This window comes from Mesorhizobium sp. B2-3-2, assembly GCF_006442295.1.
GTDB lineage: Bacteria > Pseudomonadota > Alphaproteobacteria > Rhizobiales > Rhizobiaceae > Mesorhizobium.
Genome location: NZ_VFWA01000012.1, coordinates 57,672 through 115,342, shown reverse-complemented (window position 1 = coordinate 115,342; position 57,671 = coordinate 57,672). Strand labels below are relative to the sequence as shown.

At 62.0% G+C, this 57,671-nt stretch carries 51 protein-coding genes and 4 pseudogenes (2 of these 55 cut by a window edge); 29 read left to right on the top strand and 26 right to left on the bottom strand.

From position 1 onward, the window contains the following. Both FJ964_RS23480 and FJ964_RS23475 read left to right on the top strand, forming a co-directional pair. A protein-coding gene (locus FJ964_RS23480) for an FAD-binding oxidoreductase (protein WP_140552598.1) crosses the window boundary here: on the top strand, positions 1-1,113 show its 3' portion. 327 nt of this gene lie to the left of the window's left edge; 1,113 of the gene's 1,440 nt are visible here — the last part of the coding sequence; its start codon lies beyond the left edge, outside the window; it ends in the stop codon at positions 1,111-1,113. A 7-nt stretch (positions 1,114-1,120) separates the two neighbouring features. Beyond that, complete coding sequence (locus FJ964_RS23475; protein ID WP_140552597.1) at positions 1,121-1,903, top strand: FadR/GntR family transcriptional regulator; 783 nt, start codon at positions 1,121-1,123, stop codon at positions 1,901-1,903. A 122-nt stretch (positions 1,904-2,025) separates the two neighbouring features. Here the strand turns inward: FJ964_RS23475 and FJ964_RS23470 are convergent, their stop codons facing one another. Next, complete coding sequence (locus tag FJ964_RS23470; protein ID WP_140552596.1) at positions 2,026-2,931, bottom strand: NAD(P)-dependent oxidoreductase; 906 nt, start codon at positions 2,929-2,931, stop codon at positions 2,026-2,028. A gap of 110 nt (positions 2,932-3,041) precedes the next feature. Here FJ964_RS23470 and FJ964_RS23465 point away from each other — a divergent pair, with 110 nt between their 5' ends. Next, positions 3,042-3,788, top strand: a complete 747-nt coding sequence (locus FJ964_RS23465; protein ID WP_140552595.1) for a FadR/GntR family transcriptional regulator — start codon at positions 3,042-3,044, stop codon at positions 3,786-3,788. A gap of 8 nt (positions 3,789-3,796) precedes the next feature. On the opposite strand, the gene FJ964_RS23460 is transcribed toward FJ964_RS23465, so the two are convergent. The 5 genes from FJ964_RS23460 to FJ964_RS23440 form a co-directional block, all read right to left on the bottom strand. Continuing rightward, positions 3,797-4,528 carry an ABC transporter ATP-binding protein gene (locus FJ964_RS23460; protein ID WP_140552594.1) on the bottom strand — a complete coding sequence of 244 codons (732 nt, stop codon included), beginning with the start codon at positions 4,526-4,528 and terminating at the stop codon, positions 3,797-3,799. Next, complete coding sequence (locus FJ964_RS23455; protein WP_140552593.1) at positions 4,525-5,247, bottom strand: ABC transporter ATP-binding protein; 723 nt, start codon at positions 5,245-5,247, stop codon at positions 4,525-4,527. The genes FJ964_RS23460 and FJ964_RS23455 overlap by 4 nt, the downstream gene beginning before the upstream one ends. Beyond that, positions 5,244-6,287, bottom strand: coding sequence for a branched-chain amino acid ABC transporter permease (locus FJ964_RS23450; RefSeq protein WP_140552592.1), 1,044 nt, complete (start codon positions 6,285-6,287; stop codon positions 5,244-5,246). The genes FJ964_RS23455 and FJ964_RS23450 overlap by 4 nt, the downstream gene beginning before the upstream one ends. Beyond that, positions 6,284-7,156 carry a branched-chain amino acid ABC transporter permease gene (locus tag FJ964_RS23445; RefSeq protein WP_140552591.1) on the bottom strand — a complete coding sequence of 291 codons (873 nt, stop codon included), beginning with the start codon at positions 7,154-7,156 and terminating at the stop codon, positions 6,284-6,286. Before FJ964_RS23445 ends, FJ964_RS23450 begins: the two co-directional genes overlap by 4 nt. A gap of 114 nt (positions 7,157-7,270) precedes the next feature. Further along, the gene (locus FJ964_RS23440; RefSeq protein ID WP_140552590.1) at positions 7,271-8,485 is read right to left on the bottom strand and encodes an ABC transporter substrate-binding protein; all 1,215 of its coding nucleotides are present in this window, start codon (positions 8,483-8,485) and stop codon (positions 7,271-7,273) included. 161 nt (positions 8,486-8,646) lie between these two features. Here FJ964_RS23440 and FJ964_RS23435 point away from each other — a divergent pair, with 161 nt between their 5' ends. Further along, positions 8,647-9,633, top strand: coding sequence for an aldo/keto reductase (locus FJ964_RS23435; RefSeq protein ID WP_140552589.1), 987 nt, complete (start codon positions 8,647-8,649; stop codon positions 9,631-9,633). A 179-nt stretch (positions 9,634-9,812) separates the two neighbouring features. Here the strand turns inward: FJ964_RS23435 and FJ964_RS23430 are convergent, their stop codons facing one another. Continuing rightward, positions 9,813-10,241 carry a hypothetical protein gene (locus FJ964_RS23430; protein WP_224628953.1) on the bottom strand — a complete coding sequence of 143 codons (429 nt, stop codon included), beginning with the start codon at positions 10,239-10,241 and terminating at the stop codon, positions 9,813-9,815. A gap of 520 nt (positions 10,242-10,761) precedes the next feature. Between FJ964_RS23430 and FJ964_RS23425 the strand changes: the two genes are divergently transcribed. The 8 genes and pseudogenes from FJ964_RS23425 to FJ964_RS23390 all read left to right on the top strand — a co-directional run bounded on the left by FJ964_RS23425 (position 10,762) and on the right by FJ964_RS23390 (position 18,624). Beyond that, the gene (locus tag FJ964_RS23425; RefSeq protein WP_140552587.1) at positions 10,762-11,112 is read left to right on the top strand and encodes a DUF2200 domain-containing protein; all 351 of its coding nucleotides are present in this window, start codon (positions 10,762-10,764) and stop codon (positions 11,110-11,112) included. Positions 11,113-11,423: 311 nt separating this feature from the next. After that, positions 11,424-11,803, top strand: a pseudogene (locus FJ964_RS31085) (leucine zipper domain-containing protein); the annotation flags it as partial. Positions 11,804-12,253: 450 nt separating this feature from the next. Then, positions 12,254-13,426, top strand: a complete 1,173-nt coding sequence (locus FJ964_RS23415; RefSeq protein ID WP_140552585.1) for an enolase C-terminal domain-like protein — start codon at positions 12,254-12,256, stop codon at positions 13,424-13,426. A 5-nt stretch (positions 13,427-13,431) separates the two neighbouring features. After that, positions 13,432-14,208 (top strand): SDR family oxidoreductase, encoded by a 777-nt coding sequence (locus FJ964_RS23410; protein ID WP_140552584.1) that lies wholly within the window; start codon positions 13,432-13,434, stop codon positions 14,206-14,208. Positions 14,209-14,240: 32 nt separating this feature from the next. Then, positions 14,241-15,227, top strand: coding sequence for a substrate-binding domain-containing protein (locus FJ964_RS23405; RefSeq protein ID WP_224628957.1), 987 nt, complete (start codon positions 14,241-14,243; stop codon positions 15,225-15,227). A 66-nt stretch (positions 15,228-15,293) separates the two neighbouring features. Then, complete coding sequence (locus FJ964_RS23400) at positions 15,294-16,817, top strand: sugar ABC transporter ATP-binding protein (RefSeq protein ID WP_140552583.1); 1,524 nt, start codon at positions 15,294-15,296, stop codon at positions 16,815-16,817. Continuing rightward, positions 16,814-17,815 carry an ABC transporter permease gene (locus tag FJ964_RS23395; RefSeq protein WP_224628961.1) on the top strand — a complete coding sequence of 334 codons (1,002 nt, stop codon included), beginning with the start codon at positions 16,814-16,816 and terminating at the stop codon, positions 17,813-17,815. Before FJ964_RS23400 ends, FJ964_RS23395 begins: the two co-directional genes overlap by 4 nt. A gap of 2 nt (positions 17,816-17,817) precedes the next feature. After that, on the top strand, positions 17,818-18,624 hold the full coding sequence (locus tag FJ964_RS23390; protein WP_140552582.1) for a FadR/GntR family transcriptional regulator: 807 nt from the start codon (positions 17,818-17,820) through the stop codon (positions 18,622-18,624). Positions 18,625-18,830: 206 nt separating this feature from the next. Here FJ964_RS23390 and FJ964_RS23385 read toward each other — a convergent pair whose 3' ends face one another. After that, positions 18,831-19,730, bottom strand: coding sequence for an SMP-30/gluconolactonase/LRE family protein (locus FJ964_RS23385; protein WP_224671897.1), 900 nt, complete (start codon positions 19,728-19,730; stop codon positions 18,831-18,833). Positions 19,731-19,832: 102 nt separating this feature from the next. On the opposite strand from FJ964_RS23385, the gene FJ964_RS23380 reads away from it, so the two are divergent. The 8 genes from FJ964_RS23380 (at position 19,833) to FJ964_RS23345 (ending at position 26,625) form a co-directional block, all read left to right on the top strand. Beyond that, complete coding sequence (locus FJ964_RS23380) at positions 19,833-20,552, top strand: FadR/GntR family transcriptional regulator (protein WP_140552580.1); 720 nt, start codon at positions 19,833-19,835, stop codon at positions 20,550-20,552. Between the two features lie 17 nt (positions 20,553-20,569). Then, positions 20,570-21,772: a mandelate racemase/muconate lactonizing enzyme family protein gene (locus FJ964_RS23375; RefSeq protein ID WP_140552579.1), complete on the top strand. Its 1,203-nt coding sequence runs from the start codon at positions 20,570-20,572 to the stop codon at positions 21,770-21,772. Between the two features lie 23 nt (positions 21,773-21,795). Continuing rightward, positions 21,796-22,773, top strand: coding sequence for a sugar ABC transporter substrate-binding protein (locus FJ964_RS23370; RefSeq protein ID WP_140552578.1), 978 nt, complete (start codon positions 21,796-21,798; stop codon positions 22,771-22,773). Positions 22,774-22,853: 80 nt separating this feature from the next. Next, on the top strand, positions 22,854-23,831 hold the full coding sequence (locus tag FJ964_RS23365) for an ABC transporter permease (protein ID WP_140552577.1): 978 nt from the start codon (positions 22,854-22,856) through the stop codon (positions 23,829-23,831). Positions 23,832-23,835: 4 nt separating this feature from the next. After that, positions 23,836-24,567: an ATP-binding cassette domain-containing protein gene (locus tag FJ964_RS23360; protein ID WP_140552576.1), complete on the top strand. Its 732-nt coding sequence runs from the start codon at positions 23,836-23,838 to the stop codon at positions 24,565-24,567. Positions 24,568-24,643: 76 nt separating this feature from the next. Further along, positions 24,644-25,399: an SDR family oxidoreductase gene (locus tag FJ964_RS23355; protein WP_140552575.1), complete on the top strand. Its 756-nt coding sequence runs from the start codon at positions 24,644-24,646 to the stop codon at positions 25,397-25,399. A gap of 4 nt (positions 25,400-25,403) precedes the next feature. Beyond that, on the top strand, positions 25,404-26,312 hold the full coding sequence (locus FJ964_RS23350) for an aldose 1-epimerase (RefSeq protein WP_140552574.1): 909 nt from the start codon (positions 25,404-25,406) through the stop codon (positions 26,310-26,312). Positions 26,313-26,382: 70 nt separating this feature from the next. Continuing rightward, complete coding sequence (locus FJ964_RS23345; protein WP_210243383.1) at positions 26,383-26,625, top strand: hypothetical protein; 243 nt, start codon at positions 26,383-26,385, stop codon at positions 26,623-26,625. Positions 26,626-27,466: 841 nt separating this feature from the next. On the opposite strand, the gene FJ964_RS23340 is transcribed toward FJ964_RS23345, so the two are convergent. After that, on the bottom strand, positions 27,467-28,939 hold the full coding sequence (locus tag FJ964_RS23340; protein ID WP_140552636.1) for a protein adenylyltransferase SelO: 1,473 nt from the start codon (positions 28,937-28,939) through the stop codon (positions 27,467-27,469). Positions 28,940-29,575: 636 nt separating this feature from the next. Between FJ964_RS23340 and FJ964_RS23330 the strand changes: the two genes are divergently transcribed. The 3 genes from FJ964_RS23330 to FJ964_RS23320 are packed head-to-tail and all read left to right on the top strand — an operon-like array spanning position 29,576 to position 30,705. Then, positions 29,576-29,845, top strand: a complete 270-nt coding sequence (locus tag FJ964_RS23330; RefSeq protein ID WP_224713370.1) for a hypothetical protein — start codon at positions 29,576-29,578, stop codon at positions 29,843-29,845. Then, positions 29,842-30,285, top strand: a complete 444-nt coding sequence (locus FJ964_RS31465) for a hypothetical protein (RefSeq protein WP_224660543.1) — start codon at positions 29,842-29,844, stop codon at positions 30,283-30,285. Before FJ964_RS23330 ends, FJ964_RS31465 begins: the two co-directional genes overlap by 4 nt. A 48-nt stretch (positions 30,286-30,333) precedes the next feature. Next, the gene (locus FJ964_RS23320) at positions 30,334-30,705 is read left to right on the top strand and encodes a DUF1515 family protein (RefSeq protein WP_224629018.1); all 372 of its coding nucleotides are present in this window, start codon (positions 30,334-30,336) and stop codon (positions 30,703-30,705) included. 358 nt (positions 30,706-31,063) lie between these two features. On the opposite strand, the gene FJ964_RS23315 is transcribed toward FJ964_RS23320, so the two are convergent. After that, a complete protein-coding gene (locus FJ964_RS23315; RefSeq protein ID WP_140552571.1) occupies positions 31,064-31,366 on the bottom strand; it encodes a hypothetical protein in 303 nt (100 codons plus the stop codon). Between the two features lie 588 nt (positions 31,367-31,954). Here FJ964_RS23315 and FJ964_RS23310 point away from each other — a divergent pair. After that, the gene (locus tag FJ964_RS23310; protein ID WP_140552570.1) at positions 31,955-32,269 is read left to right on the top strand and encodes a YMGG-like glycine zipper-containing protein; all 315 of its coding nucleotides are present in this window, start codon (positions 31,955-31,957) and stop codon (positions 32,267-32,269) included. A gap of 482 nt (positions 32,270-32,751) precedes the next feature. Here the strand turns inward: FJ964_RS23310 and FJ964_RS31460 are convergent, their stop codons facing one another. The 5 genes and pseudogenes from FJ964_RS31460 to FJ964_RS23280 all read right to left on the bottom strand — a co-directional run bounded on the left by FJ964_RS31460 (position 32,752) and on the right by FJ964_RS23280 (position 36,159). After that, a complete protein-coding gene (locus tag FJ964_RS31460) occupies positions 32,752-32,943 on the bottom strand; it encodes a DUF982 domain-containing protein (protein WP_246676216.1) in 192 nt (63 codons plus the stop codon). Between the two features lie 700 nt (positions 32,944-33,643). Continuing rightward, entirely contained in the window at positions 33,644-34,408 is a 765-nt protein-coding gene (locus tag FJ964_RS23295; RefSeq protein ID WP_140552569.1) for an NADH dehydrogenase ubiquinone Fe-S protein 4, read from the bottom strand. Positions 34,409-34,480: 72 nt separating this feature from the next. Continuing rightward, the gene (locus FJ964_RS23290) at positions 34,481-34,990 is read right to left on the bottom strand and encodes an Hsp20/alpha crystallin family protein (protein WP_140552568.1); all 510 of its coding nucleotides are present in this window, start codon (positions 34,988-34,990) and stop codon (positions 34,481-34,483) included. A gap of 74 nt (positions 34,991-35,064) precedes the next feature. Next, positions 35,065-35,541, bottom strand: a pseudogene (locus FJ964_RS23285) (Hsp20 family protein). Between the two features lie 240 nt (positions 35,542-35,781). Continuing rightward, the gene (locus FJ964_RS23280) at positions 35,782-36,159 is read right to left on the bottom strand and encodes a hypothetical protein (protein WP_318012738.1); all 378 of its coding nucleotides are present in this window, start codon (positions 36,157-36,159) and stop codon (positions 35,782-35,784) included. A 263-nt stretch (positions 36,160-36,422) separates the two neighbouring features. On the opposite strand from FJ964_RS23280, the gene FJ964_RS23275 reads away from it, so the two are divergent. Both FJ964_RS23275 and FJ964_RS31080 read left to right on the top strand, forming a co-directional pair. Next, positions 36,423-37,763 carry a Do family serine endopeptidase gene (locus FJ964_RS23275; protein WP_224660033.1) on the top strand — a complete coding sequence of 447 codons (1,341 nt, stop codon included), beginning with the start codon at positions 36,423-36,425 and terminating at the stop codon, positions 37,761-37,763. A 1,022-nt stretch (positions 37,764-38,785) separates the two neighbouring features. Next, complete coding sequence (locus FJ964_RS31080; RefSeq protein WP_181172591.1) at positions 38,786-38,950, top strand: hypothetical protein; 165 nt, start codon at positions 38,786-38,788, stop codon at positions 38,948-38,950. Between the two features lie 1,383 nt (positions 38,951-40,333). Here FJ964_RS31080 and FJ964_RS23265 read toward each other — a convergent pair. From FJ964_RS23265 to FJ964_RS23235, 7 genes are all read right to left on the bottom strand, one after another. Then, entirely contained in the window at positions 40,334-40,708 is a 375-nt protein-coding gene (locus FJ964_RS23265) for a hypothetical protein (protein WP_140552566.1), read from the bottom strand. A gap of 348 nt (positions 40,709-41,056) precedes the next feature. Continuing rightward, entirely contained in the window at positions 41,057-42,022 is a 966-nt protein-coding gene (locus FJ964_RS23260) for an ABC transporter permease (RefSeq protein WP_140552565.1), read from the bottom strand. A 4-nt stretch (positions 42,023-42,026) separates the two neighbouring features. Continuing rightward, positions 42,027-42,974, bottom strand: a complete 948-nt coding sequence (locus tag FJ964_RS23255; RefSeq protein WP_224660118.1) for an ABC transporter permease — start codon at positions 42,972-42,974, stop codon at positions 42,027-42,029. Between the two features lie 53 nt (positions 42,975-43,027). After that, a complete protein-coding gene (locus tag FJ964_RS23250) occupies positions 43,028-44,572 on the bottom strand; it encodes a sugar ABC transporter ATP-binding protein (RefSeq protein ID WP_140552563.1) in 1,545 nt (514 codons plus the stop codon). 60 nt (positions 44,573-44,632) lie between these two features. After that, on the bottom strand, positions 44,633-45,613 hold the full coding sequence (locus tag FJ964_RS23245) for an ABC transporter substrate-binding protein (protein WP_140552562.1): 981 nt from the start codon (positions 45,611-45,613) through the stop codon (positions 44,633-44,635). Between the two features lie 100 nt (positions 45,614-45,713). Next, positions 45,714-47,333: a GMC family oxidoreductase gene (locus FJ964_RS23240; RefSeq protein WP_140552561.1), complete on the bottom strand. Its 1,620-nt coding sequence runs from the start codon at positions 47,331-47,333 to the stop codon at positions 45,714-45,716. Beyond that, positions 47,330-48,052 carry an FCD domain-containing protein gene (locus FJ964_RS23235; RefSeq protein ID WP_181172590.1) on the bottom strand — a complete coding sequence of 241 codons (723 nt, stop codon included), beginning with the start codon at positions 48,050-48,052 and terminating at the stop codon, positions 47,330-47,332. The genes FJ964_RS23240 and FJ964_RS23235 overlap by 4 nt, the downstream gene beginning before the upstream one ends. A 200-nt stretch (positions 48,053-48,252) precedes the next feature. Between FJ964_RS23235 and FJ964_RS23230 the strand changes: the two genes are divergently transcribed. Then, positions 48,253-49,347, top strand: coding sequence for a mandelate racemase/muconate lactonizing enzyme family protein (locus tag FJ964_RS23230; RefSeq protein WP_140552559.1), 1,095 nt, complete (start codon positions 48,253-48,255; stop codon positions 49,345-49,347). A gap of 1,185 nt (positions 49,348-50,532) precedes the next feature. Here FJ964_RS23230 and FJ964_RS23225 read toward each other — a convergent pair. From FJ964_RS23225 to FJ964_RS23215, 3 genes and pseudogenes are all read right to left on the bottom strand, one after another. Beyond that, positions 50,533-50,787, bottom strand: a pseudogene (locus FJ964_RS23225) (protein adenylyltransferase SelO family protein); the annotation flags it as partial. 241 nt (positions 50,788-51,028) lie between these two features. Beyond that, positions 51,029-51,171, bottom strand: a pseudogene (locus tag FJ964_RS31455) (IS5/IS1182 family transposase); the annotation flags it as partial. A 190-nt stretch (positions 51,172-51,361) separates the two neighbouring features. Next, a complete protein-coding gene (locus FJ964_RS23215) occupies positions 51,362-52,126 on the bottom strand; it encodes a DUF2243 domain-containing protein (RefSeq protein ID WP_140552558.1) in 765 nt (254 codons plus the stop codon). Positions 52,127-52,457: 331 nt separating this feature from the next. Between FJ964_RS23215 and ctaD the strand changes: the two genes are divergently transcribed. Further along, the gene (ctaD, locus tag FJ964_RS23205) at positions 52,458-54,116 is read left to right on the top strand and encodes a cytochrome c oxidase subunit I (RefSeq protein WP_140552556.1); all 1,659 of its coding nucleotides are present in this window, start codon (positions 52,458-52,460) and stop codon (positions 54,114-54,116) included. Positions 54,117-54,602: 486 nt separating this feature from the next. Further along, a complete protein-coding gene (locus FJ964_RS23195) occupies positions 54,603-55,460 on the top strand; it encodes an alpha/beta hydrolase (protein WP_224660030.1) in 858 nt (285 codons plus the stop codon). Between the two features lie 868 nt (positions 55,461-56,328). Here FJ964_RS23195 and FJ964_RS23190 read toward each other — a convergent pair. Continuing rightward, on the bottom strand, positions 56,329-57,671 hold the 3' portion of the coding sequence (locus tag FJ964_RS23190; protein WP_140552554.1) for a GMC family oxidoreductase. Its footprint extends 292 nt past the window's final position; 1,343 of the gene's 1,635 nt are visible here — the last part of the coding sequence; its start codon lies beyond the right edge, outside the window — the gene reads right to left on this strand; its stop codon occupies positions 56,329-56,331.

The window sequence follows — 57,671 nt, the reverse complement described above, 5'->3', positions numbered from 1 at the left end:
GACTTCGCCATGGTGGTCGAAGCCGGCTGCATTCTCGAGGTCGCCAAGCGCGCCGCCGAGCAGAGCGATTGCTTGCTGCCGATCACCTTCGGGGCACAAGGAAGCTGCCGCATCGGCGGCAATGTCGCCACCAATGCCGGCGGCTTCAACGTGCTGCGCTACGGCATGACGCGCGACCTGGTGCTTGGCCTGGAAGTGGTTCTGGCCGACGGCCGGATCTGGAACGGGCTGAAGGTGCTGCGCAAGGATAATCGCGGTTACGATCTCAAGCAGATCTTCATTGGCTCGGAAGGCACGCTCGGCATCGTCACCGCAGCCGCGCTGAAACTCTTCCCCAAGCCGACGCAGATCGAAACCGCGCTGGTCGGACTGCGATCGGTCGAGGATGCGATGGCACTCTATGCGCGGGCGCGGCGCGACTGCAGCGACCTTCTGACTGCCTTCGAACTGATCCTGCGCGGCGGTATCGAAATCACGATGCGCGAGGGCGTGGACTTTCCCGATCCGCTGAGCAAGGCGTACCCGGCCTATGTGCTGATCGAGGTTTCTTCCGGCGGGCTGATCGACCTGTCCGACATGCTTACGGGCTTTCTCGGTGGCGTTGCCGATATTGTCGAAGACGGCATCGTGGCATCGACGCGGGCGCAGGCAGAGCGGTTGTGGCTTTATCGCGAGATCATGGTCGAGCGCCAGGGCCGCGGCGGCCGCTATCTGCGCACCGACGTTTCGGTGCCGATCTCGGAACTCGCCGATTTCGTCACCGATGCACTGGCAGCCCTGGAGGAAGTGCGCCCGGACGCGCTTGCCGTGACCTACGGCCATGTCGGCGACGGCAACATCCATCTCAATGTCGTGCCGCCGGAAGGCATGGCCCCCGAAGCGGTGGAGCATTTGTTCGAAGAGGCGGAGGCGGTGATCTTTGCCGTTGTCGACCGCTATGGCGGCTCGATCAGCGCCGAGCATGGCATCGGCAGGGTCAAGCAAAAGGCGTTCCTCGAGCGGATCGATCCGGTGACCCTCGACCTGGCGGCGGGCATCAAGGAGGCGTTTGATCCGCGTCACATTCTCAGCAACGGCCGCATCCTGGCAGCCAACGCCGATCATGGTCTATAGGTGAGCGATGACGCTGAAACTCGACAAGGTCAATCGCGGTCCGCATCTCTCCACCCTGGTTGCGAGTTCGATCTCGCGCGAGATCGCGCAGGGGCGCCTCAAGCCCGGCGATCAACTGCCGACCGAGCAGGCGCTGGCGACCACGTTCGGTGTCAGCCGCAACGTCGTGCGTGAGGCGATCGCGCGGCTGCGCTCGGAAGGCCGCATCTGGTCGCAACAGGGGCGCGGCGCCTTCGTGGTGGAAAGCAACAACCCGACGGTGCTGACCATCGACTACGAAGCCCTGCAGCGGGCCGACTCGTTCCGCAACCTGTTCGAACTGCGCGGCATACTCGAGGTGCAGGCGGCCGCCCTTGCCGCGAAGCGCCGCAGCGAAGCCGATCTCACCGCCATGGGCGATGCGCTCGCCGGTATGCGCGCGGCGCCCTATGGCAGTGTCGCCTGGCTGCGCAGCGATCTCGAGTTCCACCGCACCGTCGCGGAGGCGACGCGCAACGCCTATATGGGCCAGTTCCTGGTTTTCGTTTCCGAGCGTGTCCGCGAAAGCATTCTTGCCGCCGGCAACCGGCAGAAATCCGACGACATGGCACGCATCACACTCGGCGAGCACGAGCGAATCCTGGCCGCTATCCGCGCCGGGGATGTTCAGGCGGCAGAAACGGCGATGCGCGATCATCTTGCAGGTGCGGCCCTGCGTGTTGGACTGCATGATGAAGCAGTTGCAGAGCCAGCACCTTCCTTGCGGCACAAGAGACTGAGGAAGGCTATCCGCAAGCAAGCCGCCGGATAACGCTGCGCACCGCCCGCGCCTTGAGCAATTCCAGGAAAGTGCAGTTTTCCGTCCGGAGTGCGTAGCACAAACAGTTAGAGCGGGTCGGCGATTCCGTCAAACGCTGAACCGCTCTGGCCGGTTCACGCCTCCGGCGGTTCGACCAGCGAGACGCCGTTCAGGCCGGCGATGATATCGGACAAAGCCGGCACGAATTTCTCGCCATGGCCGGTTGCAACAGCGGTGGCGAAGCCATTGCGCACTGAGGCGCCGATCGGGTTGGCAACGCCCGCCGCCTGGGCGAAAGAGGCCAGATAGGTCATGTCCTTGAGCGCATTGACGATGGCAAAACGCTGCGCGTTCTCGTTGCGGTTCAGCACGAAATCGAAGAAGGCCTGGTAGAAGCCGCAATCCATGCGGCTGCCCGAGATGACGCTGTTGAAGACCTGCGGCGTCAGTCCGGCCTTGACGCCAAGCGTCAGCGCTTCCGAATAGATGGCGGAGTAACCCATCGAGACGAAATTGTTGAGCAGCTTCATTGTGTGGCCGCTGCCGATCGGGCCGGTGTGCACGATGCGCGCGGCAAAGGCCTCGAGCACCGGCCGAGCCCGGGCAACGGCCTCGGCCGACCCTCCGACCATGACGTCGAGCTTGCCTTCGGCCGCCTCCTTGGGTGTGCGCGCCAATGGCGCGTCGATCAGCATCACACCTTGCGCGGCGAGTTCGCCGGCAAGTGCTGTCGTCGACGACGGGTTGGACGTCGAGCAGTCGATGACCAGCAGCGGCTTGCCGGCAGCGGCCAAGCCATCCGGCTTTTTCACCAGCATTTCGACCTCTCGCGAGCCGGTGACGCACAGAATGACGATGTCGCAGGCGGCGGCGAGATCGCGCGGACTTGCCGCTTCGACGGCACCCGAAGCAATCAACCGGTCGGCGGCATCGCGGCTGCGATGGACGCAGACCGTCAGGGGCCAGCCCTTTTGCAACAAATTCGCGGCCATGCCCGAGCCCATGCTCCCCAGTCCGATGAAACCAATGCGTTCTTTCATGCAATCCTCCAACCACGGCCCGCGCCTGTGGGCCGTATTTCCTCACCTTGCGGCGAACACCCGTCGATGCAATCCTTCACCGAAGAATCGAACAGGGGCTGTTTGCCGCGATGGCCGATAATGAGAGCATGCTTTTCGACGCCATACCGCAGGCGCCGAACCTGCGGACCGGACTGGTAAACACGCTGATCGCGCAGATTGAATCCGGTGATCTTGCGCCGGGCCAGCAACTGCCAACCGAACAGGAGATCGTCGCCGCCACGGGTGTGAGCCGCACCGTGGTACGCGAAGCGCTTGCCGCGTTGCGCGCCCGGGGCCTTATCACCACGCGTCAGGGCCTCGGCGCTTTCGTTGCCAAGGACCCGCCGCCGCGGACCTTTTCCATTCTGCCTGACGATCTCGAATCGATCGACGAGGTGCTGCGCGTGCTGGAATTGCGCATGGGTATCGAAGTCGAGGCGACCGGCCTCGCGGCGAAACGGCGAAGCGACAGTGCGCTCGAGCAAATGAGCTCGGGGCTTGACGCGCTGGAGGTGGCGGTGCGTGCCGGAGGGTCTGGGTCGGAAGAGGATTTCGCGTTTCACCGCGCCATTCTCGCGGCGACGCAGAACGCCAATTTCACCCGGCTGTTCGACGCCTTCGGCAGCGCCATGATTCCGCGCCAGTGGACCCGCCTCGACCAGATGACCATTTCCGAACGGGAGACGTATCTGGCCAGGATGCAGCATGAGCATCGCGCCATCCTCGCCGCCATCGAGGCCAAGGACGTCAACGCCGCCCGCCGCGCCATGCGCAGCCACCTGACCAAGAGCTACGCCCGCTTTGAAAAGCTGCGTGACGGCGCGAGCCATGACTGAGTGCTCGCTCATACCACCGCTTCCGCCATGCCACCGAGATAGAGTTCCCGCATCAGCGACATGTCACGCAATTCCGAGATAGGCCCCGAGACGACGATGCGGCCGTTCTGCATGAGATAGCCGCGCGAGGCGACGGCGAGGGCGAGGCCGGCATTCTGCTCGACCAGCAGCACCGAAGCCCCGAATCGCTCGCCGATGCTGAGAATAATCGCCTTGATCTCCTTGACCAGCAACGGTGACAGGCCAAGCGACGGCTCATCGAGCAACAGCACGCGCGGCCTCGTCATCAGCCCGCGCGCAATCGCCAGCATCTGTTGCTGGCCACCACTGAGCGAACCGCCCTTGTCGCGCCGCTTGGTAGCGAGGATCGGGAAGAAGCCCAGCATGGTTTCGAAATCGGCTTCGACGGCGGCACCGTCACGGCGCGAATAGGCGCCGAGCCGAAGGTTCTCCTCGACCGTCATGTCGACGAAGATCTTTCGCCCTTCCGGCACCAGGACGACACCGCGTCGGGCCATGACATCTGCGGCTAGCCCGGTCACCTCCGCGCCATCGAAGGAGATGGTGCCGGCGCGCGGCCGGACCAGCCCGGCGATCGCCTTGAGCAGCGTCGACTTGCCTGCACCGTTGGGCCCGAGGATGGTGACGATCTCGCCCTCGGTCAACGTCAGTGAGACGCTGCGGTTGACGACCGTCGGCCCGTAGCCGGTGACGACTTCGGAAACAGCGAGCAGGCTCACAGATCGCCCCCCAGGTAAACTTCCAGCACCTTGGGATCGGCAAGCACCGCCTCGGTCGGTCCGTCGGCGATCTTGGAGCCGAAATCGAGCACGGCAAGCCGTCGGCACAACATCTTCATCAGCTTCATGTCATGGTCGATGACGCAGACAGTGATGCCATGGCCGGGCAGCTGGCGGACAAGCCCCACCAGCGCCGTGGTTTCGCGATCGTTCAGGCCGGCAGCCGGCTCGTCGAGCAGCAGCAGCGATGGCCGCGTGGCGAGTGCGAGCGCGAGGCCAAGAAGGCGCAAGCTCCCGAACGGCAACACGCCGGCCTTTTCATCTGCTAGCGCGCTCAATCCGACGAAGTCGAGCAGTGCCTGCGGTGCCGGCCACGGACTGGTTGTGCCAGCCGCCCTCGCATGCTCGCCGGCGATCTGGACGTTCTCCAGCACGCCAAGGCCGGCAAACGCCATTGCCTGCTGGAAGGTATAGCCAATGCCGGCCCGCGACACGGCGTGCGGCGCCAGGCCGGTGATGTCCTGTCCGTGGAACAGCACCTTGCCGCCGCTCGGCCTGTGGACGCCGGTCACCACGTTGAACAGTGTCGTCTTGCCGGAGCCGTTCGGACCGACGACGCCGAGGATTTCGCTTTCTTCAATGGTCAGATCGACGCCCGCCAGCGCGGTGACGCCGCCGAACTGCTTGCTGAGGCCGCTGATCGCCAGCACAGGGCTCATCGGCGCGCCTCCGATGGCCGTGCATGGCGCTCTTGGGTTTCCTGTCCCGGCTTGGCCGCGAAGACCCCGCGAAGCGCACGCACGATGCCGCCGATCAGGCCATCGGGCAGCAGCATGATGACTGCAATCAGGCAGACGCCATAGACGATGCGCGATTGGACCGGGTCGAGATTGAGCACTTCCGGCAGGAAGGCGACCAGCACGCCGCCGGCAAGCGGTCCCTCGATCAGGCGGGCGCCGCCGATCATGACCATGAGCGCCAGATAGATGCTCGGAAAGGAAGAGAACTGCGTAGGCGAGATGTGGCCGAGAAAATAGGCGAGCAGCACGCCGGAGATGCCGGCAAAGATGCCGCTGACCACGAAGGCGCCGATCTTGTGCCGGCCGACATTGATGCCGAGCGAGGCGGCAAGTTTCTCGTTCTCTCTGATCGCGCGCAACGTACGGCCATAGGACGAGTTGATAATCGCCCAGCTCGCCACTGCCGCGGCAGCGACGAACGCCACCACCATCAGATAGTAGCGCGTCAGGTCACCCATGTCGGCCCCGAACAGGGTGACATGCCCGACCAGATCAAGCCCGGTGGCAGCGCCTGTGTAGTCGCCGCCATTGGTGAGCACGATTGTAAGCAACTGGCCGAAGGCGAAGGTCATGATGACGAAGTGGTGGCCGCCAACCCGAAGCGAGGGAATGCCGACGATCGCTGCAAACACTGCGCTGGCAAGCGCTGCCACCGGCAGCGCCAGCCAGAAGCCGATGCCGAAATCGCGCGCCAGGATCGCCGCCGCATAGGCGCCAACGCCGACCAGTGCTGCGTGCCCCATCGACAGGATGCCGGTCTGACCGAACAGCACGGACAGCCCGTAGAGCGCGATCACGTTGATCCCGGCAGAGATTGCCAGCGACAGGAAGCGGTTGCTGGGCGAGAACAAGGGCACGAGCGCGATCAGCGCGAGGACAACCACAACCGGTAGCAGCGAGCGCAAGGACTTGAAGGTGGAATTCGTGCGATCAGCGTGAAGCTCCTGCTCTGCGGTCATGATGCGATCCTGGGTCCGCTGGTGCCGCCGAACAGACCATGTGGGCGAACGATCAGGACCAGGATCATCAGGGCAAAGGAATAGGCATCGGTCCATTGCGAGAAGCCGTAGCCGGCACTGAAGCCTTCGACGACGCCGAGGATGAGACCAGCGGCTACGGCGCCATAAATGTTGCCGAGACCGCCGATCAACGCGACGGCGAAGCCCTTCATGACCATCGTGCCGCCGGTGAAAGGCGTGATCGGAAACAGCGCGATCAGCAGCGCGCCGCCAAGTCCGGCAAGCGCGCTGCCCAGCACGAACACGCCGGTAATGTAGCGACGCACCGGAATGCCCATCAAGGCCGCGGTATCGCGGTCCTCGACGCTGGCACGCAGCGCCCGGCCGTAACGGCTTGCCGTAACCATCCTGAAGCTCAGGGCCACCACGGCAATAGCGATCAGGATCACCATGACGCGAACGGAGGCAATGCGCACGCCGCCAACATCCCACACAGTGGTCAGCGGGCGCGGAATGCTCTTCTGATTGGGGTTCCACAGCAGCACGACGACATGCTGCAGCACGACGATGAGGCCAAGCGAGACGATGAAGCCGTTGGTCGGCCGCTCCAGAGTGAAGCGGAACAGGCCACGCTCGAGGATGTAGCCCATCGCTCCAACCGCCAGGATCGCCAGCACGACCGCCACCGGAAAGCCGAGGCCAGCGCTGACGGCGAGCCAGGTGACGATGCCGCCGATCATCAGGAATTCGCCATGGGCGAAGTTGATGATGCCGGTCAGGCCGAAGATCAGCGTCACGCCGATGGCGATGAGCGTGATCACGCTGGCGATCGAGAGACCGTTGAGGATCTGCTGTATGAAAATGTCCACGGCTGGCGTCCACTGTCGATGTGAGGCCGGTGATCAGGTCCTGCCTTGACTAGAAGCTGGCGTTCAACGAACTGGGCGGTCGACGGCGCTTGCGCGCCGCCAACGGTTGGGAAGTCAGCTCTTGGGCGCTTCAGCCGGCGGCTGCTGCATGGAACAGGAGATGGCGCCACCAGGTGCCGCCGCGCAGACCTCGGTGGCATGGGTGACCTGGTGAGTCGGATTGAACGTCAGGTCGTCCGAGACGACCCCCTGGTGGTGGAGCGCCAGCAGCGCCTCGACCGTCTTGTCCGGGTCGAAGCTGTCGGCCTTCTCCCAGGCTTCGGCGAGGAAATGGACATAGTCGTGGTAGAGCAGCGACACCGACGAGGTCACGCCATGAGGAGCGCCGGCCGCGAAATAGGCATCGAAATAGGCCTTGGCTTTCGGGTTGGATGACTCACCCCAGCAGACCGGAACGCAGCTCATCGCCACCGGCACGTCGGCTGTCAGTGCCTTTTCCTTCCAGATGCCGGGGTCGACGCCGAACAGGAAGTAGCTCTTGGCGGCACCCAGTTCAAGCGCTTGCGGCAGTGCCGTCAGCGTTGAATCGCCATTGTACCAGAAGTGGATGATATCCGGGTTGAGGCTCTTGGCACGGGTCAGGAACGGCGAGAAGTCAGTTGTGTCAGGCGGGTAGAAGATGATGTCGGGAACATCCTGCCCCTCGGCCTTGAGCGCCTTGTAGTAGTAGGACGACAGGAACTGACCGGTCGCGTCGTTGCCGACGATCATGACGGACTTCTTCGGACGATAGCCAAGCAAGGGCTCGAGAAGCGTGAGGACGCCTCGCGCGGTCGATCCGGACCGCTGGAATTCCTGCGGCTCGGACTGGAAGAGGTAGTGGTCCTCGCCGCCCGGCTTGACCGAGTCCGGCGTCAGTATTTTCGCCAGCGTCGAATTGCCGGCGAAATGGATGATCTTGGCCGGCTGCGTGATCTTGGCCATGGCCAGCGTGAAGTCATGGGTTTCCGACCCGAAGATTGCCTGCACCTTCACATCGCGCACCAGCTCCTGGGTGGCAGCGATGGCGGTCGCGATGTCGGTGCGGTCGTCACGCTTGACCATTTCCAGCTTGTAGGTCTTGCCGTCGACCTTGATGCCGCCGGCGTCGTTGATCTGCTTGACGGCAAGGCCGACGCCCGCCGGCAACGTATGGCCGGCGGAAACGAACGAGCCTGACTCCGCCGCGACGACTCCGATCTTGACGATATTGTCTTCGGCGAATGCTGGATGAGCAAGCGCGCCAAGGCACAAGGCGGCCGACGCGCCCATTTTCAGAACGGTTTTCAATTTGAGATCCTCCCGACTCCAAATAATTGCAGTCTTACCGGGTTGTCATACAACCCTGTTATCTGGTAAATCCTACGAGCGGGAATGTCAATCGCGCTGCCATGCGATAAGGCGGCCCGTCAATCAGGACTCACCACCGAGCCGCAGTTAGGAAACAGGGTATGCAGTCACGGAAATTCGGCCGCACCGGCATCGACGTCAGCGAGATCGGTTTCGGTTCATGGGCGATCGGGGCCGCCTGGGGCGAGGTCAATGACGACGATGCTCTTGCCGCCCTCCATGCCGCCCTCGACGCCGGCGTCACCTTCATCGACACCGCCGATGTCTATGGCGACGGCCGTTCCGAAAAGCTCATCGCCAGGGTGATGAAGGAGCGCGGCGGTGAGCGGCCATTCATTGCCACCAAGGCCGGAAAGCGACTGCCGACGCAGACGGTCGAGGGTTTCAGCCAGCAAAACCTTGCCGACTGGATTGATCGTAGCCTCAGATATCTGGAGGCCGACACGCTGGATCTCGTGCAGCTGCATTGCCCGCTGACCGATCTCTATTATCATCCGGAAGTGTTCGAGCGGCTTGACCGGCTCGTCGAGCAAGGCAAAATCCGTAACTACGGCGTCAGCGTTGAGCGCGTCGAAGAGGCGCTGAAGGCGATGCAGTACCCTGGCGTCGTCAGCGTGCAGATCATCTTCAACGCCTTCCGCCAACGGCCAGCGGAATTGTTCTTCGACCTGGCGAGAAAGAACAATGTGGCGATCATCGCCCGCGTCCCGCTGGCAAGCGGTTTGCTGTCGGGCAAGTTCAAACCCGACACCGAATTCGAGGCGACGGACCATCGCCTCTTCAACCGCAACGGTGAAGCCTTCGACGTCGGCGAGACTTTCTCGGGCGTGCCCTATGAAGTCGGACTGGCGGCGGTCGAACGCGTCCGGCCGCTTGTCTCAGACGACATGACAATGGCCAAATTCGCGCTACGCTGGATCCTGATGTTCGATGCGGTCACCGTGGTCATTCCCGGTGCGCGCAATCCGGCGCAGGCCCGTTCCAATGCCGAGGCCGCGGAGCTTCCGCCGCTGTCGGCCGACATCATGGGCAAGATCCGCGATATCTACGACCAGGACCTCAAGCCCTATGTGCATTACCGCTGGTGATCAAACCCGGCAAGCCTTATCAATTCACGGCGCAACGGACCTGATGACTGAGGCAAGCGTATTCAGAATGTTCATTGCCCCCCATTGGCTTTTGCCTGCCGTGAAGGGGCTGCGATTGAACTGCACCCGGTCTTCAAGACGCGATGAACACCTGGTTCACCTGGCAAAAAGACGAAAAATTATTTGGCTCTTGATCTGGCTTCAGGGTTTGTTCGGCGAGCTAAATGTTCATACGTGGTCTGCCAAGGGTCGCTCTCGGACGATCGTTCCTCGCCGATCCAATGGAAGCCGTTGGCGGTGATCTCAGTGAAACGCCATCGGGTTTTCAAACCGCGCGAGTCCTCGCCGAGCTGGACAATGTCCTTACCCTCGGCCCGCCCGATCTGGCGCGAGTAATCTTGGTTGAGCGGGTCGTTCCAGATGATGTGCCAGCCATCGATCCCGGGATCGTAGATGCGCAAAGTCGTACCATACATCGTGGACGGGGCAGGGCGCTTGGGCCTGATCCAAACGTCCTGAATCGCGCGGCCTCCGAGCACCCAGCCAAAATGGCATTCTCCATTCCATTTCTGCATCGTGCCGCCGTCGAGATAGTGGACCGTGTCCATCTCCCAACTTCCGATTAGCCACCCGTAGAGGTCCATGTCTTTCGCTCGGCCGGCTGGGGGCTCTTCGGATCCGAGAGCGGTCAGAAAGGGAGAAATCGTCATTGCCACACTGCCTCTCGTTTCCAAGGAGACGAACTAAACTGCCAGCGCAGGCCCACCCGCCATTGTTGCGCCCGCCTGCTGCAAGCGCCGCCATGTGGAATTTTGCGACGGAAGCTCGTGGCGGTACCGGAGCATTGCCGCCACAACTTGCAGCGTCGCGGTGCTCCGGGCTTGGGGAAAATTGCTATAATGCCGCCATGAATGAGATCGTTTGCGAACGCGATGACGAGCGGATCCGAAGGCGTCTTCCTATGCTGGTCACGGGGCTTGCTGTGGAACCCAGCGATCGCGTGGATCTCAACCAGCATGCCTTCGTGGGCCAACACAGACACGGATGGAGTATTCACCGGCTTGCTGTCGCCCCTAGAGGCTGCTGTACGATATTCCCAGGCGAAATGCCTTGGACACAGGGGGACAGATGACGAAGCATCGAATCTATTCAGTCAGCGTCGCGAGCGTCTATTCCCACTATGTCGCGAAAGCTGAGAAAAAGGGACGCACGAAAGCGGAGGTCGATGAAATCATCGGTTGGCTGACGGGGTACAGCCAGGAAATGCTCGAGGATCAGTTGGCGAAGAACGCATCTTTTGAGACTTTCTTTGTGCAGGCGCCTCGGATGAATCCATCGCGGTCGCTCATTACGGGAGTAATTTGCGGTATCCGCGTGGAAGACATCCAAGAACCCCTCATGCAGGAAATTCGTTACCTCGACAAACTGATCGACGAGCTCGCCATGGGGCGGACGATGACGAAGATCTTGCGAAATTAGCCAGGTTGGTTGGCTCGATATCGGTTCTCTTGGACCGGATGATCTTAACGGCCTTGCGGTGTCAGGACGGTTCCAGCCGCCGCGGTTCGCGCCCAATAGCTGTTCAATCGCGGCCAGTGCACCGCTACTCGAAGGCGGATATTGGCGGCTTGGAGCTGGTAGCCACGGCGCACCGCAAACAAACTTCAGCCGATCATGGAGGACTTGTGCCTTCCGGCATTCGGCCAGATGTGAGGTTTTGGCAGGTTGTCCATTCGGGCCCGACCGACGAGACTGGAGTTACCACGCTTCAGATTCGTCGGAGGACCCGAATGAATCGAGAGGAGATGGCGCTTGCGGTCATGGAAGGCGGCCTTTCCCAATCCCAAGCAGCGTTGAAATTCGCGGCGCCGGCGAAGGTCGTGAACCGATGGGTCGAGCGCTACAAGGCCGAAGGCCGTGCCGGCATGGCCGACCGCTCGTCGCGGCCCAGGCGCAGTCCGAATGCGAGCGAACGGGCTGTGGCCGATCGGATCGTTACGCTGCGGCGCCAGCGCCTCACGGGCAAGCACATTGCAAGTGGGGTCGCTGTCTCGCCGCGAAGGTGAGCCGGGTGCTGGCGCGGGCCGGACCGTCGCGGCTGAAGGACGTTGAGCCAGCAGAGCCGGTGCGCCGCTATGAGCATGACGAGTCGGGCGACATGATCCACATCGGACGATGTCGGTCACTGAATCGGCGGAGACGCCTGCCTCCGGCAGCATTCGGACCAGGGAGATCCAATAAGGAATGCCGCATTTCTGTGAAAAACTGTCGTCATGCTGAATGAGGCCCGTATCGACCAGCACGTTCCTGTCGCCGTGCAAAGTTGCACGATGGCCAACCGTTCTACGTCGCCGTCGAATGGTGCTCCCGCGCATGCAAACGCTGAAATGTGCCCTCGATGCACGCTGCCAATCCAAAGAGATCGGAGGCTGACCATCCGAGCTCCAGCACAGTTTATGTTTCGTTCGCCCTAACTGTATGACGAGCCAGGATATTCCAGCGGTCAAGTTCTGGAGCGTGGCGGTAATCGAGACGTGCGGTGTCTGCTCTTGACTCCGCACATGTATTGATAAATAAATCATATTTAATGTCGATATAAACGACAAGCTGAGGGGCTGGAATGAGGATCACGTCGATCAGCGCGCGCGTGTGCAACGCAGAGATGCGCAATTGGGTGTTTGTCCGGGTCGAGACCGACGAACCCGGTCTCTTCGGCTGGGGCGAGGCGACACTGGAATGGAAAACGCGCGCCGTCGTGGGCGCCCTGGAGGATCTCGAGGCTCTGCTGCTGGGGCAGGACCCTCGCAACATCGAACAGTGCCACCAGATCATGACGCGCCACGGCTTTTGGCGTCTCGGCGTCGAGGGCATGTCGGCCGTCAGCGGCATCGAGATTGCTCTGTGGGACATTCTGGGAAAATCGCTCGGCGTCCCGGTCTGGCGCCTGCTCGGCGGCCAGGTGCGCACGCATCTGCGCACCTATACCCATCTCGGTCTCGGGGACATGAAGGCCGTCTACGAAAGCAATTCGGCGGACAGCATCGTCGAACGGGGCCGGATCGTCACGCAGGCGGGCTATGACGCGGTCAAGATCGTCTGCATCCCCTATACGCACTATGTGTCGCCGGCGCGCGACGTCGATGCCGTCGCGGAGATGGTCGGCGCGCTGCGCGAAGCCGTAGGCCCCGCGGTCGACATCATGATCGATTTCCACGGCCGGCCGGCCTCCGTCAATGCAGCGATGGACTATCTGAAAGTCATAGAGCCCGCCCGTATCATGTTCGCGGAAGAGCCGCTGCCGCCGGAAGACATGGCTGGCCTCGCCCATATCACGGCCCGCTCGCCGGTACCGATCGCGTCCGGCGAGCGTCTCATCGGCCGTCGCGAGTTTTCGCACGCCATCGCTGGCCGCGCCTTCCACATCGCGCAGCCCGACATCTGCCACACCGGCGGTCTGCTCGAGACCAAGAAGATTGCCGCCTTCGCCGAAACCGCCGGCATCGGACTGGCGCCGCACAATCCACTCGGACCGCTGGCCGGGGTCGCCGCGCTGCACTTCGGCATTTCGACGCCCAACGTCATCATCCAGGAGGAAATGTCGGGCGCAGTTCCATGGTACGACGATGTGGTGAGCTGGCCGATCAGGCGCCAGCCGGGACGTTGGGACGCCCCCGAACTGCCCGGCCTCGGTGTTACCGTGAACGAAGACGTGATCGCCCGCCACCCGTTCAAGCAGGAGGTGCTGCATGCCCGCAATGCGGTCATGCCGGACGGCACCATCGTGGATTGGTGATCGCCATGACGGGTCGTCTGCAGGGCAGGATCGCGATCGTCACCGGGGCCGGCCAAGGCATTGGCGCCGCCACCGCCACCGCGTTTGCGGCCCAGGGAGCCCGCGTCGTCATTGCCGAGAAGAACACGATGACCGGCGCCGCGGTCGCGCGGGCAATCGCGCAGGCCGGCGGCGAGGCGGTGTTCTGCGAAACCGATGTGACCGACAAACAGTCCGTCACCGACCTGGTGGCGCGCACGCTTGGCTCCTTTGGGAGCGTCGATATACTGGTCAACAATGCCGGGGCCAACGTCTTCCATGAGCCGTTGGAGATGCCCGACAGCGAGTGGGAGCGCTGTCTCAAGCTCGATCTCGAGGCAGCCTGGATCTGCGCCAGGGCGGTGCTGCCCTCGATGCTGGAGCGAGAATATGGTTCGATCGTCAACATCGCCAGCTGCCACGCCTTCCGCATCATTCCACACACTTTCCCCTATCCCGTCGCCAAGCACGCGCTGCTGGGGCTGACGAGAGCGCTCGGCATCGAATACGCGGCGCGCGGCATCCGCGTGAACGCCATCGCGCCGGGCTACATCGAGACGCCGATAGCGGAGGCCTACTGGAACACATTTGCCGATCCGGCAGCGGAAAAGAGGCGCGCCTACGACCTGCATCCGCCCAAAAGGATCGGCCGACCGGAGGAGGTCGCAATGACGGCGGTTTTTCTGGCTTCGGACGAAGCGCCGTTCATCAATGCCGAGACGATCACCATCGATGGCGGACGCTCGGTTCTCTACCACGACTGACGTTCAACCAGGACTGCACAAGGGAGGAAGACATGAATTCGAGACTGACAGCAATCGTGGCCTGCGCCGCACTCGCCACCGGACTTGCCTTGACCGGTGCCACACGTGCCGACGATATCAAGATCGGCTACATCAACAAGATGGGCGAACACCCATGGTTCGTCGCTGAAGTCGGCGGCGCCAAGAAGGCTGCCGAAGCTGCCGGCGCCGCCTTCGTTTCGCAGGACGTCCAGTTCGATGCCAATCTGGCAGTCACCACCTTCGACACCATGGTTGGAGATGGCGTCAAGGGCATCGCCATCGTCGTTCCCGACAAGGCGCTCGGCCCGGTGATCGCCCAGAAGGCGAAGACCGCCGGTATTCCGCTCGTCGCCGTGGACGACGACATCTACTATCAGGACGGGTCGCAGGTTCCATATGTCGGCATGAACGCCCACAACATCGGTGCGCGCGTCGGTGAAGAACTGGCGAAGCTCTACAAAGCCGATGGATGGGCCGGCAAGGAAGTGCGCATCGCGTCCATCGAGGACCGCAAGGCGGACACCTGCATGCAGCGCAACAAGGGCGCCGAGGAGGCCTTCCTCAAGGCGGTCCCTGATTTCAAGCCGAACAACATCATCCGCGTTGCCTATGACAACACCATGGTCAACGCCATCGACGTGATGACCACGACGCTGACGGCCAATCCGAACGTGACCAACTGGATCTTCTACTCCTGCAATGACGATGGCGTTCTGGGCGCCGCGCGCGCCCTGCAAAACGCCGGCTACAAGGCCGATCAGGGCATGGGCATCGGCATTGACGGCAGCCGGGCCTGCGATGCGTTCGGCTCGGCCGAGCCCTCGGCGTTCAGGGGCACGATGTGGCTGAACTCGGCCAATCATGGCGCGCTGGCCGTCAAGCTGCTGCTGGCCGCGATCAAGGACAAGACACCGCTTCCGGTGCAATCCTTCACCGACCCCGAATACATCACGCCTGCCAATTTCGCGTCCGACTACAAGGCCAAACTCTGCCACTGACCAGTCCGATGCAACGGGACCCCCATGGGTCCCGTCGCATGTCCCAGCAATGATCGGGAGCCTGATGTGACGGAAAACGGTTTCTTCGCGCTCGAGCATGTCTCGAAGCGTTTCGGCGTCGTCCAGGCACTCGACGACGTGTCGCTGAAATTCCGGCCTGGCGAACTTTTGGCGCTGGTCGGCGAAAACGGCGCCGGCAAATCGACGATGATGCGTATTCTGGAAGGGGTCTTCAAACCGGATAGCGGCTCGGTCCGGTTCGCCAATGAACCTGTGGTCTTTTCCGAACCGAGAGACAGCCACAACGCCGGCATCCGGGTCATCCACCAGGAGCCGGAGATCGTTCCGAGCCTGACCATCGCGGAAAACATCTTCGTGGGCGAAATGCCAAGAACAGCCGGCGTGTTCCTCGACTGGAAGACACTGGAGGCGCAAGCCGCTCGCGTGCTTGCTGCCTTCGGCGTGCAAGCCGACATGCGGCCGCGCCAGCCTTGCGAGACGCTCGGCCCCGCGCAACGGCAGATGATCGAAATCATGCGTGCGGTGCGCGCCGGCGGCCGCCTCATCGCCTTCGACGAACCGACATCGTCGCTGACCGATGACGAAGCGCGGCGGCTTTTCGCGGTCATCCGCAGGTTGCGCGCCGAGGGAACGTCGATCGTCTACATCTCCCACAGGCTGAACGAAATCATCGAGCTCGCCGACCGTATCGTCGTCCTGCGTGACGGCCGTCTCGTCGATGAATCGGCTGCGGCCGGCGCCACCGAGCAGGGCATTGCCCGGCTCATGGTGGGTCGCGACATCGCGGACCTGTTCAAACGCGAGAGCCGGCCTTCGGGCGAGAACCTGCTCGAGATCAAGGGGCTGACGACGGAGCGCATCACCGCAATCGATCTCTCGGTGCGCAAGGGCGAAGTCCTCGGTATCGCCGGCCTGATGGGCGCGGGACGCTCCGAATTGGCAAAAGCGATCGTCGGCTATGACCGCCGTCTCGGCGGCACCGTGTCGATGAACGGCATCCCCGTCACCCCCGACAGCCCGCATGCGGCCATCGTCGCCGGTATCGGATTTGCGCCCGAGGACCGCAAGCACGAGGCCTTGCTGATGTTTCGCAGCATTCTCGACAATGCCGCCCTTTGCGTTGCGGACCGGACATCGTCCTTCGGTCTATTCAGCAGGCGCAAGGCGCTCGACGTGGTGTCGCCACTTGCCGCCAAGATGGCGATCAAGGCACCGGATCTGGACGTGCCGGTGGCAAAACTTTCAGGTGGCAACCAGCAGAAGGTGGTGTTGGCGCGATGGCTGGCGCGACAGCCCATGCTTTTGATCCTTGACGAGCCGACGCGCGGCATCGACATCGGTGCCAAGGCTGAAATCTATCGCCTGATCGAGGAACTCGCGGCGGGTGGGATCGGGCTCATCCTAATTTCATCCGAAATGCCCGAACTGATCGGTCTGGCCGACCGCGTGCTCGTCATGGCCGAAGGCCGCATCACCGCCGAACTGAACCGCCCGGATATCGATGAGACATCGATCCTCAGGCACGCCATGCCGAGGTCCGCCCTCCAGCGCGAAGGACTTGCCCCGTGAACACCGCCGATCAGCTCACGAATCCCCGCGACGCCATGGAAAGGCGCTCCATGGCCGCCTTGGCCGAACGCCTGGGTGTCCACAACATCAGCCTGCTCCTCGCGCTCGCGATCCTCATTGTGATCTTCGGCACGCTGCGTGGCGACGTGTTCTTTTCGGCGCGCAACATGCTCAATATCGGCCTAGGCATCACCATCCTTGGCGTGCTGGCGATGAGTCAGACCATCGTCATCGTGGCCGGTGGGCTCGACATCGCGGTCGGCGCCGTCGTCGGCCTCACCACGGTATCGACCGCCATGGCCATCCAGGCGACGGGCTCGCCGGGGCTCGGCATCGTCGCCGGTCTGGTCGTCGGCGGGCTGGCCGGCCTGGTCAACGGCATCATCATCACCTACGGGCGCGTCAATGCCGTCATCGCCACGCTCGGCACGATGGCCATTTTCCGCGGCATCGCCTTCATCATGTCGGATGGCCAGTCGATCGCCATCTTCAGCGACACGTTTCGGTTCATCGGTATCGGCAAAATCCTCGGCCTGCCGCTGCTTTTGTGGATCCTGATCGCGACGGCGATCCTGTTCCAGGTCTTTCTTTCCCGGTCGATAGTCGGCCGCAACATCTATGCGCTCGGCGGCAATCCGGTCGTGGCGCGCTTTTCCGGCATCAACGTCAAGCGCTACCGCGTCGGCATCTATATCATGAGCGGCGTGGCGGCGGGGCTTGCCGGCATCCTGCTTGCCGCGCGCACGGGTTCGGGGCAGCCGGTTTCGGGATCGCAAGGGCTGGAACTCGAGGCCATCACCGCCGCCGTTCTCGGCGGATGCGCCCTGCAGGGCGGCAAAGGAACGATTGTCGGGGCGCTGCTGGGGGTTGCGATCATCGGCATCCTAAACAACGGCATGATCCTGACTTCGGTGCCGACTTTCTATCAACTGCTTGCAAAGGGATCGCTCCTGATCCTTGCTGTGGTTGTCGCCGAGTATCACCTCAACAGGACCTAGCAATGGCAGTTAAGCCCCTTCCGAAGACCGAAGACGTGCCGGACGCGACCACTATCGGCCCGGCGTCGCTGAAGGACAGGATCGCGAGGGATATCGGCCAGCGCATCCTCTCCGGCCGCTATCCCCCTCTTTCCATCCTGCCCAGCGAAGCCGAACTTTGCGCCGCCTATGACGCAAGCCGCACCGCACTGCGCGATGCGCTTCTGACGCTCGCGGCCAAAGGACTGATCGAAGCGCGAAAGCGCGCGGGGACGCATGTCCGCCTGCCAAGCGATTGGAACAGGCTCGATGCCCAAGTGCTCGACTGGATGAGCGGGATCGAGCCCGACCTCGGCTTCGTGCGAGGGCTTATCGAAGCGCGCCTGGTGATTGAACCGGCAGCCGCCCAATTGGCGGCCAAGATGGCGAGCTCCGGCGATCTGGCGATAATCGAGGCCGCCTATGAGGCGATGTGCGACGCGCCTGAAGACGACCTGTCTGCCTGCCTCGACGCCGATGTGCGATTTCACACTGGAATCTTGCGTGCCAGCCGCAACCCGGTGTTCGCAAACCTCGGCAATATGCTGGCTGCGGCCCTCAATTTCTCCTTTCGGCTGACGACCTCGGCCACGGCCAATTTCCAGGCCACGCTCAGCGCGCATGGCGACGTCCTGGAAGCCATCCGCATGCGACGGGCCGATGATGCCTACCGGCAGATGAAGGCGCTGATTGGGATAGCATCGATCGACCTCTTGACCATCGCCGACGGCGCGCACCGCGACCGCCCGGTCAGGCAGAACCTCCCCGTGTCAGCCGGCGATCTGCATTAATTGCATGACGCATGCCGGAAGCAATCCGAATCGCTCCGGCTCCTGAGCGCCGCAATCGTCCGGATCTCGGTGCCGACTGGTGATGTCTTGTCTACGGCGGGTTTCGAACGCTCGACCTGTCGGAGGTCAGCTGCCAGCGGCCGTTGCTTGCGACCGTTGTCATTTGAGCCCACCGACAATTTCGCACCGCGAGGGAATTGGACAGTCTACCCGAAGCGGTTGCCCCGCAAACCTCGCATCCCCGGCCGCAACGCGAAAACGCCGCCTTCATTCGGGTTTGCCAGCAAGTGATCCGCCGTCATCGTGAAGCGCGCGGAAGTGACGAAGAGCGTATCGAGGTTGACGCCCCCGAAGGCGCAACTCGTCGGCCAGGTACAAGCCAGTTCGATGGTTCGATCCAGCCGGCCGTCGGGCGAGATGCGCGCGAGGCAGCTTCCGCCGGCGACCCGACAGTTCCAGACATGGCCGTGGGCGTCCATGCAGGAGCCGTCGGGCAGTCCTCGCTCGAAACCGCCGAAGAACCGCCGCCGCTCGGCGATCCTCGAAGAGCTCTGGTTCCAAGTATAGCTGTAGAGTTCATTCTTCATCGTATCGGCGGTGATGAAACGCCCATCCTGGGTCCACGCCATCGTATTGGTGATGCCGAAGCGGTCTTCGCTTAGTTTCGTCACGTCGCCGGCCGGTCCGATCCGGAACAGCTGTCCGGCATCCTGGGTGATGGCGAGAGACGTATCGTCTGGGGCGATATTATTGGCCATCGTGCCGACCCAGAACGAACCGTCTGGCGCCACGACGCCCTCATTCAGCCGCATCTCGGGCCTGTCCGGCTCGATCTCGGCGATCGTTTTGAACGGCCCGCCGAATTCCCACAAGGCGACTTCCTTTCTAAGGCCGACGATGGCGCCACCGTCCCTGCGCAGGCCAATTGAGGTGACGAGGTCAGGCGTAGCCCAGCTTTCATGAGCTCCGGTGATCGTATCCAGCCGATGGATCCGGCGGCCGATGATGTCGACCCAGACCAGCCTGCCACGGCGGTCGTCCCAGACCAGGCTCTCGCCGACCACATCGCGCGCGTCAAAGATCAGGGCTGCATGCGTTTCTTGCACGGGGCTCCTCCAGTTCGGCGTCCAGAAATCCGCTTGCATATATCTTCTAGTCATAATATGAGCAATTAGATTATAACCTGTCATACAGGTTGGCGAAGCGACATGCAGAATCCGACAGAGGCAGCGGATGAGCCGAGCCCTGGCTTGGTGAACACGGCGATCCGGGCGATCACCCAGCACATCCGCTCCGAGGGGCTGGCGCCAGGCGATCCGCTGCCCAGCGAGGCGGCCATGACCCGCCAACTCAATGTCTCCCGCACGGTGGTACGCGAGGCCTTCCGTTCGCTTTCTGCTATGCGCCTGATCGACATGAGCGCCGGGCGTCGCGCCACGGTCGCCAAGCTCGACACGGGCGCGATGTCGATGGTCATCGAACACGGCATCACCACGCAGCAGATCAGCGTGCATCAGGTCTATGACGTGCGGCGCACGATCGAGATGCGCACCGTGGCGCTCGCCGCCCTGCGCCGCACCGATGCGGAAGCGGCCGCCATTGCCAACGCGGCCAAGCTGATGCGCGAGAGCTTCAAGAACCCCGAGATCGTCATGGAGCACGACATCGCCTTTCACGAGGCGATCGCCTCCGCATCGCACAACCCGGTCTTCTCGCTGATCGTCACTGCCTTCAGCGGCGTCACGCGCCGCACTTGGGTGATCGGCTGGCGAACCCGCTCGACCCCCGAGGACCAGCTCAAGATGATCAAGGGGCACGAGGACATAGCCGACGCGATCCTCAAGGGTGATCCGCGGCTTGCGGCCGAGCATATGGCGCAGCACTTCGACAAGAGCGTCAAGGCGCTCCTCGACGCCGGTATCGCCTGAGATGGGGATTGCCTGACATGAAGATCCGCGCCATCGAGACCATCCGCATCGAGGAACGGCCCAACCTGCTATGGGTGGAGGTCCATACGGACGAGGGCCTCACCGGGCTCGGCGAGACCTTCTTTCTGTCGCGCACCGTCGAGGAATACCTTCATGAATATGTCGCGCCGCGCGTGATCGGCCGCGATCCGCTGCAGATCGATCTATTGGCCGCCGATCTCATCGGCTATCTTGGCTTCCGCTCCAGCGGCGCCGAGGTGCGCGGCAATTCCGCCTTCGACATCGCGCTGTGGGATATCTTCGGCAAGGCCACCGGCCAGCCGATCGCCCAATTGCTCGGCGGCTTCAGCCGCAGCTCAATCCGCACCTACAACACCTGCGCCGGCACCGAATACATCAAGGACGCCAAGGGCCAGACGACGGCCAATTACGGCATCGGCTCCAGGCGGGACTATGACGACCTCAACGGCTTCCTCACCCGCGCCGGTGAATTGGCTCAGGAACTGCTCGAGGACGGCATCACCGCCATGAAGATCTGGCCGTTCGATCACGCGGCCGAAAAGACGCGCGGCAATGACATCTCGCCGGCCGACCTGAAGGCCGCGCTTGAGCCTTTTGCAAAGATACGCGAAGCCGTCGGCGACAGGATCGACATCATGGTCGAGTTCCACTCGATGTGGCAGCTCCTGCCGGCCATGAAGATCGCAGCCGCGCTGGAACCCTTCGCCACCTATTGGCACGAAGACCCGATCCGCATGGACAGCCTCGGCGACTTGAAGCGCTACGCAGCCGCTAGCCCCGCACCGATCTCGGCATCGGAGACGCTGGGCAGCCGCTGGGCCTTCCGCGACCTGCTGGAGACCGGAGCGGCCGGCGTCGTCATGCTCGACATCTCCTGGTGCGGCGGCCTGTCGGAGGCGCGCAAGATCGCCTCGATGGCGGAAGCCTGGCGGCTGCCGGTGGCGCCGCATGACTGCACGGGGCCGGTCGTGCTCGCCGCTTCCACGCATCTGTCGCTCAATGCGCCCAATGCGCTCGTCCAGGAAAGTGTGCGCGCCTTCTACCGCACCTGGTACCGCGACCTGGTGACGGCGCTGCCGGAAGTGACAAACGGCATGATCACCGTGCCGCCGGGGCCGGGTCTTGGTCTGGCGCTCCATCCGGAGCTTGATCGCGCCTACACCGTCCAGCGCCGCGTCAGCGACAAGGCGGATATCTGAAAGATCCAAAGGGAGGAATAGACATGAGAAAACTCACTGCAATGCTTCTGCTTAGCGCGGCTCTTCTTGGCGGGCAGGCGACCGCCCGCGCCGACGGTCTCAACATCGTCTTCACGCATCATTCGTCGGCCTCGAACACTTTCTGGCAAGCTGTGAAGAAGGGCTTTGACGATGCCTGCGCCAAGGTCGAGGCGAACTGCAACATGGTCTTCACCCAGACCGAGGGCTCGGTCGAGCAGCAGGTCGCCAACATGCGCGCCGCCCTTGCCGCCAAACCCGACGCGCTGCTGACCTCCATCGTCGACGACCATGCTTTCGACGACGTCATCAAGGAGGCCCGCGACGCCGGCGTGCTGGTGATCGCCGTCAATGTCGACGACACCGAGGGCGCCAAGGGCAATGCCCGGCAGGCCTTTGTCGGCCAGGGCTTTAAGCCGGCCGGCTATTCGCTGGCCAAGGCGATTTCCGAAAACTTCCCGAAGGACGGCCCGATCAAGGTGCTGGTCGGCATTTCCGCTCCCGGCCAGAACTGGTCGGAAAGCCGGGGCGCCGGCATCATGCAGTTCCTCCAGGAATACAAGGCCGCTCATGCCGACCGCGACGTGTCGTGGGAGCGCATCGACAGCGGCACCGACCTCGCCATCACCTCCGACCGCGTCGGCGCCTATCTCAACGCCCATCCGGACACGACAGCCTATTTCGATACCGGCTTCTGGTGCGCCGGCGTGGCGCGCGTCCTGGCCGATCGCGGCGTAGCGCCAGGCAAGGTCCTGCTCGGCGGTTTCGACCTGGTGCCCGAGGTGCTGCAGCAGATGCAGAAGGGCTATGTCCAGGCCTTGGTCGACCAGCAGCCCTACATGCAGGGCTTCATGCCGGTGATGGAGGCCTATCTCAACAAGAAGATCGGTCTTGCTCCATCGGACATCGACACCGGCCAGGGCATTGTGCGGCCGAAGGAGGCCGACAGCATCATGGCGCTCTCCGCTCAAGGGCTGCGCTGAGCATCAGCCACTGAACCCTTGCATCGGCGGCGGCCGGTGCCGCCGATGTGATGGACGATCTCGAACGCCGGAGCCTTTCGTTGAAGCGCCTGTTCAAGACCTATCTCGAAAAACCGGAGCTGGCCGGGCTGATCCTGTTGGTGCTGCTCATCATCCTGTTCCAGGTCCGCTCGCACGGCGTGTTCCTGAATGCCGACAATCTGCGCGGCATTCTCGGCATCCTGCCGGAGGCCGGCCTTGTCGCGATCGGCGTCACCATCCTGATGATCAGTGGTGAGTTCGACCTGTCGGTCGGCTCGGTCTTCGCGCTGATGCCGATGACGATGGCGGTGCTGATGGTGCACGGCTGGCCGTTCCCGCTTGCGCTGCTTGCCGGGTTGTTGGTCTGCGCGGCGATCGGCTTCATCAACGGCTACGTCACCATCCGCTTCGCCATACCGAGCTTCATCACCACGCTTGGCATGCTGTTCATGGCGCGTTCGCTTACCGTCGTCGTCTCGGGCGGCTTCCCGCCGCTGCTGCCCGCCGACCTGCCGAACTGGCTGTTCACCTCCTTCGTCGGGCCGGGCAACATGTTCCGCATGTCGTTCCTATGGTTCGTCGCCATCGCCGTGCTGACCTCGCTGATGCTCTCGCGCACCAATTTCGGCAACTGGATCAAGGCCACCGGCGGCTTCCTGCCTGCCGCCGCCTCGATGGGCATCCCGACCGCCAGGGTCAAGCTCGCCTGCTTCATCCTGTGTTCGATGCTCGCCGGCTTCGCCGGCATGCTGCAGGTGCTGCGGCTGGGATCGCCCTTGCCGTCGATCGGCGAGGGGATGGAGCTTCAGGCGGTGGCGGCAGCCGTCATCGGCGGGGCGTCGCTCGCCGGCGGCATCGGCACCGTCATGGGCGGCCTCATCGGCACGACGCTCATCCGCGTCATCGACAATGGCCTCGTGCTCAGCCATGTCGATGCCAACTGGTTCAAGTTCGCCATCGGCTTCCTGACCATCTTCGCCGTCGTGGCCAATGCCTGGATGCGTAAGCGCGCCAAGGCCATCAAGATGGAGGGCTAAAGCGGTGACCGACGCCATCATCTCAGTGCGCGATCTTCACAAATGGTATTCCGGCGTCCATGCGCTGAAGGGCATCACGCTGGACTTCAAGCGCGGTGAGGCGCTCGGACTGGTCGGCGACAACGGCGCGGGAAAATCCACCCTCATCAATATCCTCTCCGGTGTTCATACGGCGGATCGCGGCGAGATCCGGGTCGAGGGAAAGCCAGTGAGGATTGCGCGGCCGCGCGATGCGATGAATCTGGGGATCGAGACCATCTATCAGTACAACTCCATGGTTCCGACCATGTCGATCGCCAGGAATCTGTTCATCGGCCGCGAGCCGACCCGCTTCGCGGCCTTCGGCGTCGGCATCCTCGACCAGAAGAAGATGGCTGAGGAGAGCGTTCGCGCCATCGCCAATGTCGACCTGCATCTGCGCTCGCCCGAGGCGCTTGTCGGTGAGCTCTCCGGCGGTCAGCGGCAGGGCGTGGCAATCGCGCGCGCCATGCATTTCAGGTCGAAGGTTATGATCCTCGACGAGCCGACCAACCATCTCTCGGTCAAGGAGACCAAGAAGGTGATCGGCTTCGTGCGCGGCCTGAAGGAGCAGGGTGTCACCGGCGTCTTCATCAGCCACAACATGCACCACGTCTTCGAATGCTGTGACCGCATCGTAGCGATGGCGCGCGGCGAGGTGGTGCTGGACAAGCGCATCGAGGACACCTCGATCGATGAAGTGCATGGCGTGCTCTAAAGCAGTTCCAGGAACAGCGCGTAGCGGTCTTCCGTCTGGAATTGCGTACAAACGAAGGATCTAGGAAAGGGCGGCAATGACGGTGCTTGCAGGTCGTATCGCGCTGTTGACGGGTGGGCTCGGCTCGCTCGGCCGGGCCCAGGCGGTGACGCTGGCGCGGGCCGGCGCGCGCGTGCTGGTGCTCGACCGTCCCGACATCGAGAGCGCACCGGCGACCGTTGCGGCGCTCGCCGCGGAGGCGGGCGGCGACATCGCCTTCGTCGGCTGCGATCTCAACAGTCTCGCCGCGGCGGAAGCAGCCGTGACCGCGCTGGCGGCGAGCGAAGGCTGCATCGACATCCTGATCAACAATGCCGCGCTGATCATCAACCGGCCGTTCGAGGAATTCTCGCTGACCGAGTACGAAGATCAGATCCGCGTCAACTCGTCGGCCGCCTTTGCGCTGGCGCGGGCCTGCGCGCCGGGCATGAAGGCCAAGGCCTATGGCAAGATCGTCAATTTCTGCTCGATCACGCTCAACGGCCGCTGGGACGGCTATGTCCCCTATGTCGCGTCGAAGGGCGCGATGCTGGGCCTCACCAAATCGCTGGCGCGCGAACTCGGCCCGCATGGCATCAGGGTCAATGCGGTCTCTCCCGGCGCGGTCGTCTCGGAAGCGGAGGAGCGCGTCTTCGGCGACCGGCTCAAGCAATACAATGACTGGATCCTCGAGAACCAGAGCATCAAGGCGCGCATCGAGCCGCATCAGGTCGCCGAACTCGTGCTGTTCCTGGTGTCGCCGGCATCCGACATGATCACCGGCCAGAACATCGCCGTCGACGGCGGCTGGTGAGGCCATGGCCGACTTCGTGGAACTGAACGACGGTCGGTCGAGGCTCATCCTGGCACCAGGAAAAGGGGCTGCGATCGCCCGCTTCGACGCGCTTGTCGCCAATGGCGCCTCGGTTCCGTTGCTTCGACCTGGCGATGGAGGCGGCACCTCCGGCTGTCAGTTGCTGGTGCCATGGTCGAACCGCATCTCGGGTGGCGGCTTCGCGTTCGACGGCCGCTTTCATGCCGTTGAGCCTAACGTGCCAGGCGAGGCTTTTCCGATCCATGGCGACGGCTTCCAGAGGCCGTGGCGGCTTGGCGCCCGTACCGCCGGCGAGGTGGAGCTGGTGCTCGACGATGGCGCGATCGGGCCTTACCGCTATTTGGCCTCTGTCTCCTATTCGCTGCGCGACGGCGCCCTCGAGGCCCGTCTGACAGTGGAGAACCGTGCCGGTATGCGCTTGCCTTACGGCCTCGGCTTTCACCCGTGGTTCCCGCGCGATGCGGCGACCACGCTTCAGGCAAAGGCCGAGCGCGTTTGGCTGGAGGATGAACGCCATCTTCCCGTTGGCGCGGTACCAGTAAGCGATCGCCCTGCATGGGATTTCTCGATGGGCGCGCCGCTGCCAACAGGCTGGGTGAACAACGGCTTCGACGGGTGGGACCGGCGCGCCATGATCGTCCAGCCTCAGGAGGGGATTTCCATCTCGCTCACCGCCACGCCGGGTTTGGACGTCTTCCTGCTCTATTCGCCGTCGCCTGGATCGGGCTTCTTTTGCTTCGAGCCGGTCTCGCACAGCGTCGACGCGCACAATGGCGCGGGCGAGGGGCTGGCGCCGCTGGAAAATGGAGCGACGATGAGCGTTGGCATGCGCATGGATTGGGCTGCGATGGAACCTGCTCTTGCCAGGGAACCGGTGCTAGCCGGGTTGTAAGGTGGATGGTGTCACCGCACTTGCGGGCTCTCCAGTTCGAGAACGTAGCCGTGAAGGACAGTTGCGACCCTTGCACCATCAGGAACTTCGGCAAGCGTCGCGTGTTGAATTGTTCTCGAAGGAGAACACCATGCCCAAGGAAACAGAACGCGCCTCGGTAGGCCCCGAAGCCGATGCCAAGGGCCAAACGGAAAAGAAGCACAAAGGTGGGTCGAACGACGGCATCTCAAGCGCAGATCCCAGGGTCATTTCGGAGAAAAAGGACGGCGACGCTACCTTCCCGCTAAAACAGGACAAGCCGAAAGGCCGGTAAGGCCAGGACGGCGACCGCCGCTTTAGCGCGGCGCCTATCGTCCAGCGACGGCTAAGGGTGGCCCGGTGACCTCCTTATCGAACCGGGCGGCAATCGCTTTGATTTGCGTGAGGTCGCGTGGAATCTCCAATCCCAGTTCGGCAACCGCGGGGAAAAGCTTTCGAGGCCACCCGGGGACAGAATGGCGATCCATCGGCACGCCTGCATGTGGCGCGGCTTGAGGCGCAGCCGACACTGGCATCACCCACCAGCCCCGACCGGGAAATTGGAGTCGGGCCGAGTTCAATACCGATGGTAATGCCTAGTTCGCTGATATTGGGCAGGATCGTTCGGCACAGATCGAACGATGACCGGATTGCAGCCGCCGCCAATACCGCAGAACGCACCGTGCCACGCTCATCCGTGTTGCGCCCGTCGCCCTCGGCGATCAGCGCGTGGAGGCAATCACCGATATACCGTACTTTACGCCATCGAAGTCGTTCCGAGCGACGCAGTTCATTTCACCGCGCAGGACGTGCAGGTTTGCGACAGGACGCGCAGTCGAACCTGCGATAAAGGCCGCTCGCGGCAGCAGCCTGCAGCTGAATGTCGAAAGACCTACTAATTCTCTTTGATCACCCTCGCTGCTCGCACGAGCGATGACCAGTCAGCGCCCATGGCTGCGACAAGGTCTCGAGCATCCTCGTCGGATATTCCGGTATGGTCTACCAGCTTCCGTGCCAGCAATTCGAATGCTAATTCTATAATCGTCATAGCTCAGCCCCTTACGAGAGTACTCGCGACGATAGCTTGCAAATGGGTCGTCCGCATTCGCACATGTTAAGCGACCGTCATGAACGTCTCATGTACCGCAGAATGTCTGCAGGACGCGCTCGTCCGATCGTGGCGGGTCAGCATAATGTTCCATTTCCGGCTGCTCATCGAAGGGACGGCTGACGACCCCCAGTATCTCCTCGAAAGGTGTGAAGTCCCCGCCCAATACCACCTGGATCATCTCCTCAATGCGATGGTTGCGGGGAATGAATTTGGGATTGACGGCATGCATAGCGGCCCGCCGCGTGGCTGTGTCGGCTGCCTCGCTTGCGACGCGCTCGCGCCACCGCGCCGACCAGGCATCGAATGCGTCGGGATCCTGAAACAACGGCCGCGCCGTGCCTTGACCTTCCGCTGCGTCGAGGTCGTCGCCCAGCCGCCGGAAGCCGAGCGTGAAGTCGGCTTCGCCGCGAGCCAGCACATCCAGAAAATCAGCCGCGAGCTGCAGGTCGCCTTCCGCCTCGGTCAGCAATCCGAGTTTCCTGCGAAAACCGCGCTGCAACACAGCCTCATAGGAAGACTGAAACGACCTCAGCACATCCTCGGCTTCGGCCACGGCATCATTCTCATCCATGCTCATGAGCGGCAGGAGCGTCTCGGCAAAGCGCGTAAGGTTCCATGTGGCGACACGAGGCTGGTTGGCATAGGCATAGCGTCCGGCGCGGTCGATCGAACTGAACACCGCGCTGGGGTCATAGGCGTCCATGAAGGCGCATGGGCCATAGTCGATGGTCTCGCCCGAGATCGCCGTGTTGTCGGTGTTCATGACGCCATGGATGAAGCCGACCAGCATCCAGCGCGCCACCAGACCGGCCTGTGCGGTGACAACGGCCTCCAGTAAGGCGCGGTACGGGCGTGCTTGCCCCGCCAACTGCGGGAAGTGACGGTCGATGGCATAGTCGGCGAGGATCTTGAGCCCGTCGACGTCGTGGCGCGCGGCGAAATATTGGAAGGTGCCGATCCGGATATGGCTTGCCGCAACTCGGGTCAGGACGGCGCCGGGCAGCCGGACCTCGCGATAGACCGGGTCGCCGGTGAGCACCGCCGCCAGGCTTCGCGTCGTCGGAATGCCCAGGGCGGCCATCGCTTCGCTGACGACATATTCGCGCAGTACAGGACCGAGGGCAGCGCGGCCGTCGCCGTTGCGCGAGAACCGCGTCGGTCCCGATCCCTTCAGCTGGATGTCGCGGCGAGTGCCGTTGACGTCCACCACTTCGCCAAGCAGCAGCGCGCGTCCGTCGCCGAGCTGAGGCACGAAATTTCCGAACTGGTGGCCCGCATAGGCCAAGGCGATTGCTTGCAAGCCTTCCGGAAATCTGTTGCCGGCAAGCATCTCCACTCCCTCCCGGCTGGTAAGCTGATCGGCGTCAAGCCTGAGTTCCTCGGCGAGTGGCTGGTTGAACCGGATCAGCCGGGGTTCGGACACCGGCTTCGGATCTGTTGGCGCAAAGAAGCGCTCCGGCAATTGCGCATAGCTGTTGCGCAGGGCGGGGAGCTGCATCTGAATGGATCGGGATTGTTCAGCGGTTGCAGGTGACGTCATGACAAGCTGGCTCTGAAGCGGAGGGCTGGACGGCTCCCGTTCGAAGAGCCTCCCTCCATATAGGGACCCAACGTCGCTGGTGCCATCTGGATCCATCAGGTCGGCACCGGACAAACCTGGGAACCACCCGCGTCCATCAAGGTTCGGGCGGGCTAACGTAGGACGACAGGCAAGGTGTCGCTTGGCGTCTCGCCGAATGTGAATGATGAAACGCAGTTCGCTCATGGCCGCAGTCGAGGACGACGAGACCCCCCTGCCGTCGCGGAATCCAAAGCTTAGCGCCCGGATCGCCATTGTCACCGAATGAGCACCCCGCAATCTACTCAGCGCGCGCGGGCTATGCAGGGGAGGACCACGTCTGCGGCGGCGATGCTTCGCTTGGGGCTGAGAGTTCCGCTGGAGGAAACGACGGTGAACCAGGCTCGATCCGTTGCTCGGCGATCAGGGCGCCGCGCTCATAGGTTAGGTAGCGCCAGAGCCACTGGATCGAGACCTGAACGCGGTGCTGAAAACCGACGAGCAGGTAGACATGGATGAGTGCCAGGCAGGCCAGGCGAACCAGCCGATCAGTTCAGCCTGCCAGGGGCAAAGGCGATGGTCGAGGATGCAAAGACAGCACCGTCGACCGCGCCGGCAGACGCGGCGATCGGCGCGGGCATTGGCGGCGGTGGCATCGCCGGCACGCTGACAGACCTTCAGAACCAGCTCTCGCCGCTGTCCTACGCAAGCGAGTGGATCACGAAGGTCGTTGTCGTTCTCGCCATCGGAAGCGCGGTCCTGGTCTTCGGCGCCGCCGCCTATCGCTGGTACACGAACCGCAAGGCGAAGCGTCTGGCTGAAGCGCTCGGCACGGTGCCGGCGTGACCGGGCTCATCACCATCGTTGCCGGCCTGGTGGGCGTGCCGCGCCCGCTGCCGGGCATCATCGCATGGGCGACCATCGCCGTGGCCGTCTCGGGAGCCGTCTGGGGCGGCTACGAGATCATCAAGCATTGGGGTGCGCAGGAAGTGCGCGACCAGATCGAGAAGGAGAACGCGGATGCGATACGCAAGGGCATTGAGGCCAGCCGTCTTTTGACGACTGCACTGCTGCTGGCGGGCTGTGGGACTTCCGGCGTCAACAGTGTTCCAGCCCTGCGGGCGGCGATCGGTAGCAGCCTCGCCGGCGCCAAGGGCAAGACAGTCGAGGATCAGTACAAGATCGACGGCACCATGGCGCCAGGCTGCGCCGTCAAGCTCTACACCGCGGCTGAATGCGACAGGCACACCAAGGCGAGCGTGGAACGCCGCGCCGAACTGAAATAGCGCATCGTGGGCAGGGGCATGCCGACATCGGAAACGAAAAGCTTGGAAATGATGATCGGCGGCCTGCTGCAAGCCACTCTGGACATGCAGCGCGTCCTCACCGAGATCAGACGCGACATCAAGGACAGCGATGCTCGAGCAGCCCTGAGCTACGAGCAGTCGGAACAGCGCGCCGCGTCCAGCCGGGCGAAAATGTATCAGAAGACCGACGAGCTGGTGGAGCGCGTCACCGCCACCGAGACCGCGGTCAGCAAGCTCAATGCCGACATGACCAGCGTCACGGAAGTCACAGCTCAGGTGACGCGCTGGAAGCTGATGGGGCTTGGTGCCTCGGGCGTGACAGGCATGGCCGCCGCGGCGCTGGCGTCGCTGGTCACCGCCTACTGGGCCGATATCTGGCGCGTGTTGCGGGGAGGGTGATCGCCGGCCGGCATGAATGTCGAGAGCCTTTCCGAATGCAAAAAACGACGCCCGGCGGGGGACCGGACGTCGTTTGTTGCGGGCCGTTTCCTTGGGAGGAAAGGCAGGTCCGCCGCATTTGTTGCCGCCGAACCTCGGCGGAAGAAAGGAGCCGGACGCGGTAGCCGCCTGAGCCCGGGTCGTCCGAGTGATGCCCCCATCTCCCGTCCGAACCACACCGCGTCCTACTCTCTGCATAGCAGGTGCAAGCGTACTAGAAATGTTACCCTGCGTTACATGTCACAGTTACTTGATGACGAGGTCGCCTACTGCTCGGACATCTGGCGCGTGCTGCGGGGTGGCTAGGCATGCACCCAAGCTAGGTTATCTCGTAATAGAAATCGCAGATCAGATCGGCGACTTTCACTGCCTCGAAGTCAGTCATGTGCGCCGCGTTCTCTACAGCAACGGTTTCCAAATCATCCTGATCGATGGCCAGAAGGTCCAGCAATTTTGCAAATTTGATTTTGAGTTCGCGGTCGCCGTTGAATTCGTCGATCGTCACATTCAGAATGTTTCCATTCGCCTCGATCAGCCTCGCCTGAATGCTATGTTCGGAAGCCGCTAGCGCTCGGATCGCGGCGAAGAAGTGTTCACGAGCATTGGTATATTTGTCGTCCACTTTGGCACCTCTGTGAGTAAAAAGCGCGCCCTGGACGCGGGGGCGCGAGCCGCGACTTAGGCTTTCCCGAAGGCCGGAGTCAACAAGTTCAGGGCTGCTGGTAGAATGCGCGAATGTCACCAAGACACGAAGCGTAGTCTAGACGATCTGCGCAGAAAACCGCCGCCGAGAGGTAACGCGCTTTTTCTGAATCAGCGGAACCTGCTAATTGATGGCTGGTTTCCATGGCGGCAGCGCCTCCGCGCGCTGCTGGTCGAGCAACCTCGGCCGGGCTCGCATCGTCCCCAAGCGTGCGGGCCCAATTCTGACGGAACATCATGTAATGCTAATAGTTATGGCTTTGGCCGGGACCGCCCTCCCGGCACGTCCTCGTTGGGGGACACGCCCGCGTTCCCCTACACTTTGTGTTCGGTGGGGTTATTTTGGCGGCAAAGATTCGGGGTTGGGCATCGACGTCCGGCTGAAATGGATAATCATCAACGCCCGAGAAACCATGTCTTATATCGTGACGCTTGTGCGGCCGTTCCGCCGCAATGCGACCGCACGTGGCCAGCCATAGGGATTATAGGCCTTCAAGGGAGACCTCGCATGAACTTTCATAAAGCCTTTGCCGCCGTGCTGATGACCGCAGCACTCGCGGGCTGCGCGCAGACCGAAGGCCAGCAAAGGGCCGGAACCGGCGCGCTGATCGGGGGCGCTGGCGGCGCCCTCGTCGGTCAGGCCATCGGCGGCAACACCGAAAGCACGCTCATCGGCGCTGCCGGCGGCGCCCTGCTCGGCGCCGTCGTCGGCTCGGCCACTACGCCGCAACGGCGCGGCGAACAGATGTGCCGCTACCAAGACCGCCGCGGCCGCATCTACACGGCACCGTGCGACGACAGGTACTACAACGGCGATTATTGAGCAGAGGGTAGTCTGCTCATCCACCGTCCTAAGGGGGAAACGGGAACGAAAACCACTGTGGGGCAATAGCCTTGGTCGTACATTTTTTCTGATCGCGCCGCCGGAGGTGGCGCTACTTGTCATCTTTGCCATAGCATAGGGATACCAGCAAGGACGGCGGGGTCCTGGAGGTCGTTTTGACTGAGAGCCTTGCCGGCACCCTGAAGAATCGTGGCAAACGGGCAGCAAGCTAGTGCAGTTCTTTTGCTCAAACTGTCTGTGCGTAAGATATCCCAAGGCTCGGAGGTCCGACCCGGCTTGCGCGATCGAGTATTTCGGCATGTGGATCGACCGTGCCAAGACTGTATTGCCGGCTCTTGGTGCGGCCACTAGGCGACTCATGTGCGCCACAACTCGCAAAATGCTGGGTCCGAGCGTCTCTCCCTCGTGAGGCGCGTGTCAGATTGGTTGTTGCGGCGGTAGGATTGCCGCCGCAGAGAGTTTTAACGCTCACTTTCTATAAGTTCGTCTGCACCGCCAATCTTCGGCCCTGTCATCCAAGGCGGCGCCACGGGAACGTCTTCGATCACACCCACCCTGCGTGCCCACATCGCAAACGTCTTGTGCGCGGCCTCGACAGACTTGCGACCATCGTACGCCGAGTAGCATGTATCACACGCCGCGCAGTGGAGAATGCCGCGCCTTTGGACCGGCCATTCTTCGAGAAATTCTATGGCTTTCTATGACGCAACCGATCTTTTTGAGGACGACACTGTCATCTCGTACGAAAATCGGCTGTTTGAACGTAGCGCTTTCCATCGTGACCTCCCTTCAAGTCCTGAAGCGACGCTTGTGCCTCTTCGGGTGACGCAGGATGATTCTCGGCAAAAGTGTGCCGGTCTGCGTGACGTCTTCTCGACACAGAGAGGATATTGGAAATGCCATTTTTCAGTTCAAGAGAGAAGTGGCCGGCCGAGCGCAGTAGCCTCTTGGCAATCATATCGACGTGGCACCTCATCCCGCTGCCAGCGCGTCCGTTCAGTCTGCGAGGGCTTCGGGCCACCAACCTGCATGTCGGCGATCTTGCCGCTATGGGAATTCGCGTCAAGATGTACTGTAAGAGCATCGGCCCCGCGACGTTGAACTGTGTTTCCTGTTACTCATGTCCAGGGCGGCCACTCCACACGAGCGCGGGACATGAGTCGCCAAACCGGAACGGCATTGGCATCGATTGTGGTCTCGCGAAAAAGGAGAGGGCCCGGCTGGCCGGCAGCCGGGCTCTGCGCCGCGTGCCAATGCATGCGCCCGCCCCGCTGCCGCGAGCGCAAGCACGAAGGGGTTCGGGATGGTCCGTTGGGCGTCGAAGACGATCAGTGGGTCCATTTTTGCCTCCAATCATGCGGCTATCCGGGAGTGCACCGGGCTGGTCCGAGTCTGGAATCCCCCGTTTCGAGCACTCAAGGCCAGCAAAGCGAGTTCGACCTCGTCCAATCGCGTCGGGCGTGTATTTTCCGGCATGCCTTCGGCGGTGGCCAGGTCGATCAGGTACTCGTTCCAGGCCGAGTTCTTGAGCACAGCGCGTTTCTCGTCGGGCGAAAGCACCGGATCGTCCACTACCTCCATCGCAGACGTGTAGAATGCCTCGGGCGCGGAAAGCACCGTCTGTATGTGCGCTGCCTGTACACCCGCGCCATAACCATGGCTTGCCTGAAGCCAAGCCAATTGCAGCCGCTGCCAAACCACGTCGGAAAGGGCCTGTTTCTCTGATACATCCTGGCTCCTGACCGTAGCCTGGGAAGCAGGAGGTGCCGCCTGCACGACAAAGTTGAGGCCTTGACGCTCGGCATAACGGATCGCCGCTTCCAGCGTCGGAAAATCCAGTTGAACCTGGGTCAGGGTGTCCCGGCCGCCCGTATAGCCCATCAGCGGCTCGACGAACGGGGCTGTGCGAGGTTCGAAGACCAATCGCCAGTCCTTCCGGGGCTTTGCCGAGGTCATGGCCGAGCGGCATGGCTGGTAGATCCGCGCCGTTGCGCCGTCCGGAAACAGTGACCGCCCCATTGACAAAGCCGGCTCGTCGAGACGAGGCCGATTGTCATTGTCCGGTCTGACGGAGGTCCTTATTGGGTTTCTGATGGCGCTGCTTTGAACTGTCTCCATTGTCTCTCCCTTCCTATCATGAAGGGTGGTACGAGCAGCGGCCGTGGTGGCCGCTGCTCGTACCGCCGTGCGTCAGTTCCTGCCGTTGATTGCGATCCGCTTGGCCTTCGCCTGCGCCCGCTCGGTCTTGGGCAACGTCACGGTCAGCACGCCGTTCTTGTAGGCGGCGTTAACCTTGTCTTCCTCGACCTCGTAGCCGAGCGGAATGAGGCGCTCGAAGCGACCGTAGAAGCGCTCGGAGAACTGCCGGTCCTTGTCCTCGGTCTCGGAACGCTTCTCGCCTTTAAGCTTGAGCGCCCCATCTTCCAGCAGGACTTCTATGTCGTTCTCCTCCAGGCCAGGAATCTCCGCAGTCACACAGACTTCCTTGTCCGTGTCGGAGATTTCGACACTCGGCCAACTGGCCCCGAAGGAGGAACCAAAGGCCGGCAGTCTGGCGCCAAAGCTGCGGAAGGCGTCATCGAACAGCCGGTTTACCTCCCGGTGGAGGGAGACGAAGGGGTCTCGATCTCCATCAGGGAAGAGACTGGGGGCCGAGTTTCCGTTGCCCCGGCCCCATGGGATCAAGTCACGTACGCTCATTGTCTTTCTCCTTTCGTAGGTCTCTGAGCCGGGCGGGACGCCCGGCTCAAGCGGAAGCCTTCATGGTTAATTGCTCAGGCGGCCAGCTTGTCGGCCTCAACCTGGGAGCCTCCATCTGCGGCATGGGAGCCCCGCTGGAGATTTCGATCTTGCGCGGTTTCATCTCCTCGGGAACCTCGCGCTTGAGATCGATGCTCAGCAGCCCGTTCTCAAGGCTGGCTCGCGCCGCCTTCACGTGGTCGGCCAATTCGAACCGCCGCTCGAAAGCGCGCCCGTTAATGCCGCGGTAGAGATATTGGCCGTTCTCATCGCCAGATTGCGACCCGCTCACAACCAGCATGTTGGGCTGGTGAGTGATGGTCAGCTGGTCCTGCGAGAAACCGGCGACCGCCATCGTGATGCGATACTCATCATCATCAACCTTTGGCGATATCGTAGGGCGGCCAGTTGTCGAACGAGGCCACACTGCTCGCACTTTCAAGCATGTCGACCAAACGGTCGAAGCCGATGCTGGACCGGTATAGGGGGGTAAAATCGAGGTTTGTCTTCATAGCCACATCCTCCTTTGAGCAATATGGATCACAGAAGGGACCAAGAGCCTTGCCGCCTCCTGGTCTTGCCGGCCCCATTGGGCAGCCGGCGACCATCAATTTAGAATCGCGAGTTGCACCTTCAAGAGCAAGAATAGGAAAGTTTTCAGCGGCAATCTGGGCGAAAGCACCACATGCCACCCCTCCCGCCGGCGGGTCACTCGCCGACGGGTCCATGGTGCAAGAACAATTACGTCGCGCTTAAATCCGATCGACGAGTGGTACGAACGCGGCCACCTCCGCGCTGTCACTGCCGTCACGACCGGCAAGCTCATCCTTTTGATCCAATTGTCGCAACGCATCCCTAATCGCGTCGAAGCTGACCGGTTCACCCGCCCCCGGCAGCATGCGAAGCGCTGGCACGGATCCTACAGCGCAGGCATCCGACGCCCATGACGAAAGGATCGCCCGCTTCTCCTGAACGTCCAGGGCAACGTCGACCAAAACGTCCTGGGGAATGTTTGAAATGCCGAGCCGGATGCAGCAAGCGGTCCAGAAAAACATCAGGAGCCACGGGTTCAATCGAGGCAAAATGGGTCGAAATGGCTGCTTCCATTGCTGGTCCTCCGCTTCAGACAATCTCCTGCGTGTTTGAGTTCGGCGGCTCTCGCGATTCCCGCCAGACGAAATTTTGGAACGTCTCAAGCAACTTTCAATGGCTCGGGCACGGGTCACGTTCCCGTCGTCAACGCCTTAGAACCATTTTATCGGGCCGGTGAAACAATCAGCGAGAATATCAGTTCTGAGGTCGGGCGAAATCGAAGGGCCGAATCCCGGCAGGAGAACCAGTCATGTCTTACGTCTCTAGGAACTTGTGGATTGGCTTGATCACAGGAGCCCTGATGCTCTCGACTGGCAGCCTTGCTCCGGCCACCGCACAGGAAATTCCGAACGACTTCAGCGCAATCGTGCGTCAGAAGCTGCCAGCGGTTGTCGCAATCACGACCAGGCAGATCATCCAGGATCAAACGACGCTCTACGACTTTCTCAATCCCTTCGACGGAGGAGGGCGTATCCAGCCCCAGGTGCGGGAAGCACTCGGCTCCGGCTTTGTGATCAGTCCCGAAGGCTACATCGTCACCAATAACCATGTCGTCGCCGACGCAACTGAGATTCATGTCGTGTTCTCCGACAAGGAGACGGCGCCAGCGCGGGTGATGGGCCGCGATCCCGCAACTGACATCGCGGTATTGAAAGTCGATCCTTGGCCCAACATGACCGCGACAGCCTGGGGGGATTCGGACGCAATGCAACCAGGGGCCTGGACCATCGCCATCGGCAGTCCCTTCGGCCTCGGGGGCACCGTCACTGTCGGCGTCCTTTCTGCCCGCTCTCGCGATATCCAGGCAGGTCCTTACGACGATTTCCTGCAGACAGACGCCTCGATCAACAGAGGTAACTCGGGAGGTCCTTTGTTTAACGCGCGCGGCGAAGTCATTGGAGTCAACACGGCAATCGTGTCGCCGTCAGGCGGCAGCATAGGCATCGGGTTCGCGGTGCCCTCGCGCACAGCTCGGACTATCGTCGACCAACTGATCAGCACTGGCCGCATCGAGCGCGGCTTCCTCGGCGTGCGTCTTCAGGAGATCACGCCCTCCATCGCCGAGGCGCTCGGAATGCCGGGTGCCAAGGGAGCGCTGGTTGCCTCGGTCGAGGCTGGCAGCCCGGCGCAGAAAGCGGGAATCCAGTCCGGCGACGTGATCACCCGGTTCAACGGCAAGGACATCCTAGGCGTCCATGACCTGACGCTGGCGGCAGCAAGCCAAAAGCCGGGGTCGAAAGTGACCGTAACAACGAACCGGGGCGGCACAAACCAGGAATTGTCGCTGACTGTCGATCAACGCAGGGACCAGGAGGATCAGACCGGTGCCATTCCAAACCTTGGGACTGAGGACCAGCGCCTTGGTCTAGCGCTGAGCGCCATTCCGGACGAAGCGCGCCAGCAACTCGGCCTGCAAGCCGGCACCACGGGCGTGTTCGTCCAGGATGTCGCTCCGAACAGTCTTGCAGCCGAAAGCGGCATTCGGCCAGGCGACGTTATCGTGTCGGCCAACAACCGAAACATGACCCAGCCGTCCGACGTTGGCGAGGAATGGGCGAAATCCCGTCAGCAGAAAAAGCCAATGCTGTTCCGTATCGACCGGCAGGGACAATCGCTTTTCGTTGCTGTGGCAAACTCCTGACTGACAGGCCAGACGGCGTCGCCATCTGTGCTGCTGGGCAGGCCCACTACCGGAGTTGTAAAACTGATGAGCAGCATGTTTGAGGTTGCGGTCCGTTTCAACATGCGGCTGCCGAAACTGTTCTGCGGCTTTGCACGCGCGTTCTGCGACTCACCGGTCGGCGAGGCCAAAGTCGACCTGACGTTTCGGCCCTCGGGGGACCACATAGGTGGACAACAACAACGCTGCGATCCGCTCCTGAGTGCGTGCCCTTTTCTCGATGCATGGAACTCCGACCCACAGGTTTAGGCTGGCGATCTCTCGTGTGCATTCGTCGCTTGCGCTGAGTAGCAGGCATCAGAGGCCCCACGCGTCTCAGCCGGCCACTCGAAGCATCGCGAAGAACGCCTGGATGGCTCGGTTGCGCACATCCGTGCTCACCGCAAAGCGCAGCCGAGCGCGCCTGTTCTGCCGCTTTGCTCGCTCTTCCAGGCGCCTGTGACGGCGCAACTCCGCCTGGTATTCCGCCTGCTTACGCGCCCCATCGTGTACTTCAGCCCGCGATTGAGCGTGTCCTTCGTCAGGCGATGCACAAGGCAATATTCCGTCCGCCACCCAATTGGACTGCCGCGTCTTGTTCTCGAAATGACTCAAATTCACCGGAGATCCTCTATGCAACGAAAGGAGCCAACAAGTCGCGTTATTGCACTACTCAATCTGGTGCAGAGACCGCACGCTTACGAACAACCGGAAGATAGCCACCCGCAGTCGGGGCGAGCGGCTTCGGGACGCCGACGCTCCATGCGCGCCGGAACAAATGCCGAATTGCAGAGTCCGAGCCATGCAGCGGACCACCCCCGCGCTGCAAGATCGCCAACCCGATCGCCCGCGCCGGCCCCCTCCCACGGCTCGGGCTTTGTCCGGGGCTCGCGCAATGCCGTTTGTGGAGACAGGAATTCGCATTCCGGCAGGTCAGCAAATCCGATGAGACGGGAACAACGCGGCACTGTGATGGTTCGGTGCCTCAGAGGTGACAGAGAACGATGGGCAAAAAGCCCAAACAGCACTCAGAATCCACGGCGGATCGCGAAAAGGCGATCGAGGCACTCTACTTCGCGCGCAAGTGCGGCCTCACGAGGGACGAGGCACTCAAGATGCTCGGGGAAGCCCCGATCGGGATCGATGATGAAGCCGAAGAGCGCCGGTAGCCGGAGCTATCACCGATCGTGCGTAGCAGCCGGCCGCGGCATGATCTTCTTCACCTCCGATACGCATTTCAACGATCCGCGCATTCTGCGAATTGACTAGCGCCCCTTGGCCAGTCGCCGCCGACGCGTAGTCCGGCAGAACCAGGGCGAGCGAAGGGCCTTCAGCTTTGCGGGATTCGAGCCGTCGAAAGGCCGTTCGGATCTGCCTGGGCCTAGAACAACGCAACAACTCAAGCGGGGCCGCTCAAAAAGGAAAACAGCCCATCCATAGCTAAATCCAGGGGTTTTCACATGTGGATCGGCATCACTGCTGGCCAAGTTCCGAGGGTGAGGTGAGGGACAAAAGGGCCGACCCTACGTAGGTGTTCGGCCCAACTTTCAATCGCCGTGAATGTTCCGGACCGGCAGGGGCATCGCTCTGAACGGGCAGGCCAAAACGACCTGGGGGTCTTCCCGGAACAATGCGTTGACGATTCGGTTCGGCAGGTAGACCCGCGAAATTCCAGTCGCCAGAAACGTCTAGGCGGATGACAGACGAAAGGGAATCTGAAATGTCAAAGTCCCCCGACCGCGCCGTTCCCGCCCAAGACAAGACCGAAGCCGGCATCTCCGCAACAGGATCCGGTAGAGGGGGTCGCGCGAGACAATCGATCAGGAACTCGGGCGGACAGACGACGACAACAATGCTGATGAAGCAGAACGCTCCCGCCGAACCTAAGAAAAAGAGGTCGCGAAAGAGACCGAGTTGCCCGAACGCGGCTCTCCCTCAGGATTGCAGGAACTTGGCCGGCAAGAGACACGCAAGGCTCGATGCCGATGGCGCATCCCGCTGTTTCTCGCCATGGCCCCTGACGATCTTGTCTCGCCGTCACTCGGGCTCGCAGACCTGCGTTGTGCCGACATGTGACCATTTTGGCTTCTGATTTTCTGCCATTTCAACCACATTGTCAGGTTCAAATCCAGAAATGGTGCCCCAGCTTCTCCAACTTGCAATCCAGCAGACGATGGGCGCGCAATGCTCTGCAAATCGTTCTCCGTGAATTCTCCAATACGCGCAGCTTCCGCATATCCAATCGATCGCGTTCGGTCACCAAGTCAGCCTGCTTGCGGGGTTCGGCTCCTGCTCCGAATGGAACACAAGGTCGACCAGACCAATTGGCGCGCGGCTCCACCATCACAGAGGGCAGCTTCGCGCGATGTTATGTTCGCCATCCAGCCTGCACCAACGCGCACCAGACGCAATGGCGAAGAAATCTGAATATGAACTTTTGCTCCAGTGTCGCTGAACGTTGCTGCGGCGTGAGCGCGAGCCGCCGTTGGCGGTATATTCCGGCCGCGTCCCTCTCATGCCAGAAAAGATGGCTCAGTGGTTAGAGCCACGGCTCAAAGAGGTCGGCGCCCCTCCAGTTCGGTGCTGCTTCGGCCTCTTTCGAAGACAGGGATGTTTTCCTCGTCCTCTTCATTGTCACCGGCCGGTATGTCCTCGGCGTAGCTGCGGGTCAGCTCCTCGGTTTCGCTTAAGCCGTCGATAGTCTCATTGGCGCCTGCCCCTTCATCATGACGACCGGTAATTTCGCTGCGGGGCATCGCGCCGATCGGCCGGTCGACATCGTCGGCTCCCACAAAACCGGGGTCCGCCCCATGCCTGTCCTCATGACCAGCAGGGCTGTCCAACACGGCGGAATCCTCCGGCCGAATGGGTTCATCATTGGCGAAGTCGCTTCGTCTCGGATACGGGGACCCGTTTCTGCTTGGCATGTCAGGTACTCCTGTTACTCGACTGGCCGCCGAACGCGGCCGAGCTACCGTTGTTCCTCTCTGGATGACAAAAAGTACGGGGGCGGCAGGCGCGAGGGAAAAGTCGGCTGGCTGAAGTCTCGCCGGCAGAGCAAGCCCATTCTGTTCGACTGGAAGGCAGTGGCAGTCCGTGTTCGTGGCGGTCGCCGGGAAATGACCGTCTCCGGGACGGCCATGTGACTGCACTAGGTCAGCTGTCGGATCTCGCTCCAAAAGGTGCCGGAGGCCAGGTGCAACGGGGGAAGCATCAGGTGCCGCAAAAAGTCTGCAGGACGCGCTAATCGGGCCGGGGCGGGTCAACCAGGATACCTAGGCGGTTTCGCGCCTTGTCGTCAGCCGTGCCTGGAGAAGAACGACGACGAGCAAAAACAGCCCTCGGATCACTGACTGCCAGTAGGCCGAGAGGGAAATCCAACCCATCCCGTTTTCAAAGTTCAGGATGTTGAAAAGGATGCCGAGGAGCAGCACCCCGGCCAGCGTAGTCAATACCGAGCCCGAGCCGCCGGTAAGCAGCGTCCCGCCCACGACCACGGCAGCGATGGCAAACAGCTCCCAGCCGATGCCCTCGATTGGCTGGCCAGCGCCGAACTGCGAAGCGAGAACGACGCCGGCGAGTCCAGCCAGGCACCCGCTTGCGACATAGACGAGAAATTTGACGCGGTCCGTGCGCAGTCCCATCAGACGCGACGCATCCTCGCCGCCACCGATGGCCAGCACAGTCCGTCCCGTGCTGGTGTAGTTCAGGACGACCGATCCGATCACATAAGTAACCATGGCGATGACCGCAGGAATCGGCAAGATCCAGAAATTCCCCTGGCCGATGGCGGTGAAACCTGAATCGTAGGACACCGAAACCGTCTGGTTGCCGGCAAGAAGCAGCGCCGAGCCGCTTGCGGCAAGCATGGTCGCAAGCGTGGCGATGAAGGGCATCAGGTTTCCGCGCGTAACGAGGAGTGCGTTGACCAGCCCGGCCGCCAGGCCGGCCCCCACGCCCGCCGCAAGGCCGGCCGCGATGCCGTGCGGGCTCGCCAGGGCGGAAGCGACGCTGCCTAAGGCGGCGACGGAGCCGACCGACAGGTCGATGCCGCCCGTCATAATGACGAAGCACATGCCGAGCGCCACGAGCGCGAACATCGAGTTATAGCGCAGAACACTCATCACGTTGAAGAAGCCCAGGAACCGGTCGTAGCGCAGGAATCCAAACAGGACCAAGGCTGCAAGCGCGACAACAACACCGTAGGTGCCGATGATGCGGACCAGTCGGGCGCTGTTCATGGGATTACACCCTGTGTTGCTGCTGCAGCCAGACGGCGAATGCGATAATGCTGGCCTTGACCACGAGCGCAGCGGCGTCGGGCACGCCATTGGCGAGCAGCGTGTAGCGCACCAACTGGATGGTCAGGGCGCCGAGCAGGGTGCCGATGATCGTCGCCTTGCCGCCGCTGAGCAGCGTGCCGCCCACGGCGACGGCGGCGATGGCGTCGAGCTCCATGCCCAGGCCGACGAGATTAGCGTCGCTGGAGGAGTTGATCGCGATGACGACGAGACCGGCCAGCCCCGCGCACAGGCCGCTGATCGCATACACAGCGAGTTTGATCCTCGATACGGCGATGCCGGCGAGTTCCGAGGCCTTTTCGTTGCCGCCGACCGCGAGGATGCTTCGCCCGAACACCGTGCGGTGAAGGGCCCACGCGGCCGCCGCAACCAGCACGGCCATGATGATGACTTGCGCGGGGATGCCGAGCGGGCGGGCAAGCCCGATCCACTGGAATTGTGGCACGCGGAAGGTCTGCAGATTGCCATTGGTCATAACTTGCGCGATCCCGCGCCCTGCGATGAACAGCACGAGCGTTGCGACGATCGGCTGGATTCGGAAGCGCGAGACCAGCCAGCCATTGAACAGCCCGAACAGGCCGGCGACGAGGATCGAGGCAACCATCGCGACGGTCACCGCCAGATAGATGTTCCCGACCGGGAAGATCGTTCCCATGAAGATCATCGGCGCCAATGCGCCCGAGATCGCCATTAGCGAACCAACCGACAGGTCGATGCCGCCCGTGGCGATCACCAGCGTCATCCCCACCGCGACGATCACAATCGTGCAGACCTGGGTCAGGTTGACGTTGAGCGTCTGCAGCGTCGCGAAATTACGCGTATAGGCAAGGTTGAAGACGATCAGCAGCACAAGCGCGATCACCGTGCCGTAGCGCGCCAGGAAGCCGAACACATTGAAGCCGCGGTTTCCGTCGTCGTTGGCTGCGGATGGCCTGGCCAGATCGCTCACGCTGCCTCCTCCGCTGCATCGCCATGCGCCATCGCCGCGAGCACGTCCTCCTCGTTGGCTGCCTGGCCTTCCAGTTCGGCCACGCTCGCCCCTTCGCGCAGCACGAATATGCGGTCGGCCCCTTCCATCACTTCCTCCAATTCCGAGGAGATCATCAGCACGCCGAGCCCGTCGTCGGCAAGCTTGCGGATAAGACGCTGGATCTCGCCCTTGGCCCCGACATCGATGCCGCGCGTCGGCTCGTCGAGGATGAGCAGCTTCGGGTTCATTGCCAGCCAGCGGGCAAGCAGCACCTTTTGCTGGTTGCCGCCGGAGAGCTCGCGGACCTTCTGATTAGGCCCCGAGCATTTGATCCCGAGTTCGCGAATGAAACGCTCGACGATCTCCCGTTGCCGGGCTTCGTTCAGGATGCCGTTGCGGCTGATCTTTGGCAGCAGTGCCAGTGTTATGTTCTCCGCGACGGTCATCTCCGGCACGATGCCCTCGGCCTTGCGGTCCTCGGTGCAGAAGCCCATTCCGGCGGCGATCGCGTCCGCGGCACGTGCGGGATGGTAGGACGCGCCCTCCATCGTCATCGCGCCGGCCTTCCGGCGGTCGGCGCCGAACACGAGGCGGGCTGTTTCGGTGCGGCCGGCGCCGAGCAAGCCCGCAAAACCGGCGATCTCGCCTCGCCGCAGATCGAAGCTCACGTTACGGACCGACTGGCCGGCCGCCAGCCCTTGCGCGGCAAACAGCACATCGCCGATTCTCGATCGATCGCGCTCGCCGAACGCGGTCGCGTGGCCTTCGACGGCCGTGACATCGCGGCCGAGCATGGCCGCGACCAGCTCCAGCTTGCCGATGTCGCTCATCGCGGCGTTGCGCACTGTGCGGCCGTCACGCATGATCGTGACCCGGTCGCAGACCTCGTAGAGTTCGTCGAGTTTGTGGCTGACGAATAGAACGGAGACGCCCTCGGCCTTGAGCTGCCGGATGACGGTGAACAAAACCGAGACTTCACGCTCGTCGAGCGAGGAGGTCGGCTCATCCATGATCACGAGGCGGGCGGAAAAGCCGATGGCGCGGGCGATCGCTACCATCTGCTGCGTGGCGGTGTTGAAATCGCCGAGCGGGCGGCGCACATCAATCCTGATCGAGAACCGGCCGAGTAGGCGCTCAGCTTCAGCATGCATCGCGCTCCAGTTGAGCAGGCCTCGGCGGCGCTTCTCGCGTCCGAGGCAGATGTTCTCGGTCACAGAGCGGAGCGGCACGAGATTGATTTCCTGGTAGATGGTGCTGATGCCGCTGATCTGCGCCTGATGCGGAGACCCGACCTCGAACGGCTTCTGCTCGAATAGGACCTGGCCCGCATCCCTGCGGTAATAGCCGGTGAGCACCTTGATAAGCGTGGATTTGCCCGCTCCATTCTGGCCGATGAGTGCGTGAGCCTCGCCCGGAAGAACCTGGAGCGAGGCATCGACCAGGGCAGGGATGCCGGCAAAATGCTTCTGGACGTCATGCATGTCCAGGAGCAGCGAGGCTGGGTCCCGCTGGGCGGTCATCGGCAAACTCCCAAACCCTACCCGCCGAAGCGGGCAGGGCGACTGGAAACCGAGTGGATATCAGAACGCAATATCGAAGTCTTTCTTCGCGTTCGTGGCGTCGAAGAAGGCGTCCTCGTTCTTGATGAACGGCGGGATCTTTTTTCCGGCCGCATAGTCGGCCATCGTGGCGAAGGCCTTCGGCCCGAACAGCGGGCTGCAGGCGCAGATCGCGCCGATCTTGCCGTCGATGATCGCCTGAACGCCTTCCTTCTCGCCGTCTATGGACAAGATCAGCACATCCTTGCCCGGGGTCTTGCCGGCTGCTTCCAAGGCGGCAATTGCACCCAGCGCCATCTCGTCATTATGCGCGTAGATGATGTCCGCGTCAGGATGCGCCTGAAGCAGCGTCTCGGCGACCTGCCGGCCCTTGTCGCGAGCGAAGTCGCCGGACTGGGACGCCAGGATGGTGAACTCCGAATGCTTGGCGATGAAATCGTCGAAGCCTTTCTTGCGGTCTGTGGCCGCCGAGGCGCCGGTCGTGCCCTCCAGTTCGATGATCTTCGACTTGCCATTGGCATTCTTGACCAGCCACTGGCCGATGCGGGTCGCCTCCTCGATGAAATCCGAACCGATGAAGCAAACGTAATCCTCGCCCGGCTTGGCCATGGTGTGGTCGACGTCGCGGTCGACCAGGAACACTGGTATGCCGGCATCGCGCGCCGCCAGGATGACCGGCACCAGGGGCTTGTCCTCACGTGGGGGCAGGAAGATGGCGTCGACGCCCTGCGCGATCATCGAGTTCACGTCGGAGGCCTGCTTGGCCGACGAACCGGCCGCGTCCGTGTAGACCAGCTGATGGCCGAGCTTGGCGGCCTCCTCCTGCATGCTCTTGGTCTCGGCAAGGCGCCACGGATTGTTGCTTTCCGTCTGGGCGAAACCGACCTTGTACTTGTCCTTCTTGGCGAGCGGCGGCAGCGCCGCGAAGGCGCGTGAGCCGAGTGTCAGCGCGACCGCGCCGGCGGCCGAGCCAACCAGAAGCTTTCGACGGGTAATGATCATGCTCTTTCCTCCTTGATTGTCTCTCTCTGCGACGGTGGACTTCTTCACGATTTCGGCCCTGACGGCCTCTGCATGCCACATTGGCAAACTGGATCAGGCTCTATGCCGCCTCCAGGATGAAATCGGCGCAGCGGTCGCCCAGCATCATCGCCGGCGCAGCCGTGTTGCCGGCATTGATGTTCGGGCAGGCCGACATGTCGGCAACCCGCAGATTGTCCACTCCGCGCACGCGCATCGCGGCGTCCAGCACCGCCATCCGGTCGCTGTCGGAGCCCATCCGGCAAGTGCCGGCCGGATGGTAATTGGTCTTGACGAAGCGCTTGCAATGTTTTGCCAGCGCCTCGTCGCTGAGATCATCCCGACTTGGCACGGCAATGGCCTTGACCCGATCGGCGAGCGGCCTCGTCTGGAATGCCTGCAGGAAGTAACGCTGGCCGGAGATCATCTCCCGCATGTCGTCTGGATGCTTGAGCAGATTGGGCGAAACGACCGGCATGTCCTTCGGGTCCGCCGAACGCAGCCTCACGAAACCGCGCGACTTCGGCTTCACCACCACGGTCGTGACGGTAAGCCCATAGGTGTTCTCGACCAGGGTCAGGATATCGCGATCCAGATAGACGTGCGGAACGCAGAAGGCCTGGATCGTCGGTTCCCCGTCCGGATCGGCTGGGTTGACGAAGGCGCCGGCCTCGACCCCTGCCGAGAGGATCGTGCCGGTGCCGAAGAGCTTGAAATGCAGGCCATTCCTTATCATCCGCCAGCCTTGGCCCTGCCTGAAATAGCCGTAAGGGCCGTTCGCCGTGGCGATGATCGGGACCTCCGGATGGTCGATCAGATTCTCGCCGACCCCGGGCAGGTCGGCGACGCAGGCAATGCCATACCCGGCAAGCGCGTCGGCCGGGCCGATGCCGGACAGCATGAGCAGTTTCGGCGAGATGAGGGCACCCGACGAGACAATGACGTCGGCATCCGCATAGGTGGTATGCTCGGCGCCCGATGCGTCGGAGTAGACGACGCCGGTAACCCGCCCGTTCTCGATCAGCAGCCGGCTGACAGTGCAATTGAGCTTCAGCGTCAGCTTCGGGTCATTCGTCAGCGGCTCGATGAAAGCGTAGGCGGCGCTGCTGCGCTTTCCGCGCCGGTTCATGAACTGGTAAAAACCGACGCCGCGCTGCGACGGCCCGTTGAAATCATGGTTGTACGGCAGTCCCAGCCTTTGGACCGCCTGGACGAACCAACGCGAAACATCATCGATGTGCCCGGGATCCGAGACCAGCAGCGGACCTTCGCTGCCATGCAGTTCGCTGGCGAGTCGATTGTTTCCCTCCATGCTAGTGAAGTGCGGCAGCACTGCCTGCCAGTTCCAGCGTACGCCGGCATTGTTGCCGCGCATCATCTCGTCCCACTCGTCGTAATCGGCCGAGCGGCCTCGCATATACACCTGGGCGTTGACCGAGGTGCCGCCACCCAACACGTTGCCTTGCGAGATTTCGTGAATGCGGCCGTCGAGGTGGGCTTGCGGCTCGGTGCGGTGATAGCGCATGAACTTAGAGCCGTTGATCATCTTGAAGATGCCGGGCGGCATGTCGAGCAGAGGGTGATGATGGGAATGGCCGGCCTCCAGCAGCAGGGTTCGCCTTCCCGCTTTGACCAGCCTTGCCGCCGCAACGCATCCGGCTGCGCCGCCGCCCACTACGATATGGTCGTAGGACTGCGTCATGCCTCAGGCGCCTCACGGCTTTCGAAAGTACCGCGCACATACTCCCAGGCCGCCGAAAGGTGGTTGAGGAGCGCCCGCTCGGCGCCGTCGGGATCTCGCTCGATGATGGCCGTGCAGATTTCCCGATGGCTTAGGAAATTCACGCGGTTGCGCTCGGGCGATCGGGGCATGCGCATCCACTGCGGCGACAGCCAGGCGGTGAATGCCTTGTGCACCACGGGCAGCACCGGGTTTCGGGCTATATCGTAAAGCGCTGCGTGGAAAGCCACGTCGGTTGCGTAGAATTTCTGCGAGTCCGGAATAGCCGCCTCGTTCATCGCCAGTGCGGCCCTGAGCGCTGCGATGTCTTCCTTGCGGGCATGCATGGCCGCGTTGCGTGCCAGGGAGGCCTCGAGGAAGACGCGCATGTCGTAAAGGTTCTTCACGCCTGCCTGGTCGCTCAGCAGATGGCCGACAATGCCATTGAGGGCGCCGAGCGCGGCATCCAGGCCCGGCCTGCGTGCAACTGGCCGGAAGCGTGGACGCGCTTCCACCAGACCGCGGCTGGCCAGGCGTGCAATCGCCTCACGCACCACGCCCCGTCCCACGCCGTACTCAATCATCAGTTCGCGCTCGGCCGGCAGGTAGCTGCCGTCGCCAAGTCTTCCGGACGTGATGTCGGCCTCGATCCCAGCCACCATCGCGTCGGCCGCGCGGGCGGCAACCATCACTGCGGGCATCTCAGGCTCTCCCGTATGCAGCAAGCCTTCTTCCTCCCAATCAGCGATCATACTAGAAGCAATTCGGACCAAAGCACAAGCGTTCAGAGACCATCGTAGGACCAAAGATTGCCAATTGCACCTAAATTCCGGCAAACCGTTGCCAGACAGGGAGGTTGGTGCAATTATGGTCCGATGAAAAAATCTGGACGCGATGCTGCATGAGCTGCACCGAAATCAGGGATGTCGAGACCCGGCTGTTCCGGGTCCCGCTGCGTGAGGTGATGACCGATGCCAAGCACGGCGCGCACACGCATTTCGAGTTGGTGACTGTCACGCTGAGGCTTGCCGATGGCAGCGAGGGCACCGGCTACACTTACACCGGCGGCAAGGGCGGCCATGCCATCAACGCAATGATCGAGCACGACCTCGCGCCTTTCCTCCAGGGACGCGACGCGACCGGGATCGAGACGCTCTACGACGGCATGCTCTGGCACATCCACTATGTCGGGCGAGGCGGTATCGCATCCTTCGCGATATCGGCAATCGACATCGCGCTATGGGATCTCAAGGGCCGGCGCAGCGGCCTGCCGCTGTGGCAGATGGCTGGCGCGGCAGGGAAGACCGCCAAGGCCTATCGCGGCGGCATCGACCTGAATTTTACCCTCGATCAGCTCCTGGCCAGCACTGATTCCTATTTGAAAGCCGGCTTCACGGCGATTAAGATCAAGGTCGGCAAGGACGATCTTGCGGAGGATGTGGCCCGGGTGAAGGCAGTCCGCGGGCGCATCGGGCCCGACACCACCTTTATGGTTGACGCCAACTACGCGCTGAACGTCCCGCGGGCGATCGAAGCGGCCACAGCATTTGCGCCGTACGATCTGCTGTGGTTCGAGGAGCCCATCATACCCGACGACTATGAAGGCTACGCCAGCATTGCCAAGGCAACGGGCATGCCCCTGGCTATGGGAGAAAACCTGCATGTGATAGAGGAGTTCGAGCATGCCTTCGCCTGGTCCAAGCTCGCCTACATCCAACCTGACGCGTCTAACTGCGGCGGGGTCACGGGCTGGCTGCGCGTGGCAGCGCTTTCACGCAAGGCCGGCATTCCCGTGTGCAGCCATGGAATGCAGGAACTTCATGTCAGCCTCGTCGCAGGGCAGACAAATGGCGGCTGGGTGGAGGCGCACAGCTTCGATATAGACCATTATACCACTCAGCCGCTCAGGCTTCATAATGGTGTTGCGATAGCACCCGACGAGCCCGGCGTGGGCGTTGTTTTCGACTGGCAGAAATTAGCCGGCTTTGAGGGATAGCGCGCCCCGAAAGGCGGAACGAGGCGAGATCTTCGACGACGGCCAGAGTTGCCTCGGACGCCGTTCGTGCCTCTCATCGCGCAGGGCATGAAGTCAACTGCCCGGTCCGCCCGAATTTCGCCTCCGAGTACAGCTGCTGAGAGCGAGATATGGTTCCGCACGACTCGAAACGGAGTTGGGAATGCACCCAGTGTATGTTTGCACCTCGGCCCGAGCAGTGCGCCGGCCCGAAGGAACATCGTGCCTGTCGCAGCCGTTTAGAGATTTAGAGGCGGTCGCATGCCCGGTCAGATCCTGCTTCCTCGCCGACGACGCGGGAGAGCCCTTCGCCAAGGAGAAGTCGACCACGTGAAAGCACGAACTCGCTAACACTTTGCAAGGTGTCACGCGTATTGCGGCGGCAGGGGTGCTGGCAGGGGAAAGAGTCCGACATGGACGAGATCATCATCTTCGAGGTGACAAAGGAAGTCATCTGCCCGATTGGCGAAAGCGGCGAGCGGAGTAGGCGCCGTTTCCGGCAGGGACGAGGTAATCATCCGCTGTCGGCCGATGGCGCGGGTGGTGGGAGTATAGCCGGCAACGCGACAGGGTCCGCGAAGAATCAAAGATTTCGCACCCACAATCGGGGTCCGCCACTGCGTTCCTCTACGCGACCGCTGCCATGGTCCTCGTCAGGCGCATCGCACGCCAAGGATGAATTCCGAAACCGACACTGAGACATTCATGATGGCCGTTTAACATCTTCTAATGCGGAAAACCCTCTCGCAACCTATCGTCGCAAGAACTCTCAGAAGGGGCTGATCTATGACGCTTATAGAATAGGCTTTCGAATTGCTGGCACGGAAGCTTGTAGACCACACTGGAATATCCGACGAAGATGCTCGTGATCTTGTAAAACCCATGGGCGCTGACTGGTCATCGCTCGTGCGAGCGGCGAGGGTAATCAAAGAGGCTTAGGTCTGTTAACATCGCTTTTAACTGCCATCGCTGCAGGCAGATCGGACTGGCTGCTGCTGCCGCACCGCCTCGATCGCTGTTCGTCCTCGCGTTCAGAGCAGATCGACTGCCAAGGGCGTGGATCATGCGGTTGCCACCAGGCGAAGGATCGTTCAACAACCCAGCGTCTTGGATGATCCGTGAAGCCGATTTGGCCCGTCATTTCGCGAACGATCTGGATTTGCGGTAGAGCGCGCGCCCGTCGCCGAGCTGAGGCACGAAGTTTCCGAACTGGTGACCTGCATAGGCCAGGGCGATTGCTTGCACGCCTGCCGGAAATCTGTTGCCAGCGAGCATATCCACCCCGTCCGAGCTGGTAAGCTGGTCAGCATGGAGCCCGAGTTCCTTGGCAAGGGGCCTGTTGAACCGGATCAGCCGGGGTTCGGACACCGGCTTCGGATCTGTCTGCGCGAAGAATCGCTCCGGCAGTTGCGCATAGCTGTTGCTGAGGAGGGAAGCCGCATCTGAATGGCTTGGGGTTGTTCAGCGGTCGCAGGTGACGTCATGACAATCTGCTCTGAAGGGGGGGCCAACAGCTCCCGTTTCGAGGAGCCTGTGTTCACTTCTCATATAGGAACGCAACTTCGCCGGTACCATCCGGATCCATCTGGCCGGCACCGGATAAAGCTGGGGACCACCCGCCTAAATCGAGTTCGGGCTACCGTGCGACACCAACGAAAGCATCGGCTTTGACCCAATCGCGGTATCTCTTGAAAACGGTGTTCCAACTCCCGAAAAAGGCTGAAAAGTCACGCCGCTTGCCGTGCGCACGATCCACAGCACGGCTTAGTCGAAGCGGCGGTTGTCGCCGCCGCTTCGACCTCGGTCGACTGCCTTACTCAGGCAATGCGGACCTCTTCGTCCATTGGGCGTCAGTCAACACGAAGAGAGGATCCGCGGTGCTCCGGCTGACCGCTCTCGATGGCGAGCTTCATACACCTGTCCGATTCCGAACTCAAAGCGCGGCAGCAATGTCTTGTTGCGCGTTGGGGCCGTTGTCCCTCCGGGCGGCATCGATTCAAGCGAGGCATCCGGCAATGACAGGCGTCGTGCTGACGACCAGGGCGCCGCGCGCGTGCAGGATCATCAACCCGCGCCACGAGACCCTATCGACCGCCCAGATGGTGCCGCTGGTGTCAGCCCACCTGAGGTCGGCGTCGGCGGCTTGAATCGCCCGCATCATTGCGGCGGGTTCCATCCCAGCTCGAAAGACGATGACGGAAGTGGCGGCACCGTTGAATGGTGGGCCGACGCCCGTAGCCAGTCCTGCAAGCAGGACGATGCTGGTCAGAGCCGCCGAGGCACCGCGTGCCGGTCCACCGCGGTTAGGCAGCACCAGCACCAACAGCAGCGGCACGATTCCGAAGATGACCAGCCACGCAATGTCCCAGGCGAGCGGCATGTCGCTGTTCATCTTGATCCGATGCAGGCCGAGCAGCCAATGGAACACAATGGCGTCCACCAGATGCCAGACGCCGAACCCGGTGAAGGCGAGCCGAAGGATCTCGGTCGTATTTCCGGCCCGCCCGCCTGCTGCCCTCGCCGCAACCAGCAGCACCGTGCCGGCAACGGCCAACACGTACATGAACAGGTGGAAGAGGCCGTCGGCCATGACCTGAAAGCGCAGGTCGTCACCCGCAGGGTCGGTGAGACCCGAGAGAAGATGATGCCATTGCAGAATCTGATGCAGGACGATGCCGTCGAAGAAGCCGCCCAGCGCGAAGCCGAGCAGAAGCCAGCCGACTCGCGTTCTCGGGTCGAGTTTCGCGGTGATGGTGTCCATATCAGGACGACTCCGCCCAAACAGGAGAGCCAAGTCTGGTTAGCAGCTCCAGGTGCATTGCCCTGTCCGACGTCGGGTCGTGGAGACCAAGACGGGCCTCGATCCAGAAGGCAGTAATCAGCCCGCCGACCACTGTCGTCAGAACCAATGTCGCAGCAATGATTGCCAGCATGGATGTCGATCCTTCAACCGCGCAGGGTTACGCCGCGCCTGACCCGAACCTCGGCTTCTGCCGTATGTTCCCTCACGTCGGGCGTTCTGGGGAGGGAACAATCAACTGACATCATGGTTCGGATGCGCTGTTGAGGGATGGCTAAGGCGGAGAACGCTCATGAGTGAATATTCGGCGGCGGCTCCGCGCAGCCGCGACGACCACAAGCCGAGTGGCATCACTCGCTGGCTGTTTTCGACTAACCACAAGGATATCGGCACGCTCTACCTGATCTTCGCCTTTATCGCGGGGGTCATCGGCATGCTCTTATCGGTGGGCATGCGAATGGAGCTGCAGGAACCCGGAATCCAGGTTTTCCCCGGGTTGGCGTCGATGATCTACGGCTACCAAGGCGACGCGGCCATAGATGCCGGCAAGCAACTTTATAACGTATTCACCACGGCGCACGCGCTGATCATGATCTTCTTCACCATCATGCCCGCACTGATCGGAGGGTTCGCGAACTGGATGGTTCCGATCATGATCGGCGCCCCGGACATGGCCTTCCCACGCATGAACAACATATCGTTCTGGCTGCTGCCGCCGGCATTGATGCTGCTTTTGTTGTCGATCTTCATGCCCAGCGTCCCCGGCGGCTACGGTCCCGGGACCGGCTGGTTCCTCTACCCACCCCTGTCGACCTCCGGCCATCCCGGTCCTGCCGTCGATCTGGCCATTCTGTCTCTGCACATTGCGGGAGCCTCTTCTATACTAGGCGCCATCAATTTCATCACCACGATCTTCAATATGCGCGCGCCGGGGATGACGTTGCATAAGATGCCTTTGTTCGTGTGGTCGATCCTCATCACCGGCTTCCTTTTGCTGCTGGCCCTGCCTGTCCTGGCCGGCGCCATCACCATGCTCCTGACGGATCGGAATTTTGGCACCACATTCTTCGCGCCGGACGGCGGCGGCGACCCTATCCTGTACCAGCATCTCTTCTGGTTCTTCGGCCATCCTGAAGTCTACATCATGATCTTGCCGGCCTTCGGCATCGTTAGCCAGGTGATCTCGACATTTTCGCGAAAGCCGATCTTCGGCTATCTGGGGATGGTCTACGCGATCGTCGCGATCGGAGCGATTGGTTTCGTTGTTTGGGCCCACCATATGTACACCAGCGGAATAGGGGTGGACACGCAGCGCTACTTCACCTTCGCGACGATGGTGATCGCGGTGCCGACCGGTATAAAAGTGTTCTCCTGGATCGCAACCATGTGGGGCGGTTCCCTTAGCTTGCGTACCCCGATGCTGTGGGCGCTCGGCTTCATATCCTTGTTCACTGTCGGAGGCGTGACCGGCGTACAGCTTGCGAACGCCAGCCTCGATCGCCAATTGCACGACACCTACTATGTCGTCGCACACTTCCACTACATTCTCTCGTTGGGTGCGATCTTCGGCATCTTCGCGGGCTGGTATTATTGGTTTCCGAAGATGACGGGATATCTGTACAACCCGCTCCTGGCTGGAATCCATTTCTGGACGACCTTCGTCGGTGTGAACCTCGTCTTTTTCCCCCACCACTTTCTCGGGATGGCCGGCATGCCGCGTCGCTATATCGACTATCCCGACGCTTTTGCCGGTTGGAACATGGTCTCCTCCTTTGGATCGTATTTGTCGGCCGCGAGTGTTTTAATTTTTATCGGTGGCATCGCGGAGGCTTTCCACCGGCGAAGGGCCGCCGGCACGAACCCCTGGGGGCCAGGGGCCACCACATTGGAATGGGAATTGACCTCTCCGCCTCCTTTCCATCAATGGGAGAGGCTGCCGAAAATCAGATGAATCCGGCTGGCCGTGCGCGACAGACGGCCGGATCGGCGCTGAGTTGGAAGGCCGCGCAACGCGCTCGCCGTGAACCTCGAACCGAGAACCTCCGCTATCGGAAGCTGATCACCAGCACGACGAGAGTTGACGAGGGCTACTGCCGAGGCAAAACAGCCGCATCGGCCGGGTCATTGGGGCAGTGTCGTAGAACCCATGCTTTCTGTGCATCGGCATCAATGAGGATACGGCCATCGTGGTGAAGGGCGAGACGTTGAGGGTGATCGGCAGCGGCGCTGTTTATCTGGTCTGTGCAGCCGGCGCCGCACAACCGAACCGTGGGGCCACCATGCCGTCCCAGCGCGGGAGCTGAGCATGCTATCAAACCTGATAAAGCTCGCCGCGGTATTTGCGGCTACCGGCCTGTCGCTGGCGGCATACAATCACGCGCGCGCCAGGAAGGCTCGGGCCCCCGGATCTTTTGGACGCACTGTTAGGATCGATGGGGTGGATCTGCGCGTCATCGAGAAAGGCAGCGGGCTTCCCTTGATCCTGTTGCATGGCAATGGCTCAGTGGCGGAGGATTTTGCGATCAGCGGCATGCTCGACCTGGCGAGTGCCAAGCACCGGGTCCTCGCTTTCGACCGACCCGGCTTCGGGGAAAGCTCGCGACCGGCTGGAAAGCGCTGGTCGGCGCGTGAGCAAGCCGATCTCTTCCATGAGGCCGCCGCCAGCCTCGGCATTCACAGATACCTCGTGCTCGGACATTCCTGGGGCGCTTGGATCGCGCTGGAGATGGCCCGCAGGCATGCTCCCTCGGCAGCCGGCCTGGTCCTCGTCTCCGGTTACTATTATCCGCCACCGAGGCTGGATCTCGCTCTTGCAGCACTACCGGCCGTACCGCTGATCGGCACGGCATTCTGTCACACCTTGCTGCCGCTCGGAGTAAGATTCGGCTGGCCATCGGCGATGCGAACGATATTCCGTCCCGGGCCGGTTTCCGATGCTTTTTCGGTTAGCACAAGGGAGGTTGCCAGCCGCCCATCTCAGTTGCGCTCCGCCTGCGTGGAGACAGCCCTGATGCTCGGCGCGGCGCTGCTGACGAAACCTAGCTATCGAGACATCGGCGTGCCGACCGGTATAGTCGCTGGAGCACGGGACAGGCTGTTCGATGCTCGGCGGAACGCGGAACGCTTGCATTCCGAGATCTCAGGATCACTGATTGAAATAGTCCCAAATGCCGGGCACATGGCTCACCACAGTGCCCCCCATGCGGTGCTCCGAATGATCGACAAGGTCACCTGTATGTCTCGTCTACCAAAAGGTGGAAACCCTGGCGATGCGCTCTCGCCAGCTGCACGCTGACGATCACCGAACTGGCGCGAAGGGCTGTGGAAAAGGCCAAGCGTCCACTCCAGCACACCCGGCCATCAGGCGGGTCGCTGGTCAGGTTCGTCCTGTTTTGAAAATCGCTGTCAAAACTGGGCAGTTTGAATCGCCCGTTTTCTGATCGGGTGGAAGACGCGGCAGAAAGACCGCTGGCTCGGTGCTGTTCGAGTCCGTATCGATGGCGAGCGGCGATTTTAAAGAACTGCGGCGATCGGAAATGACGTGAACGGTACTGTTGCAATAGCCATGGGCAAAGATGGACACCTTGTTTCGGCGCCCATTGATGGTTACGAGACCTTGATTGCCGAAACGCGGCTTGGGTGCTCGCTGAGCATGGGCCGAGCAGTCATCTATCAGCTGCAACGATGCCCCTGCCAGATTCCTGGCGAATCTGCGAAAGGCTGGCACTTGATTGAAACGGCCGCACGGTCAGGCAAATAGTTGCCTCGAACGGCCTCCGGCCGAGAATCCACCTTGCAGGGGTAAGTCGAGGCCGGGGTTGGCTCTGTCATTTTCTGAAATTCCGAAAGAATCTACTGCGCGAGATATCGAGAATGCGGGCGTCCTCCAGCTGAGATACCTCCTCTCCGCCCTCTGCAAGGTCCGACTGCACTTGGATCCGCTTGCGAGCTTGCCCACATCGCATGGAACTAAGAGACCCCGCCGCGATAAGTGCTCACTTGGCCCCCGACACGGGAAGCCGACTCCCGAATGGGACCTGGTTCCATAGAATTGGCGAGCCAAATCGGGCAAAGGGTTCTGGCCCCGGACCCCAGATTCCGCCCGGTACCCGACTTCAGGCGGGCATTTGGCGACAGTCACTCAGCAGCTGCCGGTGTGATGATCACCGGCGAAGCCTGTCGGCGAGACGGAGCCCAAGAGCCAAGATCGTCAAGGTGGGATTCGCCTGGCTGGAGGTGGCCAGAACCGAGCCACCTGCGATGTGCAGGTTCATCAGTCCATGAACTCGGCATTCAGCGTCAACAACCCCGTCCGCCGGGCTCGCAGACATCCGCGTGGTACCGAGATGATGACCATCCATGGCGCCTGATTTGCTTGCCGTTTCGATCACGTGGTCAGGTTCGAATCCTGAAACGGTAGCTCCGATCTTCTCTAACTCCCAGCCGAGCAGCCGATACGCGCGCGCGATGCTCTGGAGATCGTTGTTCGTGATTTTCCAATCGACGCGCAGCTTCGGCATTCCCAATCGGTCGCGTTCGGTCACCAACGTCAGCCTGCTTGCGGGGTTCGGCTCCTGTTCCGAATGAAACTCAAGATTGACCACATTGGCGCACGGCTCGCACACGATGGAGGGCAGCTTTCGCCGTGCGAAAGTTCTGTTCGCCATCCAGCCCACACCGAAACGCCCGAGGCGCAATGGCGACGATAGAACGTTCTGAACGTGCGCGACCTTTTGGTCCAGCGTCACTGAATGTTGCTGCCGACCTCTGAGGTGTTTCGGGAGTAATGTCCTTTTGACGAGATACATCGCCGAGAGGATCGGGTCGTTGTGACTGGGATCGGCTGGATTTGGCAGATGGGTGCGGAAGATCTGGTTGAGCAAGCCATGCTCTCGCTGAGCTTGCTCCGTGAGCGCTAGCCGCCTTCGGCAGTAGATGCCGGCCGCGTCCCGCTCGTAGCCAAAAGCAACCGCCTGCTGGGCGTTCGGCAACTTTAGTGCTCCGACTCTGGCTCCCAGATGGGCCATATAGAAACGACCAAGCTGATCTCGGGCGTTGCCGATACCAGCCGGCATCACATCATTCGAGGCAAGTAGCAATCGTGTGGTCTCAAAGCCGCCGGCGGCTACTATGTAGTGGCAAGCCGTGACCTCACGCTTAGTGCCCTTCAGGTCAACACTGTCGATGTGGTGAACACATCGCCCATTTGGCGCCAGGCGAATTCCCGTCGCCGCAGCGTTTAACCAGATGTGGACATGGCGCGAAGACCGCAGCAACCCGGAAAACCGCTTCCACACGTTGGTAGGTGGACTAAACCGCTCCAGGCGGGTCCTGAACAAATTGTCGTCGACGCCCTCTACGAGTTCAGCGGGAGAACCAGGCAACGCGCTTGTTGGATCGTAGTCGTAGGACCCAGCCTCGATCACCTCGTGCGACCGACGGTAATAGGGCAGCAGTGTTTCATAGGTGATCGGCCAGCCCGAATTGCACACCCATTCGCGCTTCT

What these genes read in the sequence shown, in the direction of transcription:
- FJ964_RS23475 (WP_140552597.1), top strand. Translation starts at nt 1,121, where the DNA reads ATGACGCTGAAACTCGACAAGGTCAATCGCGGTCCGCATCTCTCCACC.
- FJ964_RS23470 (WP_140552596.1), bottom strand. Translation starts at nt 2,931, where the DNA reads ATGAAAGAACGCATTGGTTTCATCGGACTGGGGAGCATGGGCTCGGGC.
- FJ964_RS23465 (WP_140552595.1), top strand. Translation starts at nt 3,042, where the DNA reads ATGGCCGATAATGAGAGCATGCTTTTCGACGCCATACCGCAGGCGCCG.
- FJ964_RS23455 (WP_140552593.1), bottom strand. Translation starts at nt 5,247, where the DNA reads ATGAGCCCTGTGCTGGCGATCAGCGGCCTCAGCAAGCAGTTCGGCGGC.
- FJ964_RS23450 (WP_140552592.1), bottom strand. Translation starts at nt 6,287, where the DNA reads ATGACCGCAGAGCAGGAGCTTCACGCTGATCGCACGAATTCCACCTTC.
- FJ964_RS23435 (WP_140552589.1), top strand. Translation starts at nt 8,647, where the DNA reads ATGCAGTCACGGAAATTCGGCCGCACCGGCATCGACGTCAGCGAGATC.
- FJ964_RS23430 (WP_224628953.1), bottom strand. Translation starts at nt 10,241, where the DNA reads ATGGACACGGTCCACTATCTCGACGGCGGCACGATGCAGAAATGGAAT.
- FJ964_RS23425 (WP_140552587.1), top strand. Translation starts at nt 10,762, where the DNA reads ATGACGAAGCATCGAATCTATTCAGTCAGCGTCGCGAGCGTCTATTCC.
- FJ964_RS23415 (WP_140552585.1), top strand. Translation starts at nt 12,254, where the DNA reads ATGAGGATCACGTCGATCAGCGCGCGCGTGTGCAACGCAGAGATGCGC.
- FJ964_RS23410 (WP_140552584.1), top strand. Translation starts at nt 13,432, where the DNA reads ATGACGGGTCGTCTGCAGGGCAGGATCGCGATCGTCACCGGGGCCGGC.
- FJ964_RS23405 (WP_224628957.1), top strand. Translation starts at nt 14,241, where the DNA reads ATGAATTCGAGACTGACAGCAATCGTGGCCTGCGCCGCACTCGCCACC.
- FJ964_RS23390 (WP_140552582.1), top strand. Translation starts at nt 17,818, where the DNA reads ATGGCAGTTAAGCCCCTTCCGAAGACCGAAGACGTGCCGGACGCGACC.
- FJ964_RS23380 (WP_140552580.1), top strand. Translation starts at nt 19,833, where the DNA reads ATGCAGAATCCGACAGAGGCAGCGGATGAGCCGAGCCCTGGCTTGGTG.
- FJ964_RS23375 (WP_140552579.1), top strand. Translation starts at nt 20,570, where the DNA reads ATGAAGATCCGCGCCATCGAGACCATCCGCATCGAGGAACGGCCCAAC.
- FJ964_RS23370 (WP_140552578.1), top strand. Translation starts at nt 21,796, where the DNA reads ATGAGAAAACTCACTGCAATGCTTCTGCTTAGCGCGGCTCTTCTTGGC.
- FJ964_RS23355 (WP_140552575.1), top strand. Translation starts at nt 24,644, where the DNA reads ATGACGGTGCTTGCAGGTCGTATCGCGCTGTTGACGGGTGGGCTCGGC.
- FJ964_RS23350 (WP_140552574.1), top strand. Translation starts at nt 25,404, where the DNA reads ATGGCCGACTTCGTGGAACTGAACGACGGTCGGTCGAGGCTCATCCTG.
- FJ964_RS23340 (WP_140552636.1), bottom strand. Translation starts at nt 28,939, where the DNA reads ATGCAGCTCCCCGCCCTGCGCAACAGCTATGCGCAATTGCCGGAGCGC.
- FJ964_RS23330 (WP_224713370.1), top strand. Translation starts at nt 29,576, where the DNA reads ATGGTCGAGGATGCAAAGACAGCACCGTCGACCGCGCCGGCAGACGCG.
- FJ964_RS23320 (WP_224629018.1), top strand. Translation starts at nt 30,334, where the DNA reads ATGATGATCGGCGGCCTGCTGCAAGCCACTCTGGACATGCAGCGCGTC.
- FJ964_RS23310 (WP_140552570.1), top strand. Translation starts at nt 31,955, where the DNA reads ATGAACTTTCATAAAGCCTTTGCCGCCGTGCTGATGACCGCAGCACTC.
- FJ964_RS23295 (WP_140552569.1), bottom strand. Translation starts at nt 34,408, where the DNA reads ATGGAGACAGTTCAAAGCAGCGCCATCAGAAACCCAATAAGGACCTCC.
- FJ964_RS23290 (WP_140552568.1), bottom strand. Translation starts at nt 34,990, where the DNA reads ATGAGCGTACGTGACTTGATCCCATGGGGCCGGGGCAACGGAAACTCG.
- FJ964_RS23275 (WP_224660033.1), top strand. Translation starts at nt 36,423, where the DNA reads ATGCTCTCGACTGGCAGCCTTGCTCCGGCCACCGCACAGGAAATTCCG.
- FJ964_RS31080 (WP_181172591.1), top strand. Translation starts at nt 38,786, where the DNA reads ATGGGCAAAAAGCCCAAACAGCACTCAGAATCCACGGCGGATCGCGAA.
- FJ964_RS23265 (WP_140552566.1), bottom strand. Translation starts at nt 40,708, where the DNA reads ATGCCAAGCAGAAACGGGTCCCCGTATCCGAGACGAAGCGACTTCGCC.
- FJ964_RS23260 (WP_140552565.1), bottom strand. Translation starts at nt 42,022, where the DNA reads ATGAACAGCGCCCGACTGGTCCGCATCATCGGCACCTACGGTGTTGTT.
- FJ964_RS23250 (WP_140552563.1), bottom strand. Translation starts at nt 44,572, where the DNA reads ATGACCGCCCAGCGGGACCCAGCCTCGCTGCTCCTGGACATGCATGAC.
- FJ964_RS23245 (WP_140552562.1), bottom strand. Translation starts at nt 45,613, where the DNA reads ATGATCATTACCCGTCGAAAGCTTCTGGTTGGCTCGGCCGCCGGCGCG.
- FJ964_RS23240 (WP_140552561.1), bottom strand. Translation starts at nt 47,333, where the DNA reads ATGACGCAGTCCTACGACCATATCGTAGTGGGCGGCGGCGCAGCCGGA.
- FJ964_RS23235 (WP_181172590.1), bottom strand. Translation starts at nt 48,052, where the DNA reads ATGCCCGCAGTGATGGTTGCCGCCCGCGCGGCCGACGCGATGGTGGCT.
- FJ964_RS23230 (WP_140552559.1), top strand. Translation starts at nt 48,253, where the DNA reads ATGAGCTGCACCGAAATCAGGGATGTCGAGACCCGGCTGTTCCGGGTC.
- FJ964_RS23215 (WP_140552558.1), bottom strand. Translation starts at nt 52,126, where the DNA reads ATGGACACCATCACCGCGAAACTCGACCCGAGAACGCGAGTCGGCTGG.
- ctaD (WP_140552556.1), top strand. Translation starts at nt 52,458, where the DNA reads ATGAGTGAATATTCGGCGGCGGCTCCGCGCAGCCGCGACGACCACAAG.